At 35.3% G+C, this 57,671-nt stretch carries 50 protein-coding genes and 1 tRNA gene (1 of these 51 running past the window's edge); 12 read left to right on the forward strand and 39 right to left on the reverse strand.

Features of this window, described 5'->3' with window-relative positions; translation table 11 throughout:
- A partial coding sequence (locus tag N3F66_02575; GenBank protein MCX8123031.1) for a hypothetical protein occupies positions 1–1,420 on the reverse strand: 1,420 nt, incomplete at its 3' end.
- A gap of 326 nt (positions 1,421–1,746) precedes the next feature.
- Between N3F66_02575 and N3F66_02580 the strand changes: the two genes are divergently transcribed.
- Positions 1,747–2,319, forward strand: coding sequence for a porin family protein (locus tag N3F66_02580; GenBank protein ID MCX8123032.1), 573 nt, complete (start codon positions 1,747–1,749; stop codon positions 2,317–2,319).
- A gap of 69 nt (positions 2,320–2,388) precedes the next feature.
- Here the strand turns inward: N3F66_02580 and N3F66_02585 are convergent, their stop codons facing one another.
- On the reverse strand, positions 2,389–5,007 hold the full coding sequence (locus tag N3F66_02585; GenBank protein ID MCX8123033.1) for a 1-acyl-sn-glycerol-3-phosphate acyltransferase: 2,619 nt from the start codon (positions 5,005–5,007) through the stop codon (positions 2,389–2,391).
- A 670-nt stretch (positions 5,008–5,677) separates the two neighbouring features.
- Here N3F66_02585 and N3F66_02590 point away from each other — a divergent pair.
- The 3 genes from N3F66_02590 (at position 5,678) to N3F66_02600 (ending at position 6,545) form a co-directional block, all read left to right on the forward strand.
- A tRNA-Pro gene (locus N3F66_02590) sits at positions 5,678–5,752 on the forward strand.
- A 26-nt stretch (positions 5,753–5,778) separates the two neighbouring features.
- Positions 5,779–6,201, forward strand: a complete 423-nt coding sequence (locus tag N3F66_02595) for an ATP-binding protein (GenBank protein MCX8123034.1) — start codon at positions 5,779–5,781, stop codon at positions 6,199–6,201.
- Positions 6,202–6,218: 17 nt separating this feature from the next.
- Positions 6,219–6,545, forward strand: a complete 327-nt coding sequence (locus N3F66_02600) for a hypothetical protein (protein ID MCX8123035.1) — start codon at positions 6,219–6,221, stop codon at positions 6,543–6,545.
- Between the two features lie 15 nt (positions 6,546–6,560).
- Here N3F66_02600 and N3F66_02605 read toward each other — a convergent pair whose 3' ends face one another.
- The 4 genes from N3F66_02605 to N3F66_02620 form a co-directional block, all read right to left on the reverse strand.
- A complete protein-coding gene (locus N3F66_02605; protein MCX8123036.1) occupies positions 6,561–8,942 on the reverse strand; it encodes a fibronectin type III domain-containing protein in 2,382 nt (793 codons plus the stop codon).
- Between the two features lie 18 nt (positions 8,943–8,960).
- The gene (locus tag N3F66_02610) at positions 8,961–10,679 is read right to left on the reverse strand and encodes an AMP-binding protein (GenBank protein MCX8123037.1); all 1,719 of its coding nucleotides are present in this window, start codon (positions 10,677–10,679) and stop codon (positions 8,961–8,963) included.
- A gap of 108 nt (positions 10,680–10,787) precedes the next feature.
- Positions 10,788–12,020 (reverse strand): 2-hydroxyacyl-CoA dehydratase, encoded by a 1,233-nt coding sequence (locus tag N3F66_02615; protein MCX8123038.1) that lies wholly within the window; start codon positions 12,018–12,020, stop codon positions 10,788–10,790.
- Positions 12,021–12,039: 19 nt separating this feature from the next.
- Positions 12,040–13,146: a 2-hydroxyacyl-CoA dehydratase family protein gene (locus tag N3F66_02620; protein MCX8123039.1), complete on the reverse strand. Its 1,107-nt coding sequence runs from the start codon at positions 13,144–13,146 to the stop codon at positions 12,040–12,042.
- 122 nt (positions 13,147–13,268) lie between these two features.
- On the opposite strand from N3F66_02620, the gene N3F66_02625 reads away from it, so the two are divergent.
- Entirely contained in the window at positions 13,269–14,039 is a 771-nt protein-coding gene (locus N3F66_02625) for an IclR family transcriptional regulator (protein ID MCX8123040.1), read from the forward strand.
- A gap of 133 nt (positions 14,040–14,172) precedes the next feature.
- Here N3F66_02625 and N3F66_02630 read toward each other — a convergent pair whose 3' ends face one another.
- Positions 14,173–14,706 carry a hypothetical protein gene (locus tag N3F66_02630; protein MCX8123041.1) on the reverse strand — a complete coding sequence of 178 codons (534 nt, stop codon included), beginning with the start codon at positions 14,704–14,706 and terminating at the stop codon, positions 14,173–14,175.
- Between the two features lie 176 nt (positions 14,707–14,882).
- On the reverse strand, positions 14,883–15,932 hold the full coding sequence (locus N3F66_02635; protein MCX8123042.1) for an N-acetylneuraminate synthase family protein: 1,050 nt from the start codon (positions 15,930–15,932) through the stop codon (positions 14,883–14,885).
- Positions 15,933–16,452: 520 nt separating this feature from the next.
- Between N3F66_02635 and glpK the strand changes: the two genes are divergently transcribed.
- Both glpK and N3F66_02645 read left to right on the forward strand, forming a co-directional pair.
- A complete protein-coding gene (glpK, locus tag N3F66_02640) occupies positions 16,453–17,937 on the forward strand; it encodes a glycerol kinase GlpK (GenBank protein MCX8123043.1) in 1,485 nt (494 codons plus the stop codon).
- A gap of 66 nt (positions 17,938–18,003) precedes the next feature.
- The gene (locus N3F66_02645) at positions 18,004–18,201 is read left to right on the forward strand and encodes a hypothetical protein (GenBank protein MCX8123044.1); all 198 of its coding nucleotides are present in this window, start codon (positions 18,004–18,006) and stop codon (positions 18,199–18,201) included.
- A gap of 4 nt (positions 18,202–18,205) precedes the next feature.
- Here N3F66_02645 and N3F66_02650 read toward each other — a convergent pair whose 3' ends face one another.
- The 19 genes from N3F66_02650 to N3F66_02740 form a co-directional block, all read right to left on the reverse strand.
- Positions 18,206–19,810 (reverse strand): response regulator, encoded by a 1,605-nt coding sequence (locus tag N3F66_02650; GenBank protein ID MCX8123045.1) that lies wholly within the window; start codon positions 19,808–19,810, stop codon positions 18,206–18,208.
- Between the two features lie 165 nt (positions 19,811–19,975).
- On the reverse strand, positions 19,976–20,245 hold the full coding sequence (locus tag N3F66_02655; GenBank protein MCX8123046.1) for a nucleotidyltransferase substrate binding protein: 270 nt from the start codon (positions 20,243–20,245) through the stop codon (positions 19,976–19,978).
- Positions 20,246–20,321: 76 nt separating this feature from the next.
- Positions 20,322–21,359: a branched-chain amino acid aminotransferase gene (locus N3F66_02660; GenBank protein MCX8123047.1), complete on the reverse strand. Its 1,038-nt coding sequence runs from the start codon at positions 21,357–21,359 to the stop codon at positions 20,322–20,324.
- 140 nt (positions 21,360–21,499) lie between these two features.
- Positions 21,500–22,252 (reverse strand): ATP-binding cassette domain-containing protein, encoded by a 753-nt coding sequence (locus N3F66_02665; protein ID MCX8123048.1) that lies wholly within the window; start codon positions 22,250–22,252, stop codon positions 21,500–21,502.
- Positions 22,249–23,181 carry a ribosome small subunit-dependent GTPase A gene (gene rsgA / locus N3F66_02670; protein MCX8123049.1) on the reverse strand — a complete coding sequence of 311 codons (933 nt, stop codon included), beginning with the start codon at positions 23,179–23,181 and terminating at the stop codon, positions 22,249–22,251. The genes N3F66_02665 and rsgA overlap by 4 nt, the downstream gene beginning before the upstream one ends.
- Positions 23,182–23,270: 89 nt before the next feature.
- Positions 23,271–23,768 carry an OmpA family protein gene (locus N3F66_02675; protein ID MCX8123050.1) on the reverse strand — a complete coding sequence of 166 codons (498 nt, stop codon included), beginning with the start codon at positions 23,766–23,768 and terminating at the stop codon, positions 23,271–23,273.
- Between the two features lie 292 nt (positions 23,769–24,060).
- Positions 24,061–24,420, reverse strand: coding sequence for a hypothetical protein (locus N3F66_02680; GenBank protein MCX8123051.1), 360 nt, complete (start codon positions 24,418–24,420; stop codon positions 24,061–24,063).
- Between the two features lie 473 nt (positions 24,421–24,893).
- A complete protein-coding gene (locus tag N3F66_02685) occupies positions 24,894–28,019 on the reverse strand; it encodes a CusA/CzcA family heavy metal efflux RND transporter (GenBank protein MCX8123052.1) in 3,126 nt (1,041 codons plus the stop codon).
- Positions 28,016–29,260, reverse strand: coding sequence for a TolC family protein (locus N3F66_02690; protein MCX8123053.1), 1,245 nt, complete (start codon positions 29,258–29,260; stop codon positions 28,016–28,018). Before N3F66_02690 ends, N3F66_02685 begins: the two co-directional genes overlap by 4 nt.
- A gap of 325 nt (positions 29,261–29,585) precedes the next feature.
- Positions 29,586–30,158 (reverse strand): ATP-binding protein, encoded by a 573-nt coding sequence (locus tag N3F66_02695; protein ID MCX8123054.1) that lies wholly within the window; start codon positions 30,156–30,158, stop codon positions 29,586–29,588.
- Positions 30,159–30,182: 24 nt separating this feature from the next.
- Positions 30,183–30,518: an STAS domain-containing protein gene (locus tag N3F66_02700; protein ID MCX8123055.1), complete on the reverse strand. Its 336-nt coding sequence runs from the start codon at positions 30,516–30,518 to the stop codon at positions 30,183–30,185.
- On the reverse strand, positions 30,515–32,548 hold the full coding sequence (locus N3F66_02705) for a serine/threonine-protein phosphatase (protein ID MCX8123056.1): 2,034 nt from the start codon (positions 32,546–32,548) through the stop codon (positions 30,515–30,517). The genes N3F66_02700 and N3F66_02705 overlap by 4 nt, the downstream gene beginning before the upstream one ends.
- A gap of 3 nt (positions 32,549–32,551) precedes the next feature.
- Positions 32,552–32,809, reverse strand: a complete 258-nt coding sequence (locus N3F66_02710; protein ID MCX8123057.1) for a ferrous iron transport protein A — start codon at positions 32,807–32,809, stop codon at positions 32,552–32,554.
- Between the two features lie 344 nt (positions 32,810–33,153).
- On the reverse strand, positions 33,154–33,384 hold the full coding sequence (locus N3F66_02715) for a FeoC-like transcriptional regulator (protein MCX8123058.1): 231 nt from the start codon (positions 33,382–33,384) through the stop codon (positions 33,154–33,156).
- 3 nt (positions 33,385–33,387) lie between these two features.
- Positions 33,388–35,682 (reverse strand): Fe(2+) transporter permease subunit FeoB, encoded by a 2,295-nt coding sequence (gene feoB, locus N3F66_02720; protein ID MCX8123059.1) that lies wholly within the window; start codon positions 35,680–35,682, stop codon positions 33,388–33,390.
- Between the two features lie 5 nt (positions 35,683–35,687).
- Positions 35,688–35,936: a ferrous iron transport protein A gene (locus N3F66_02725; GenBank protein MCX8123060.1), complete on the reverse strand. Its 249-nt coding sequence runs from the start codon at positions 35,934–35,936 to the stop codon at positions 35,688–35,690.
- Positions 35,937–36,013: 77 nt separating this feature from the next.
- The gene (locus tag N3F66_02730) at positions 36,014–36,667 is read right to left on the reverse strand and encodes an HD-GYP domain-containing protein (protein MCX8123061.1); all 654 of its coding nucleotides are present in this window, start codon (positions 36,665–36,667) and stop codon (positions 36,014–36,016) included.
- 168 nt (positions 36,668–36,835) lie between these two features.
- Positions 36,836–37,522: a hypothetical protein gene (locus tag N3F66_02735; GenBank protein ID MCX8123062.1), complete on the reverse strand. Its 687-nt coding sequence runs from the start codon at positions 37,520–37,522 to the stop codon at positions 36,836–36,838.
- 232 nt (positions 37,523–37,754) lie between these two features.
- Positions 37,755–39,728 (reverse strand): SpoIIE family protein phosphatase, encoded by a 1,974-nt coding sequence (locus tag N3F66_02740; protein MCX8123063.1) that lies wholly within the window; start codon positions 39,726–39,728, stop codon positions 37,755–37,757.
- A gap of 208 nt (positions 39,729–39,936) precedes the next feature.
- On the opposite strand from N3F66_02740, the gene N3F66_02745 reads away from it, so the two are divergent.
- The gene (locus N3F66_02745; GenBank protein ID MCX8123064.1) at positions 39,937–40,896 is read left to right on the forward strand and encodes a family 43 glycosylhydrolase; all 960 of its coding nucleotides are present in this window, start codon (positions 39,937–39,939) and stop codon (positions 40,894–40,896) included.
- On the opposite strand, the gene N3F66_02750 is transcribed toward N3F66_02745, so the two are convergent.
- The 4 genes from N3F66_02750 to N3F66_02765 all read right to left on the reverse strand — a co-directional run bounded on the left by N3F66_02750 (position 40,893) and on the right by N3F66_02765 (position 44,818).
- Positions 40,893–41,834, reverse strand: coding sequence for a serine acetyltransferase (locus N3F66_02750; GenBank protein MCX8123065.1), 942 nt, complete (start codon positions 41,832–41,834; stop codon positions 40,893–40,895). The two genes, N3F66_02745 and N3F66_02750, sit on opposite strands and share 4 nt — an antisense overlap.
- Before the next feature lie 92 nt (positions 41,835–41,926).
- Positions 41,927–42,526, reverse strand: a complete 600-nt coding sequence (locus N3F66_02755) for a TetR/AcrR family transcriptional regulator (GenBank protein ID MCX8123066.1) — start codon at positions 42,524–42,526, stop codon at positions 41,927–41,929.
- A 57-nt stretch (positions 42,527–42,583) separates the two neighbouring features.
- Positions 42,584–43,243 (reverse strand): TetR/AcrR family transcriptional regulator, encoded by a 660-nt coding sequence (locus tag N3F66_02760; GenBank protein ID MCX8123067.1) that lies wholly within the window; start codon positions 43,241–43,243, stop codon positions 42,584–42,586.
- A gap of 609 nt (positions 43,244–43,852) precedes the next feature.
- Positions 43,853–44,818 carry a polyprenyl synthetase family protein gene (locus tag N3F66_02765; GenBank protein MCX8123068.1) on the reverse strand — a complete coding sequence of 322 codons (966 nt, stop codon included), beginning with the start codon at positions 44,816–44,818 and terminating at the stop codon, positions 43,853–43,855.
- A 243-nt stretch (positions 44,819–45,061) separates the two neighbouring features.
- Between N3F66_02765 and hisF the strand changes: the two genes are divergently transcribed.
- Positions 45,062–45,820 carry an imidazole glycerol phosphate synthase subunit HisF gene (gene hisF, locus N3F66_02770; protein MCX8123069.1) on the forward strand — a complete coding sequence of 253 codons (759 nt, stop codon included), beginning with the start codon at positions 45,062–45,064 and terminating at the stop codon, positions 45,818–45,820.
- Here the strand turns inward: hisF and N3F66_02775 are convergent, their stop codons facing one another.
- Genes N3F66_02775 through N3F66_02785 form a run of 3 tightly spaced genes read right to left on the reverse strand, consistent with a single transcriptional unit; the run spans position 45,821 to position 48,517 of the window.
- A complete protein-coding gene (locus tag N3F66_02775) occupies positions 45,821–46,894 on the reverse strand; it encodes a hypothetical protein (GenBank protein ID MCX8123070.1) in 1,074 nt (357 codons plus the stop codon).
- Between the two features lie 32 nt (positions 46,895–46,926).
- Positions 46,927–47,367, reverse strand: coding sequence for a response regulator (locus N3F66_02780; protein ID MCX8123071.1), 441 nt, complete (start codon positions 47,365–47,367; stop codon positions 46,927–46,929).
- A 49-nt stretch (positions 47,368–47,416) separates the two neighbouring features.
- Complete coding sequence (locus tag N3F66_02785) at positions 47,417–48,517, reverse strand: DUF362 domain-containing protein (GenBank protein ID MCX8123072.1); 1,101 nt, start codon at positions 48,515–48,517, stop codon at positions 47,417–47,419.
- 223 nt (positions 48,518–48,740) lie between these two features.
- Between N3F66_02785 and N3F66_02790 the strand changes: the two genes are divergently transcribed.
- The 3 genes from N3F66_02790 to N3F66_02800 are packed head-to-tail and all read left to right on the forward strand — an operon-like array spanning position 48,741 to position 52,165.
- Positions 48,741–50,264: an HDOD domain-containing protein gene (locus N3F66_02790; protein ID MCX8123073.1), complete on the forward strand. Its 1,524-nt coding sequence runs from the start codon at positions 48,741–48,743 to the stop codon at positions 50,262–50,264.
- A 27-nt stretch (positions 50,265–50,291) separates the two neighbouring features.
- The gene (glyQ, locus tag N3F66_02795) at positions 50,292–51,188 is read left to right on the forward strand and encodes a glycine--tRNA ligase subunit alpha (GenBank protein ID MCX8123074.1); all 897 of its coding nucleotides are present in this window, start codon (positions 50,292–50,294) and stop codon (positions 51,186–51,188) included.
- The gene (locus N3F66_02800) at positions 51,188–52,165 is read left to right on the forward strand and encodes a bifunctional oligoribonuclease/PAP phosphatase NrnA (GenBank protein ID MCX8123075.1); all 978 of its coding nucleotides are present in this window, start codon (positions 51,188–51,190) and stop codon (positions 52,163–52,165) included. Before glyQ ends, N3F66_02800 begins: the two co-directional genes overlap by 1 nt.
- Before the next feature lie 54 nt (positions 52,166–52,219).
- On the opposite strand, the gene N3F66_02805 is transcribed toward N3F66_02800, so the two are convergent.
- The 5 genes from N3F66_02805 to N3F66_02825 all read right to left on the reverse strand — a co-directional run.
- Entirely contained in the window at positions 52,220–53,146 is a 927-nt protein-coding gene (locus N3F66_02805; GenBank protein ID MCX8123076.1) for a ParB/RepB/Spo0J family partition protein, read from the reverse strand.
- Positions 53,146–54,690, reverse strand: coding sequence for a tetratricopeptide repeat protein (locus tag N3F66_02810; GenBank protein MCX8123077.1), 1,545 nt, complete (start codon positions 54,688–54,690; stop codon positions 53,146–53,148). The genes N3F66_02805 and N3F66_02810 overlap by 1 nt, the downstream gene beginning before the upstream one ends.
- Positions 54,691–54,755: 65 nt before the next feature.
- Positions 54,756–57,017 carry a hypothetical protein gene (locus tag N3F66_02815; GenBank protein MCX8123078.1) on the reverse strand — a complete coding sequence of 754 codons (2,262 nt, stop codon included), beginning with the start codon at positions 57,015–57,017 and terminating at the stop codon, positions 54,756–54,758.
- Between the two features lie 5 nt (positions 57,018–57,022).
- Positions 57,023–57,361, reverse strand: coding sequence for an STAS domain-containing protein (locus tag N3F66_02820; GenBank protein MCX8123079.1), 339 nt, complete (start codon positions 57,359–57,361; stop codon positions 57,023–57,025).
- Positions 57,362–57,493: 132 nt separating this feature from the next.
- On the reverse strand, positions 57,494–57,671 hold the 3' portion of the coding sequence (locus N3F66_02825) for a hypothetical protein (protein MCX8123080.1). 269 nt of this gene lie beyond the right edge of the window; 178 of the gene's 447 nt are visible here — the last part of the coding sequence; the start codon falls outside the window, past its right edge; the stop codon is at positions 57,494–57,496.

A 57,671-nucleotide genomic window follows, 5' to 3' on the forward strand; every position in this document is an offset into this window, starting at 1 on the left:
CTATCATACCACTGACTAATCTATCTATCTCATCTATTGGATTTTCTTGTGCTAAAAGCTGCTGTTGCACATTTACACCTGTATCATCTATAATTAATATTTTCTGATTAGGCGTTATAGCTCTTGCCAGATCATCTGGAATAGTCTCTGTTTTTAATCGTGTATAATCTTTCATTAATTGTTCTGTACCAGATGCCTCTTTAATAGTTGCGGTTGCATTTACTTTAGGTTCCTTGCTTATTTCTTCTTCCAAAGCAATGAATTCTATATTATCGGTTTTTGTCATTGATGATTGAGTTTTTTTGGGAGGCTCTTTACTGGTCTCCGTTTCTTTTTTTGGTACTTCTTCAATTATTTCTTCAGTTACAACTTTCAATTCATCCAGTTTACGTTCTGTTATTGCTTCATCTTTTGAAATTTTTTTATCTTCTATTTTTTTCAATTCAGCTTTTTTGCTTTCCTTATCAGGTGTAATAGTAATTTGTTCTGAAAGTTTTGGTTCTGGTGGTGTAACGTTAGCTTTCTTTTCTGGTTGTACAATTTTTGTATTGTGATGCACTTCTATTTTTTCTTTCTTTCTGTCTTTAGATTTTTTCTCATCCACTGCACTTTCAACAGGGATGAGGTCATATTCATCAAGCTCTTCAATTAAATCATCCTCAGAAAGAATCAATATATCTTCACTTGCTATTTGTTCAGCTTCATCAAGATTTATAAATTGAAAATCTTCAATGTCCTTTTCTTCTATTTTATTTCTCACTTCAGGTGGTATCTCTATAGTAATAATATCAGTATCAGGCTTTTTAATTTTAAACTCAGCTTTAGAGGGGATTTCTTTATCAACAAACACATCATCGTGTTTTATTCCATCTGCTTTCAATTCATCATTTGATAAAGCAAATTCTTTCTCATGCTGTTCTTCGCTAACAAGTTCTTCATCTTCGGAAATATCTTCGATTACAAGGGCATCAATATTTTTATCAAAATATATTTTACCTTTTATTTCTTTGTTTTCTTCATCTTTAGCACTATCTATATAACTCTCTTTAATTTGTATTTTATCGTTTGATTTGTGTGACTTTAAGGGTTCGGGTATACCTTCAAATATTCTTTCTTCTTTTTCTTTATGCAATTTATCGTGTGCTGAATCTTCAATAACTTTGATTGTGTTAACGGCATCAACGCGTGCAGTTATATCAAGAATATCATCATGATAGTCTTTTTGTATGTGCAGTGGAGGATTTTCATCTTCAACTATAATTGTTGAGGGAATAACTTCCTGCAAGCCTGTAATTTCTTCCAGTTGACCTGTGACTTTTTCTTCCTCCGGTATATCAATAATAAGATCTTCTTCGGTCAGATCAATAACAGGCTCTGGTATATCAGCAATTTCTTCTAGCTCCGGTGTTGTATGTTTCAATTCCTGACTCATATAGATAGTATAATTTTTACTTTTTCCTATTAAATATTCTGCTATATCATTAATATATAAAAAAATTACTAAAAAATCTAATACTGCTCCCAAATAATAGACAAGCTATTAATATTAATTATTCAGTCATAATAAACATAATTTTGTCAATAGATATATACAACCCTTACTGTACAATATCGGTTTATTTTGTATTATTATTGAGTAACTGCTAAATTGGCATATTTTAAAAAAAATCATTGCACTTTCATTGTAGTATCAGGTACTATCTCACAATATATTAGTTCAAAACTAAAAAGGAGGAAATAGACTTTATGAAGTTTACACACACGTTAGTATGCTTAGCGATAGCTCTATTGCTATTGCCAACAGCTTCATATGCTATAGTTGATTTTGGCATGTATGGTGGATATACATTTGCTGGAAAAATAGACAACCCCACTATCAGTAATGCCGATACAAACGGCTGGCAATATGGATTTATTGGACACCTCAACGGCTCAGTAATTCCCATGGTGTTGAGTATGGGAATTGGTGGATTTTATCAGAAGTCACCACTGCAATATACTGTTGCTGGTAAAGATTTTGACCTTACAAAGACCATGTACGGCATTGATGCGATAGTCATGTTAGAATTGCCTATCCTTATTCATCCGTATGCAAGGGCAGGAATTGCAATAAACGAAAAAGTTGAACTGAAAACTCCTTTAGGGACATTGTCTGATGAGAAGAAATTCAATTCATATTACTTTGGCTTAGGTGCGGCATTTACAGTTTTTCCATTTGTACAGATTTTTGGTGAATATTTATACAATTACTCCAAGCTTGAAGACGATGGCACATTAAAGAGTAACTCCATTAATGTTGGAGCACGGTTAAATATTTAATTAATATAAAATTGGGGCTGCCTTAAAAGGCATTCCAAAAAACGGCTTATTTAAGCAGCCCCATACTATTTAAGCTCTAATGCCATCAAGATAAATCTTAATCTTTTCAAACAATGTTTCCACTTTCTCTTGATTTATCAACTCAATAATAATATTTTTTCTTCCCACCTGTTTTTCGGATAATGCTTTTTCCGAACGCAATAAGCTCAATGCATTTGTATAATTGGGTAGCGATAGCGATTCAGAAAGCATTATCTCACCTGTATGATACATTTTCACTCCATTTTTACGAATTTCGGTTAGGAGGTCTTTTTTCTGTATCTGAATTCGTTTCTTTGGCAACAGGGTTTTACATACTACATAGTACGATTCAAGATATTCTTGTAAAATTCTACCAAAAAATCTTAATTGGGCATCCATTTCCCTATCATCATTAATTGCTATACTGTTTTTTGTTATTGAAGCAAAACCTTTCAGTTGCATATACTTAATGGCATCCTGTATCGACACCATCACATCTTCCAGCATATCTTCTGGATATATAAATTCCTTCATAAATAGATCACGAATATATACATATTCACTTCTGAATGAATCCAGCGATGTATCTTTATTTTTATTCATTATCCTTAATGCAAGTGAAGAAAATGTCAATGGGAGGAAATAATGTATGATAGAATTTTTATAAAAAATCATTCTAGGTCTGTTTTCCTCTGGGAGAACATACATATCTGGCATGGTTTCCAGTTTTTTCCCTTCACCCACTACTTTCAACGACTCAAGTATTTTATCTTCCTTGAATGACTGGATTACATAATCAATTATTTCGTCAAAATTATTTCGATTTTTAAGAGCGTCTGATAACTGATACCCCTTATATTCACAATAATCATACAGGGATTCAAAGTTACTTTTTACCATTTCCCGTGAAAAACCCTTTACCGATGACATCAGTATTGCTGTGGTTGTTAAAGAAAATGGAGTGATAGTCACTACCTCATTTATTTTTCTGACAATATTCATTGCAACTGCTTCAGGAACATTCACAGGATTAAATTTGTTTTTTATTTCTTTTAAAGTGAAAACACGATTGAAATTAATATAAACCATGCCATATTTGCGATTCAAAAGCTTACTGCTTTGCATCATACTTACTACTGATTCTTTCTCCTTTTCCTTACCCTTAAGCTCCTGTACATAACTGGATTCTTCTAGAATACGGTCATAGTTTATTGAAATTGGTACAAAAACAAGATCAGTGTTGTATCCCTCATCAATGGCTTCAGTAATATAGCTCAAAAAACCCAATTTTGGGAATGCTACTTTTCCTGTCCTTGAACGACCGCCTTCAATAAAAAATTCAATTGTATAACCCTCTGAAATGATAGTTTTAACGTATTGCTTAAAAACAGTGGGATATAGTTTTAGCCCTCTGAACGTACGCCTAATAAAAAAAGCACCAGAATGTCTGAATATAGTACCCATAGGAAAAAATGAAAGATTTACTCCGGCAGCTATATACGGAGGGCTCATCTTGTTTTTATAAAATACATAGGATAGTAATAAATAATCAAGATGGCTTTTATGGCACGGTGTCAATACCAGAGGTCCTTTTGTAGCAGCTTGTCGTATTTCTTCAATAGCTTTTGGATCATATCGTATACCATCAAATATCTTCCTGAACATCCAGTCCAGTGCCATTTCAAAAAGCCTTATATAAAGTATAGAAAAATTGGCAGCTATCTCCTTAAAATATTTATATGCTTGTTTGCGTAATTTTGCTTCAGAAACCCCATCCTCCTGAGCTATTCGTTTGATCTCATTTTCAACATTTGGGTGATATAACACCCGCTCCATCATTTCTTGCTGCGATTTTAATACTGGTCCTAATATTGTACGTTTTTCGTGGTAATAGTCCTCTAACAATTTGTTACGCAGCATTACCGCAAGCTGTCTGGTATCAGCAACCTTAGCGTTGGCTATCTCCTCTTTTAAATTGATTGGTTGAGATATACGTACAAAAGGAGGTGTTGCACTCTTCATTATTGTAAGCCATGCAAAAAGCAATGATTTATCCCCTGTTGCCTGCGAACTTATAATTGAATACAAAGGCCCCAATGGCGAACCAGAGCGTTCGGGATTACGATTCCAGAATATCATTTCGGGCAATAGATAAATTGGATCATCAATCCTTTTCTGAACTTCTATTAGATACCGAAGGGAGTCATATTTAACCTCAGTATATCGTTTAAGGAAATATCGCTTAGATAATAATGAAAAAAGTATGCTTTTATTATCTTTTATCAAACTTTCAACGTAATCAGTGTCCAAAACATATTCATACTGTTTACCCAACACAGTAGATGAAAAAAATTGCCACAATCGCCTTGTAATAAACCCAATATCCTGAAACCAGAAGGGATTGTATTCTAATGCAAATACTGGAACAGGATATTTGTGTCTACGTAATAAATTATATAATATCAACAAAGAAAGGTTTGAACTTTGAAATGAAGCATACACAATGTGCCCTTTTTTTGCACATTCTTCTATACGTGAGCGACTTTCATCATCAAAATCGATAGTATTAAAAAGAACCAGAGCAAGCTTCTCCAGTAATGGATTGAGGCGTTCATAAATAACACCATCATATATGCCAGATGTTATTACACCATCACTTTTCTTCATAACAATCACCCCTTACAAATGAAGGCTATGAGTACTCATAGCCATTTTTGCATTTTATTTTTTAAATGTTTTATAAATTGATTATTATATTATAATTTTAAATAATAATATACTATATTAGTGAAATACTCTATAATTAGCAATAATTTTATCAGTTTTTGTTATTCTAAATGACACCTGTTCCATTGCAAGTACTTTTTTAAGATAATTGGACTGAAACAATGTACATATTTTAATGTACATTATTTTAATATATGACTATTATAATACCATTTTGTTACAATAATAAATATAAATCATATAATACAGTTAAGAGAAATTTCTTTTACTATTCATGCAAATAATAACGGAATAATGAATAAAGAAAAAAATAATATAAGTTCATACATCATTTTATGACAAAAATTAGGAAACAAATGCAAAAAAATATTAAAAAAGATTTATTTTGCAAAATTATTAATACTGATAAAAAAATGTTTGATTTATACATGCCCTGTCTATACAATCTGCCCACATAAAGTAGAGTAGATAATGAGATTATCCATAACATGTAATTGTAGCACATAATACCTTACGAATTTCACGGATACTCATAACAAACTACATATATTTTTTTACAAATAATTTTAATGGTATATAATTTGTTCTGAAACATGTGGAGATGTAACATCGGGATGTAGCGCAGTCCGGTTAGCGCGCTTCGTTCGGGACGAAGAGGCCGGGAGTTCAAATCTCCCCATCCCGAAAGCGTTAATATATGTCGAGGGATTAATGCTTAATTCTAAAATTACTTTATTAAAAGCAAAATACCCTACTATCAAAGAAATACGTAAGTCAATTGTGGACGACATCTTTACTGAATTGGCTAAAAATAGACTACAGGTACAACTTGACAACCTTGAGCTGTATCTTATAATTGATGAAGCTTTAACCAACGCTATGGAACATGGCAACAATTGGAACCAGAATAAGTATGTCCACATTGAAGTGACAATGGACACCAATCAATTATATATCACCATAACTGATGAAGGCAAGGGTTTTAGGCATCCTGATTCACATTTAGCCATGCATCTTAAGCCTCGTGGCAGAGGAATATTTATAATTAAGCAATTTGCTAAAGTTTCATGGAATAAAAAAGGCAACAGCATAACAATGGCAATACCAATAGCTCACACTTCTAATCCTAAATAATGTAATGTAAAAATTACATGAAAAGGTATAACAGCACTCCTAACAGATTATCATATACCACAGGCAAACACAAACCTTCTGGTAAACGATATACTGTTAATTGGTTACCACTATTTATAATTTTTGCGATAGCTCTAATTATAATGTCCTTAGTGTATAGAAGTTGTAATTGTGATAATAAGCATAAACCCCTAAAAACCAAAAATACCTTAATACCAGACAAACCCATTATTAAACATAACGATGTGCGACATTCACAACACAAAAAATCAGAAATTCCAGCTGTTGCTTTGCCAAATGATTCAATTCCACCCGAAACTAATCTCAAGATTATAACTGATTAGTTAATTCAGATTTTATTAGAAAATCCTTGAGATTCTAAACCACAATGCATTTATTGAAAAAGCAATCCGTGTGCTCATGCCAATTACCATTACTATGCAAAGCATCCCTATAGTATAGATTATGGTTACTATCTGCCTATCTTTAATCATTGAGTTAAGTCTTTCAGCATACTGCATCAATGGTGAAGAATATGGTGATTTTACAACAAGTGTAGTATAACTTGGTGTACTCCATTTATAAAATGCCCTTCCATTTTGATAGTATACATAACGCATTCGTGCAGTTATGGTATATTCACCGGGTTTTATATTTGTAAGCATTATTTCATTAGTGGGATGAGTGATAACAAAAGGGGGTACTTCTTTTTTGGATGAAACGACAACTGAATATCCTTTAACCTGTGATGCGATGATATATTTTGGTACTAAGGTAAATTTAAAAAATGGAGCTGCATATATTTCTTTAAACGGTATATTAAACATCACAACAGGATAATATAGTTTTAGTGCACCTGGACCCTTTTCAGGTAACACTTCTTGTTGCGGTTCTCCTTTTGCTAATTTTTCGTAATATGCTGCATCTGCCTTGCCTACATCCCCAATTACTATCTCATATGTGGCCATCCTACCTTTCATATCCGTCATATCAACAGGTCGAATACTGAAAAAATATCTTCCTTTTTGGAGGCTTTCAAGAGTTACTGAATCACCAGTTGTAAATGTAGTTGGTTCAACTATAGTATCTTTGGCAATAGAATAATAAAATCCTTTCAACCTTTCTTTCTGTTCAACCGTCCACTGCAACACCGCAACGGGATTATCAACCTGAGTAGCTTCAGGATGTGTTGGTGAACTCACTGTAGGCATTGGTAATGGAGTACTAGAAACCATCAAAGGATAATGAATAGTTCGGCTGTAATTTCCTGCCTTATCAATTGCACGAATATGAAAATATGTTATACCATCTTTCAAATCAGGAATAACATATTTACGAATTGGTCCTTCAACATTTTGTACTGTGGGATCAAATGTTGGCAAGTCATTATAAATAACAGCATACCCCGCTATGCCAGATTCATCAATTGGGGTATCCCACTCAATGATAGCATTTGTTTGCCGTGTCCATACGTTTTCAGGATGTGTTCGCGAATAAACCTTTGGGGGTAAAACTGAAATATCAGAAAATTTTGCAATAAGTCGCTGATTGCTATTCCAGAAAAGCAATGTCTGTTTATTGATAATTACCGGAAACTGATCATACGATGCCACATTTGCATCTGAAATTCTTACTGCATCTGAAAGGGAGCCATCAACCAAAGAAAACTTTTTACCAAAGACAGCCTGGTAACGTTCTCGCATATCATGCCATACAATGAGCAGTTCATCTTCTGAAGGGGCCACCACACGGGGACTATAGCAGTCAATTTCTGCCCGTGTAATTATAATTGGCTGTTGATCCCATTCTTTTCCCTTATTATATCCTCGTATAAGTCTCACTTCCCAGTGCTTCTGTTCATTATTCATATATACACAGTAAAGCACATCTTTATATAAATACACATACGGAGAAGAATCATTTGCCGGGCTTGTAGTTATCCTTTTGGGAGTAGAAAAACTCTTACCACCATTGTGAGAATATACAAAGAACAAATCATCAGATAATATACCTGCAGATAATAACTTTGCCTGAAAAACAATATATATTGAATCACCTTCAAATGCAATAGCAGGGAAGAATATACCCCTATATTCAGTTGTAATATCAGCAATAGTATCTATTCTTGTAAATTGCAGTTCATCTGGCGAAAAGGCATGATAAAGGGTAAGCCTGCCTTCAACCGAACCATGGTAAAACAAATGTAACCCACCACTGTTATCATAGAAAACCTCGGACAGCATCGACTCATCCGTTAAAAGTGACAGTGCAACAGGTTTACCCCCCCCCCCCCCAAAATCATTTGAAATTGTTAGAAAAATTTTACTTTTACTATCTACCAGGTTATGCCATGTGCATGCAATATGACCGTTATTTGATATTGCAACATGGGGTCTAACAGCTACAGCAGGATCAATATCAGATAATTTATATGGTGGTAAAAAATCTTTGCCACCATTGAGTGAAAGTATTATATATATGCCGTGTTCATTTTTTTCAGAGCCTTCAAAAACTACAGCAACTACATTACCCTTGGCTACTGCAAAAGGTGATTTTATATTTAACGTATATGGTGTAATAACAACGCTTCGTTCCCAACCTACTGGATATGTTACCACCTCTTCATAAAAGAGGTGGTAACCTGCATAGATGCATATACTAATAATTCCTGCCCATACAATATAACGCACGCGTGGGAAACGAAATGCCAGTTCAAAAATATAGACTGAAAGCTTATTCATACTCCTATTATCGGAAAATTATCCTGCATATTCTCCACGGCTGCGTAATTTTTCCTTTTCTTCTTCTTCAAGCACATTGAATGCTATTTTCCCTACTTTAGTCTTTGGCAACTCATCCCTAAACTCAATTTCCCGTGGGCAACTCCATTTTATCAGATGTTCTCTGCAATGTCCAATTAATTCTTCTGCAAGAGCATTGCCAATTTTATCCTTATACTCCGGTTTAACCACTATAAATGCTTTCACCCTTTCAACCTGGGATTTATCCGGTACTCCAATGACACACGCCTGGTCTACCGCCGGGTGTTTCCGCAATACATCCTCCACTTGCGACGGATACACATTGAATCCAGAAGATTTTATCATCCTCTTTAAGCGCAATTTGAAATAGAAAAATCCATCCTCATCCATTGTCCCGATATCACCGGTATGAAGCCACACCATTCCATCATCATGTTTCTGCAGTGTTTTTGCAGTCTCTTCTGGCTGATTAAGATACCCAAGCATCACAGCAGGCCCCGCAATACATATTTCACCTTCTTCACCACACGGCGCTTCTTCAGTTGTTCCCTGTTTTACTATTTTTGCCATCATATCTGGGAAGGGTATGCCAATACTGCCTTCACGGTATTCATTCATGGGCATTGCCATAATTGCTGTAACAGCTTCGGTCAATCCATATCCTTCGCGCAATTTTACATTACCACCCTGCCGCGCTACTACCTTTTCAAACTCCTCTTTTACTACACGCGGCAATGTATCGGCCCCACTGAATGCAGCCTTGATACATGAAAGGTCTGCTGAGCCAAACACTTTGTTTTTACTTAAAGCTTCAAACAAAGTAGGAACACCAATAAGAAAATTTGGTTTTTTCTGTTTTATAAGTTTTGCAACAATAACAGGATCAAACTGCGGCACCAGTATGCTTTTGCCACCACCCATAAAGAAAGCATTGACACATACTCCAAGCCCAAAACCATGAAATATAGGCAAAATAGCAAGTATACTATCGTCTTCACTCATCTTGCCCCATGCTGCAACCTGCATACCCTCGCTGATAAAATTCATATTTGATAACATAATACCTTTTGGCATACCTGTTGTTCCGCCACTGTATAAAATAACTGCCATATCATCAGTTTTCATGTTGGATTTGGGGACAGAGCTTGTCTTTTTCATCATGTCGGTCCACCATACCACACGCGGGTCTTTGGGCACTTTTGGAATCTTTCTTCCTTTAGTGATGTAAAATCCAAATGCTTTAAGAGCCGGCAAAAAATCTGAAATTTTAGTCAAGATAAGCGTTTTGCATGGCGTTTTATCCATTATTTCTTTAAAAGCACCATAAAATGCATCAATAGTAAGTGCAAATTTACTATTGCTTATATTCAGGTAAAATTCAATTTCTTTTGGGGGCGATAGCGGGTGAATCATGCTTGCCACTGCCCCAATCTTATTAACAGCATAAAAGCATATAATCCCCTGTGGTGTTGTTGGCATAGAAATAGTAATTGTATCACCCTCTTTAAGCCCTAATGCATGCAGACCTTGAGCACACTGATCAATAAGCTGAGCAAATTCTTTATATGTTGCAGTATACCCCATAAAGTCCCATGCTATAGCGTTGGGTTTTCGTTCTACTGTTTTCATTAAGGCTTCATACATGGTAACCTTAGGATAATCTAATGTATGAGGCACATCTCCATAAAACTTCAGCCATGGCTTTTTTTCGTACATAGACAACCTCCTATGAAAATTTCTATAATTGTACAGACGCTTAATGCTGCATTTTTGGACAAAGGCATAATTACGCATGGCAAGCTACAGATGCATTGCAACATGGCTCTACCTTTTATTATCCTTAATGATTTCCATAAAGGCTTCAATGCGGGTCAACACCTGCGCTTCGCTGAAATTGCGCTCATCTACCATATCTGCCTCTATAATGAGTGATGGGATACCTCGTTCTTTCTGCACTATACGCTGTATATCATACTGTCCCAGCGAATATGGCTTGCAACTTCGGTTAGAATGCATTACAAGACCATCAACATCATATTTATCAATCATGCCAATCACAGCCTTTGCCATCTGGTCTACTGAAATATTTAAGTAAATAGCTGTATATCCTTCAACCATACTCTTTAAAAAGTCATTTTCATCCAGGTACTCTAACTGTCTGCACCATGCAGTGGTATAGGTATCAGCTACCAGACATGCATCATGCGCAGCAAATGTATCCGAGAGCCATTTAGTCTTGTACCACACTGGAAGATTGTCCCATAGCAATCGGTATTTTTCATTGGGAATTGCACTTATACCATTGGCAATGCGCTCTTTCATTTCATTTAGCAATTCAGTATAGTAATCCACCACAATCTGAGTACCACGTAATGTCACAATCAGAGCTAAGTGGAAAAACGCATCAAATGCACTCATGGGAGCAGGCTTATGCATGGCTGTATCAAGTACCGCCTGCCACAACCGCTGCCCTGCAATAGAAAGCTTACCTACTTCTTTGGCCTTGTCGTAATCAAATTTTTTGCCGCAATGCTCTTCCAGAAAAGCAATATACTCAAGTATCTGTGCTCCTACATATTCCTTTGCTTCCTGAGTCATTTCACTGTGACAAAAGGGTGTGTCAAAGATAAACAGCGGCACATTGAAATAGCGCGCCTGTACCTCATACCATTTGAGCACCGTGCCACAGATATTATTGCAACATACTAAAAAATCTGGCTTTGGCAATCCACCAATTGGCCCGCCATTGATAGGTGCCGCAGCAATATCCGAGCGTGCATATGAACACAGGTCGCGGCAGTAGCCCATTTCTTCGGCTTTTTCGCATAGCTGTACTCCCATCTTGGATGCACCCACCATTGCACCATGATTTTCAGGATATACCGGAATAACATCCATAACCAAAAGAGGCTCAACAGGGCCACCGCTGGTAATCCACGCAACCTTTTTATTGTTCTGCGCAGCCGTTTTTGCCTCTATATAGTAATTGGTCATTATTTCCTTCATCCGTTTTACGGATTTTATTCTATTGTCCTTTTTTTCCTGTGCATCTGACATAACTTCACCTCGCTAATAGTTAAATCATATCAATAAATGCTTCTAATCGCGTCTTCACTTGCCCCTCTGACGGCAACTGTTGTTCCAGTTCAAGCAGTATTGAAGGAACACCAATTTCATCCAGGGCCTGTTTTAAATATGGATAGTCAAACGAATGCGGGTCACAAAACTTAAGGTACAGGAATATCGCACCTTGCACATTATGCTTTTTAATCATCGCTTTTATGGTTTCCGCGCGCGTGTAATAATCACGGTGTTTTGCTGGGCAAATATTTCTTTCATAGTACCTGTCGGCTATGGCCTGCAATGGCTCCTTATCAGTTGCTATCGCCCCCTCAAAATACCGTGAGCCAGTACACAAATCATCCCACACCACCACACCACCTGAAGCTTCAATATAATCATAAATATCAGGATGATTGCAAATACCACCAATAAGCATTATGCGTTTTCGCGTTTCATTTTGTGGCGATAGCTCAATGGAAGGGATCAATGCTTTTAAATGATCTACCAGTTCATCACGGTCAATAATCATTGCAGCCTTAATGAGCGCATTCATCTGGCTTCCTGTGAGAGAACTTTTATTGTCACTTTTCAACTGCCAAATATTCTTTAAAAGTGATCGTATTTCATTGTAAGTAGCAACTGCCTTCTTTAAATTATCATTGGTAATTTTTATTCCAAAGCCTTGCTCAAGCTCCTTGACAAATCGCACCAGAACATCGTACATATATTTGCGGGCACTTGCAGTGTTAAGCTTAACAGCCCATACCACGTCAAAGTGGTGCTTCATGCCAGTGTTAAGACGCCACACGTCGGACAGCCGCTGAATGGAATCACACGTATGGGGAAACACAGCGCCATCAACAAATGACAGCTTGCCTTGAAGCGCATCCTCTAACGCCCCTCGTACTAGCGAACAGCTGTACGCCTGAAGATGAGCATCAGCTTTTGAAATTGTTTCCACTTGCCCAAATATCCTGAAAGGGTGCATCCCTGCGGCATAAATTATTTCTTCGGGAGTATACGAACACATATATGCCAGCACAGGTTTGCTGGTTTTCTTTTTCAGGTTGGACACATATTCATACGGATTGCCCAATTCAAAAAATTTTTTGTTATTCATGAGATGCTCCTGAAAATGTAGTTGACAATGTACGATATTATCGTACATTGTACGATAATGTTTTCAATATAAATTTGTATATGTCTACTGTCAACACATTTTTGTTATATAGTATTACAATTATGAAAATTAAAAAAGGAAAGCTAATCCAATCCATCACCAAAGCACACGATATTCTTTCTATGTTTGTGAATGATAAAAGGCCACTTGGCATTAGTGATTTTTCCAGACGACTGTCCCTGCCCAAAACAACTGTGCAGGGAATTGTTAACACACTCTGCCATCTGGGATATTTGGAAAAGGATCACCACAGCGGCAAATACCGCCTTGGCCCGTATGTATTCCAGTTAGGCATGAAATATGCCACCAACCTTGACCTGGTTAGCATTGGCAGGGTATGGGCCGAACGGCTGTGTTTTCAGTTTAGGCAACCTGTAAACATTGGAATGCTGGTTGGGGATAAGGTGGTGGTAGTACTTCGCGTTGAGCCTGAAAACAGGTTTATGTCCTATCCACAGGCTGGTTCGGTCATCCCAACACATACCACTTGTATTGGCAAACTGCTCTGTGCGTATATGGATAAAAAGCGCCTTGACGAGATACTTGCAAGTTATGAATTTCAACCACTAACTAAAAACTCAATTACAACAGCCCAAGAATTTTTACAAGAACTTGAAAAAGTAAGATCAATGGGAATAAGTTTTGACAATCAGGAATCAGTGATGGGATTGGCTGGCATTGGCGGGCCAATATTCAATTATACTGGCCAGATTATCGCTGCATTTGCAATTACCGGAGATGCTGAATTTATCCTACACCATAAACAGGATATCATTCAGGCAGTACGTGACACATCATTGCAATTATCGGTTCAATTGGGTTATAATCCATAAAAAATAAAAGGCATTACAAAAATACTTGACGTTATAATGAATAATTAGTATATTATTATTAGCACTTTATATTAAAGAGTGCTAATGCAACCTATAACAGAAACTATAGCTCCCATTGGGGGGCTATTTTTTTTTAAAATCCACCACCATACAGAGCTTCCTGGTAATTTACTAAATCAATTGCAAAGGCTTTTATTCGTGTTGCACGTTCGTCAATTACAGCTGCATAGGATGGGTCAATTTTTACAATAGCATTTTTTAATAACTGGCAGTATCGTTGTGTATCGGGGAGCAATGTATCGGTGTAGTAGTAATAAAACTTCCACTTTTTATTACTTTTAGCTATTGTAGCCATATACTCTAGCATATATGCTGAGCGTAAAAGTCGCTCATAAATGTAGATGATATCTTTAGAATTTGAAGCATACTCCCCGGCAATATATGCATTAAAGGCGTCTGCTTTTTTACTATCTGCAGGTTGATTACTCCAAAAAGTGATATACACTATCTGTTGTATTTCATCATAACCAGCTGAAGCCTGCACTATATCCGCAGAAGTCTTTAAAATTGACCGCTGTGTTTCGTTGAAAATATATTCTAAATCAAGTGCATATCCAAACCTAACAAATACTAATAACAACACTATACTCAATACACTTTTTTTCATCTTCTTTCCTTCATCCTTATATAATGTTTTTTTTATTAGTAACAATACTATTATTATTGTAACAATCAACTGCTGTTTTTTGCATGAAAGTAATAGCAACTCATTATATTTTTTTTAAATTGTGTCAATCATTAATGAGTATATGGAATGCTAATTGAACTTCTTCTCTTCTATTCTTACTCCACATCATCCTTTAATACAGGCATGTCCTTTGTAATAGTACGCATTACTTTTTTCCCCACTATATCTTCTATATATAATGGCGATAGTCCCACTCCCGGCCGCTTTACAATAATATCACTGTATTGAATTTTTGTTCCAGCTGGTATATCACGTGCAGCAAAAATGCTTCGTCGTGCCGAGCGGGCAACCATTGCTTCATCATTGCTATAATCAACTGAGCCATCCCCCATCATTTCACATGCTTCAGTAATATCGGCAACATAATCCTTGAATTCTTCCGGTGTTAGCGATACATTCTTGTCTACACAATCATGGTCACTTGATAATTTAAAATGCTTTTCAAACACACGTGCACCCAATGCAACAGCCATAATTGAAGCACGATTATCATTTGAATGATCCGAAAATCCTACCGGTACGTTGAACAATTGTTGCAACGTGTGTATCCGTGATATATTAACTACACTGTGTGGCACAGGATATAGCGAAACACAGTGCAACAATACAATATGACATTTTTCTTTCTGGAACAAGTGTACTGCATGAGCTATCTCATACTGAAATGATATACCGGTTGAAACAATAACAGGCTTGTGTGTGGAGGCAATCTTTTTCAACAATGGAACATTGGTAATTTCTGAGGATGCTATTTTATACAGCGGCACTTCAAGGCATTCCATCATATCAAAAGAATCATCATCAAAACAAGATGCAAAAAACACAACGCCATTGTCAAATGCAACCTGCTGCAATGTTTTGTAATCATCAAACGAAAGCTCAAACTTTTTAAAAAAATGCATGGCCCAATCATCGTAATGTGGCTCTTCATTGTTGATCAGTGAGTTTGCATACACCGAATAAAATTTTTCAGCATTAAAGATCTGAAATTTCACAAGGTCAGCACCTGCCTCTGCTGCTTTTTTAACAAGGTCAATAGCTTCTTCTAATCTGCCATTATGGTTAAGTCCTATTTCGGCAATGAAAACTGGTTGTCCCTTTTGCAATTTATTGAGATATCGTGCATTATATAAATCCATATTCATACAATAATAACCTTTCATTACCTGTTTTGCATACTTACATAATATGTTGTTTTACTGCAAATTCTTTAGCACTTACTTCAGTGATTGGCACAATGTATGCACCATAGTATCAGCATGAGCACACCATATAATGAACCATTTATGGAATTTGCCAAACAACTGTTTATGTTAGGCAGCATCTCATGCAATCAAAATTCTGCTTGCTCTAAAATGCATGCTCAGAATGCAACATTGCAAAACATGTATGCAGTATCACTATCTCTCACAATTGCAAAACAATAGTTGTTTGGCAAGATATTTTTGTTAAATTACATGTAACAGATGTTATAAATGCTCTGCCCCCACTATTAATTCTAATTAAAATTTTATTGACAAATAACATTTTAAAAATGTAGCATTAGCTTCTATCGCTTCACAATTGTGTTTTCTTTTTGTCAAACATCTCAATGAATACGTACATTCAATCGTATAAGATTCATGTATAGTAACTATCTCTTAAAAAAATAAAAGGGGTTATAGTATGGGTAAAAAGTTTCTCATTGCTATTGATTTAGGTACCACCGGCAACCGCGTGTTTTGTTTTGATGAACATGGATTGCCAATTTCAAGTAGTTACGCCGAATTTACACAGTATTTCCCCAAACCCGGCTGGGTGGAACATGATGCTAATGAGATATGGGAGTCAGTAGTAAAGCTTTTACCTGAAGCAATACAAAAAGGAAATTTAGATCCAAAAGATGCGATAGCTATCGGCATTACCAACCAGAGAGAAACCTCAGTATTATGGAATGAGGAAACCGGAAAGCCAATTCACAATGCAATCGTGTGGCAATGTCGAAGAACAACTGATATATGCAATCGGCTTAAAGAAGCTGGTCACCAGCAACTATTTCGTGAAAAGACTGGTCTTGTGATTGATGCGTATTTTTCCGGTACAAAAGTTAAGTGGCTTCTTGATAATGTACCTGGAGCACGTGACCTTGCTAAAAGCGGTAAATTATTATTTGGGACTATCGATACATGGATTTTATGGAAGTTAACTGGCGGCAAATCACATAAAACCGATTATACTAATGCTTCACGCACACTGATGTTTAATATTAAAGAAAAAGTGTGGGACCTGGATATCCTTGAAATACTGAATATACCGCGCACTATTCTACCTGAAGTACGGGAATCTGCATCATATTTTGGCGAAACATACGGTGTTCCGAGCTTGCCTGATGGTATCACCATAGGTGGCATTGCTGGCGACCAACAGGCAGCTATGGTTGGCCAGAACTGTGTGTTTGAAGGAACATCAAAAAATACATACGGTACTGGCTGCTTTATGTTGCTTAATATGGGCAATGAATGGATGCTCTCTCAGCATGGATTGCTCACTACATTAACATGCGATAATAAGGGGCAGCCTGTGTATGCATTTGAGGGATCAGTATTTATTGGTGGCGCTGTGGTACAGTGGCTTCGTGATTACATGAAATTCATTGAAAAGAGTTCAGACGCTGAGAAGGTAGCGCTCTCGGTTACAAAAGAGGATGAAGTAGTGGTAGTTCCTGCATTTGTGGGATTGGGTGCCCCTTACTGGAAGATGGATGCACGTGGAGCAATTTTTGGGCTTACTCGCGATACTACTCCACAGCAGATTGTTCGTGCTGCAGTAAAATCAATTGCACTACAATCATACGACGTTCTGGAAGCAATGCAAAATGACTCAGGCAAACAAATTCATGAACTGAGGGTTGATGGCGGAGCAACAAGAGATATGTATTTGATGCAGTATCAGGCTGATATACTCGGTATACCAGTACTATTGCCAGAAGTAACCGAATCAACAGCATTGGGTGCTGCATACTTAGCTGGTATTACCGGTAAAGTATATAACACCATTGATGAGGTGGCAAAGTTCAATAAGATTGCAAAACGTTTCAACCCCTCCATGAATGATGCAGCGCGTAAACGCGAAATAGCACTGTGGAAAGATGCAGTAAGACGGTTATTATAATACTAGACATTTATTACAAGATTTAATATACTATTACTTTTAATCATTCTTTTGCAAGGAGGCAATATGGCTAAGCCATTATTAGGAGAATTATTAGTTGAAGATGGTGTGATTACACAAGACCAGTTAAATCAAGCTCTCTCCATCCAAAAGAAAGAAGGTGGCCTTATTGGCATAATACTCATGAATTTGGGTTTTATTGACGAACCAACGCTGGTTAAATACTTGGCTTTACAGGCTGAACGTGTGATAAAATCCGAATAAGGTTTTAATCCTGTAATGTATTATACCTTCGTGCCATTATTTCATTGGTAAGCTTGATAATTGTTTCTATTTTAAAGGGTTTTCTCAACACACCTTCAAGCCCCATCATCAGCAGTTTGTCAATATCAGGAATTGAATCAACACCGGTAATAAATACAACATCTGTTTTAGGGCTTACCTGATGGATTGATTTAAAAACGGCATCACCTTTATATCCAGGCATTAAATAATCTAAAAAAACAATATCAATATCCTCAAAGGTGCATATATCAATTGCTTCCTGTCCATTATCAGTAGTGAGCACCTGATAGCCCATTCGCTCAAACGCAGATGACAAAAACTGGCGAATTGGCTCCTCATCATCCACTATCAATATCCTTACCTCGCCCAAATACAGCATCTCTTTTTCTTCTTTTTTATCAACACTTTCAAATGCAGGGTTAAAACGTTTGAAATACAATGTTACCTCATTACACCTTGACGGGTCATGGCATAACGTCATATCCCCACCATGACTTTGCATTATGCCATACGCAATTGCTAAATTAATGCCGTTGCCCACACTATCAACCCCATTGCTGCCTTTGGCTTTTTGCTCTTCACCATTTTCCCAGCAACTGGGAACACCGTCATTCACCAATTTGAGCATAACAGCATCACGGTTAAATGATGTTTCAATGGTGATAGTTCCTTTTTTATTTGGCTTGATTGCAGAGCGAGCATGTGTAACCAGGTTAAGTAGCACTTCTTTAATCTGACGGGGATCTACAAATATTTCGGGTATCTTACCTAATTTCAACCTGCATTCAATTGATTCTTTTTCCAGTGTAAACCTTTGCAAATCTACTATCTCTTTAATTAAATCATTAAGCGAACAGTACTCAAATGAAATATCTTTACCAGTAACAAATACGCTTAACCTGTCAATAAGGGAAGAGCCTCTTGTAGTTTGCTTGTCAATAATTGCTACTGCTTCTTTTACTGATTCATCAATTGCTTCATTCATAAGTAAAAGCTCAGCATATCCTTTTATGACTGCCAAAATATTATTGAATTCATGAGCAACACCCTGAGCCAGTACCCGTAAACTTGTTATTGTTTTTTCAAATTCTTCTTCGGCAGTATCTGGTCTAGTCACTTTAAGGTTTGTTTGATAGTACCGTATGGTTCCGGCAATTTTCCCAATGAGGGTAAAAAATGGAGCATTGTTCTGCAAATACTGTAGTTCCTCTAAAGGGAAAACTAAGCATACCATGCCAACAACAATATCTGCATGCAAAAGCGGAATAATTACTACAGAGATATCTGTTTCATCATTCTGGAAAGGTTTAGCAGTAGGTAAAAATAAAACGCTTTTCTTTTTAATTGCTTTTCGTACAACTAACGAAAAGTTATAAATTTTGACCACAAGTTCATCAAAATTTTTGCCAGCTTCATGATGCAGTACAAGGCGTTCATCACCAACGAGTGTGTAAACCGACACTGCTATAGGTTTTAGCTCACTATGCAGCAAATCTACAACATCAGAAAGAAATGTATCGCTGTTTTTTGTGGTATGAGCTGTTTTAAAAATATCAAGCAATATTCCATATTGCTGTTTGCTTAACATATAAATAAATCCATAGTAGTTTATATCTATTACAGACTATAGCACTAAGGAATATTAATTCAACAAATGTGGATTGTATTATCAGCCTTTTTGTAAAAAACCTGTCCTACTCTTTTTATATGGTCAAGAACGTCATGGTCTTTTATATAATGTAACAAGTAAATATCAAGAGAATATGGTAATGAGGTTTTGGCTTATGATCATATCCATCCATATTGCACCATTATCAATTAGCTCCCTTTTAAAGCTTGTCGAGTAGTATCTAGAACTATATAAATGTAAAACACTCTGTTCTTCAAGAAAATCTTTAAAAACATTCCATGCTAATTCATGTGTATACTCAAATGTCTGTATTAAACCCTGCTCTTCCAGATCCGACAAAGCTCGCTGATTATATGTTTTAACAGCATCTTCTAATCTGTGAAAGGCAAGCATAAAATGGTTAAATCGTTAAATCCATCTAACATCCTGATTTTTCATAAAAGCAGTTACTATCTAAATGTGCACTGCGTTATGATATTTTAATCTCATGCAACCATCCAAATGTGTCGTTTATTTCACCTGTTTGTAATTTTGTTAGGTATTCATATAATCGAGTAATGGCAGGACCTGCTTTCTCTTCATCACAGAATGTGAACACCTTATCCCTATAATGAATGCTACACACTGGCGTAATAACAGCTGCAGTACCTACTGCACCAACCTCATCAAAGTGTTGCACCTCATCTATCGTTATTGGCCGTTTTTCCACATTCATGCCTAAAAGCGCAGCTATGTCCATGAGGCTTTTGTTGGTTATACTTGGTAAAATGGAATTTGATTCAGGTGTTAGATAGGTATTCCCTTTTATTGCAATAAAATTTGATGTTCCAAATTCATCAACATATTTCTTTTCTTTTGGGTCAAGATACAATGGGATAGGGAATCCCATCTTTTTGGCATATTCCCCACCACGCAACCCGGCTGCATAATTGCCACCAACCTTACAATCGCCCACCCCGTTAGGAGCAGCCCTATCATATTGTTCAACTACAAGAGCTTTTACCGGTTTAAAGCCCCCCTTGTAATAGGGACCAACAGGAGTAACAAATACAATAAATACATATTCATCTGCTGGGCCAAGTCCAACTCTTGCCCCCGCACCATAGATAACCGGACGCACATAAAGACTTGCACCGGTTCCAAATGGCGGAACATATTTGGCATTTGCTGCTACAACCCGGTCAACTGCATCAATGAACATATCAACTGGCACTTCAGGAATAAAAATCCTTTCACAACTGCGCTGCATTCGTTTTGCATTTTCATCGGGTCTGAATGCCACAATTCTGCCATCTGCTGTTTCAAATACTTTTAAACCTTCAAAAGCTTGCTGACCATAATGTAGGCCTGGTGCAGCTATATGAATTGGTATTGTCTCTTCTGTTGAAAGCTCACCTGCAGACCATTTACCATCTTTATAAAAATATCTGATATTATAGTCTGTTTTGATGTATCCAAACGGTAAATTTTGCCAGTCTAAATCACTTTTAACACGTTGTGTTTGCATACCCATAAACCCTTATAAAAAAATAAAAACCATCGTTCATTGTATGGTTTTTGCATCATAATTTATTTACAATCATTGTAGCAACATAATTTTATTGTGTCAAATATATTTTATTCATAATGATACTCCTCTCTCATATCTTATATAGTGTCAATTGGGCCTTCACTGTCTCCATCAATGAACTGCTTAGCATAAGGGTTGCTCCTTGAAAAAAATTCTTCATTTTTTAAATCAACAACAATTGTTCCATTATGTAGTAAGCCAATTCTGTGAGCAACTTTTTGAGCCACTGCCAGGTCCTGTGTTACCATAATTGAAGTCATCTTAAACTTATTGTGAGTAGCCACTATTAAATCCGAAATTGAATCGGCAAGAACCGGATCAAGTCCTGCAGTTGGGTCATCATACAATATAATTGATGGTGATAAACAAAGTGCACGCGCAAGCCCCACTCTCTTTTGCATACCGCCACTAAGCTCTGAAGGCAATTTTTGCTCAGAACCACGCAGACCCACCCATTCAAGAGCTGCCATTACCTTTTCAGTTACTATCGCCTCATCTTCCTTACGCCGTCTCAATCCAAACGCCACATTATCAAACACATTCATTGAATCAAAAAGGCCACCTTTTTGAAATACATACGCCATAGTAATATTGCGATTTATTTTTTCTTCTATGGTAAGCGTAACATACTGCTTTAAGGGAATTCCTGCTATGGCGATAGTTCCTGTAAAATGAAGATACAAGCCAGCGATTGTTTTTAGCAACACTGTTTTACCACTGCCGTTTTTGCCAAGAACGACATACATGATACCTTTTGGCACTGAAAGACTTACATCCTGCAAAACAGCTATAGTATTAAATGTTACACTAACATGTTCTACATTTATCATGAGTACATCGTTGCGTAATATTCTTTTAATGAATACAGAATATTGAGATATGAAATATACCGTTCTTCAAAAATTACACCTTTTGTAACCAAGCGTTTGACCTCACATTCAGGCTCATGGTCATGTGTACATGGTTTAAATCCGCATTTGTGAGAATATTGCTCAAACTCATAAAAATATTTACTCACCAGATGCGGTTCAATATCCATAATACCAAATTCCCGCAGGCCCGGAGTGTCAATAATGCGTGTATTTTCATCAGCTATTATCATAGTAACATTGGTAGTGGTATGCTTCCCTTTACCTGTACTTGCGGAAACCTCAGCCACCCTGAGTGATAAATGGGGATACATTGCATTCAACAAACTTGTTTTGCCAACCCCTGAATATCCAACAATGACCGAAGTTTTATTATGCAAAACATTTTGAATTTTATCAATATGGTAGCTAGTTTTAGCACTGGTCATTAGTATACTGACATTAGCATTTTTATAATAGTGAGTGATATAAACAATATCCTCTTTAGTAGCCAGGTCATATTTATTAATACACAAAATCATTGGTATTTTTTGCTGGCCACACCTCACAGCAATTCTATCGGCAAATCTCAAATTTAATTTTGGCTGTGCAAATGACTGCATCACCACCACGCAATCGCAATTTGCAGCAATAATATCAATTTTTCTATGCTTGCCCTTTTCCTTCCTGGAAAAATAGTTTTTTCGTGGAATGATATCTTCAATAACTCCTGTACCGTCAGCTGCTATACTTATCGTTACTTCATCTCCCACTGCAACTGGATTGGAAAATTTTTCATTTTCAGATTCAAATGTTTGCCGTAATTTTCCTCTCAGTACACAATTAGTGTAACAAGAATCATGATATACCGTATAATAAAGCCCCATTACTTTTGTAACTACACCACGCATAATGAACACGCCATTATAAAAATAAAATAGAGCCAGTCTTACAACTGGCTCTATATTTATACTCCAACATAATTAAACGTTAATCTGCATTACTTCTTAGGGACAACTTTAAAGGTTACTCGCCTGTTTGCACCATCGCGTGGATCAACACCAGGAAGCAGTTCAGATGAACCAACACCTTTATATGTCATTTTTGGAGAATCAATTCCTTTTGCCTTCAAAGCATTGTATACTGCTTTTGCTCTATCAGTAGATATTTTGATGTTGCCAGGTTTGTTACCAACAGGTTCTTCAGGTCCTGAGGCATCTGCATGACCGGTTATCTGCAGTACATAGCCTTCAGGCAATTTGTTTAATACTTCTTTTACTACAGGTGCAGCTGCAGTTGCCCATTTATCCCACTCCTGTTTTGGCAATACTGCACTCTTATAGGCAAAACCGGTCACGGGTATTTTTTCAAGCTGTTTGTTCTGTGCATTAACTAATGCCACGTTTGGATCCCCAGTCTGCTGTACTTCCGGTGTACTCCCACATGCAACCATTGCTGCAACTGAAAAAACAACCAACATTGTTGCAAATTTCTTCATTGGTACTCTCCTTTCGATTAATTTTTTTTATTAGAAAAATAAGTTTTTTAATATTGTTTGTTTTTAAATATAATTTTTATTTATTAATCGTGTCAAGAAGTTTTTTTAATAAAACAATTTATTTTTGTAAAGAATTTTAATAAATTTTCCGATATTGCTAACAGACAGGAGCACAGAAGTAAATCCCTCCCGATCATTACTTTTTGTGCTCAAGGCACTGCGCATACGTTTACCCATTTAGGGGAAGGCAGGATAGCCGCCCAGCTATCTTGCCTTTCGTTTTTTACTGCTGTTATGGCAATTTGTTTACTATTGCCGGTTCAAAATATTTCAGCTCAGCAATTACTTCTTTTAAATTTCCCACACCTTTGACTGTGAACGTTACATTGTATTCCATCCCGGGATGAAGATTTAACTTTTGCTGAATGAACCATGGTTTCTGTAAAAGTTCTATACAGTCAAACGTAATATCATGATTTTTTTTGTCATAAAACGTTATCACTTGAAATACAGTATCATAGCGTTTCAACTTTAATATCATTGTAATCTGCTTATTTTTATAATTATCAATATTGTCCGATAGCTCATAGAGATAAGCTTGTGGAGAAGCTGTTGTTGTGATGAATAATACCAGTAGTAGTAGCTTTTTCATACATTCCTCCTGAAAACTGTTTTTTTAATAAGTAAATGCATTACAAGTTCCTGGCAATCATTATTAACTATCGTACAAATAAAAAAACTGCAGCTTAAAAAAGCTGCAGTAGAATATAAAAAACTGGGATTGATTGTTATGAATAAACGGATTGTATCCTGCCGGATATGCTACATTAATGACCTCGTTTTTGACTTCGATACACAATATATTCAATGATAACCCAAAGAAGCACACACACCCAAAAAAGCACAAAAACCTGTATGATTGGTATATTCATCATGGTTATGCTCCTCAATCGTTCTAATAAAATAATAAGCAATATTTGTGCCAAAATTATTAGTTCCTGGAAGTAACAAAAATGCTGGATTTTCGAGGTTTTTTGAATGGTTATATATTCAACTTTTAACAATATAGCTCTTTTTTACAATAATTATGCTACACCGTGTCATTTTTGCAACATATAGAACCTTTTACTCTTGACCAAACAGCTTTTCTACCCACAAATAGAGGGCAGGCAACAGAAGCAGCGTTAGTATTGTAGATGATACCAGCCCACCAATAACAACTGTGGCAAGAGGCCTTTGAACTTCTGCACCTATACCAGTATTAAACGCCATTGGCACAAATCCAAGGCTTGCAACAAGTGCAGTCATTAGTACCGGTTTTAAACGAATCAACGTACCTTCATATACAGCTTTTTCAAGTTTCATACCTTGTGCCCTCAGCTGATTGAAGAAATTAACCAGCACCATGCCATTAAGTATTGCTATACCAATAAGCGCTATGAAACCAATACCAGCTGAGACACTCAGTGGTATCCCTCTCACATATATAAAAATAATCCCACCGGTGAGAGCAAAAGGTATACTATTAAATACTAGTAAGGTTTGAGTAATGCTTTTAAACGTTCGTATTAAAATAATAAAAATAATAGCTAATACCACAGGTATGATAATAAGCAAACGAAACCGTGCTGACTCAAGATTTTTAAATTGACCACCCCAATGTAGTATATACCCTGAAGGAATATTCAATGCCTTGACTTTTTCTTTTGCTTCATTCACAAAGCTTTGCGTATCTCTGTTCTTTAAATTTATTGAGACTGCAGCGTAGCGTTGTCCTCTTGTTCGGGCAATTGTTGTTATTTGTTGCTTAGGCTCAACAGAAGCAATTGTACCAATTGGTATAGTACCACCATCGGGAAGACCAACAGGAATTTTTGCAATATTAGCTATGTTATTACGGTATCTATCACTTATCCTCACCACTATAGGGAATCGTTTATCAGCATCATACAAATAACCAACCTGCATGCCACTCATGGCAATGGAAAAAGCGCTGTTAACATCATTGACGTTAACACCATATCGAGATATTTTGTCATAATTGAGCACTACATCAATAATTTCACTTTTTTTAAGCGCAGTGAGTGGATCCAGTTCAACAGTTGAAGCACCTTTAATGCTTTCAAGAACTGGAATGGATTTGTTCGATAGCTCATATAATTTATCTAAATCCTGTCCAATAATCCGCAGGGTAATATCGGCACGGTTACCTTCAAGAATTTCGTTGAAGCGCATCTCAATAGGTTGTGTAAGTGAGATTTCCTGACCTGGCACCTGCTCTTCAATCTTTTGAGCTATCGCCTCAAAAAGCTCTAACTTGTTTGGCTGTTTGCCATTATATATGCCCCATTTTGTTTTATCCTTTTCAAGGATAACAAAGGTGTCGGCAAAATTTACTCCCATTGGATCAGTTGCCGATTCAGGGGTTCCCATGCGTGAAAAAACAGTGCGCACTTCCTTGAACTGAGCTATGGCTCTATCACTTTTTTTCTGAATCTCAAGTGAGGCATCAAGCCCAATAGTCTGGTCACGCACCAAGCCTATAACCATATCTCCTTCATCAAGCCGTGGAATAAAATCAGACCCAAGATTAAAAAACATAATAATTGAAACCACTGCAATTAACAGCGGTGGCAGAGTTGTCTTAAATGGATGGCGCAATGAATAAGTTAAAAAAGGCGTGTACACTTTTGATAGCATGCGGAAAAACAGTGGTTCTTTTTCTTTTTTCCCCGGTGAAATAAAATAATATGCTAGCACTGGCATTACAAACATGGCAATCAAAATACTTCCACCCAATGCATATAATACAGTTTCGGCCATTGGTCTAAACATTTTACCTTCTATACCTGTCAAACTCAACACTGGAACATAAACAACCATAATAATAAGTATACCCAGAAAGACAGGCTGGCTAACTTCTTTAGCGGCTTCTTCGATTATTTTTATTTTTTCCTTTTTTGTAATTGTTGTGTTTTTCAATTCATTGAGATGTCGCACAATATTTTCAATCATTACCACCGAACCATCAACAATAAGGCCAAAGTCAATAGCACCCAAACTCATAAGGCTGGCTGCAATGCCACTTGCAAGCATTCCTCCTCCTGCAACAAGCATTGACAAAGGTATTGCCAGTGCAACGAGAAATGCAGCCGTAAAATTTCCAAGAATTAGGAAAAGTATTGCAATGACAAGCAGTCCACCCTCGGTTAAGTTGCGAGCAACAGTTTTTATGGTTGCATTAACTAGAAAACTACGTGTATAAAGCTCCTTTATAGCAACATCTGGTGGCAGAGGTATTTCCTTTATAAATTTTTCAACTGCAAGAGCTACCTCACGGCTGTTGGCATTAATACGCATGAGTACTGTCCCAAGTACTGTTTCTTTTCCGTTAAGTGTTGCTGCACCCAAGCGCTGCTGGCTTCCTACCACAACATCCGCAACCTGCCGTAACCGTACTGGTGCTCCATAAACATTCAATTTCACAGGAATATTTTTAATCTGTTCAAGCCCTGTAATGGTACCAAAGGTGCGTACTATAATCTGTTTGCCCTCAACCTGGATATAACCACCACCATAGTTTTGCCCAATGTTTTGCAAAGCATTTACAAGTTGATGGCATATAATACCATGCTGTTCCATTCTAACAGGATCAACATTTATATGAATTTCTTTTTTATAACCACCATTTGATTCCACTTCTGCAACACCAGGAACACTCTTTAATGCTGGCTTTATAATATAATCCTGCACAGTTCGTAAATAAGTAAGCTGTTCCTTTTCCGGTAATGTAGATAACGCACTCCCCTCTTTTGCTGTCACCGCATACATGAAAATCTCTCCAAGCCCGGTAGAAACAGGACCAAGTTCAGGAGAAAGTCCTTCAGGCAACTTATCGCGGATTGATTGTATTCGTTCATTAACCAATTGTCGAGCAAAGTATATATCGGTGCTATCCGAAAATACAACAATAACCTGAGAAAGGCCATACTTAGATAACGAGCGTATATCCTGTACATCAGGCAAGCCCGCCAGTTCTGATTCTATTGGGAACGTGACTGTTTTCTCAACTTCTTCAGGAGCCAGTGCACCTGTTTTTGTATTTACCATTACCGATACATTGGTAATATCCGGTACCGCATCTATTGATAATTTGCTAATTGAATAGACCCCAGAAATGATTACAGCAATTGTTAACAGGATCACCCATAATCTTCCACGTAATGCCTTTGCTATCCATTCTGATATCATTGTGCTATCTCCATAAGCAAATTAAAGTCATTTGTAATACATGCAATTGCCGCTATAGTCTTTACAAGCTCAAGTTGTGTTGTATAAATCCTTTCAAGTGTTTCATGTGTCTGTACATCAAGTTCCAGATACGACTGAAATGTTATTGTTCCCTTTTGAAACTCGCCATCTGCGTAATACATAGTATTTTCTAATTCCTGTTCTATACCAGGAGGGTATAATGATAAAAGATTACGGTAATATTCATAATGTGCAAGCGTTGTACGTATATCTGCTTCTATCATCTTTTCAATATATTGCATCAGGTATTCTTCCTGTTTTGCTCTTGCAGTAGTAGCTTTTATCTGATTTTGATTTTGATTATACACTGGTATAGGAATGCTCAACCCGCCCCAGATAGTTTGCTCTTTTTCAGCTACTTTTTCATAATCATAATTTATTATAAGACCAATATCTGGAAATGCATTTCTCTGTGCCAGTGCCACCTCTTTTGATGCAGCAAGTAGTAACTCCTTTTGTTTTTTCACCAGCAAACTTTCAGTTTTTGCTTTTTTAACCACCTCATCTACATCAAACACTTTGGGATTCTCAATCCAGCGTACATGTAATTGCAAATCAGGACCACCTATGCGAGTATACAGCTTTAAGCGTTGCAACCAAACAACCTGATCTGTTTTTATTTTATATATCTCAGATTCCAGCATACGTAGTGTATTTTTAACAATTGCTGCTTCAACTTTTTTTTGGGGGGATACGATAGGCCTTGCAGACATATAGGTATTTATTAATTTGAGACGTTTTATGCGTGTTGCTATATGAGATGACTTGCGCTGGCTGACAGCGTATTCATAACCAAGATTTAAAACAGTGGAGGCAATAACATATTTCATTTCCTGGTGCGATAGTAACTGATAATTTTTCTTGTAGCGATAAATTTCATCAGCAAGCGATAGTTTTCCAGGAAAATACAATGGTTGAAGCACTGAGACTCCTGCTACATTTCCTTTTTGTGAATCGATTGATTTACTGCCATAGTATGCCGATACTTCAGGATTTTTCCACTGCGTTTCAAATTTCCTCAATGCTTCCAATTCATCTATTTTTAGCTCTTCAGCCTTTATTAGTTCAAATGATTGAAGGGCGCTTCCGATGAGCTGTTGTAATGACAATGATGATTGAGCAAACCCTGAAGCAAGCACACCACATATACACGCTGCTATTACTATTAGCTTTTTTACCATAACAACACCATCTAATAGAATATATCAATATCATAAGCATTATAATGATTTTAAACTAATGCGTATATAATAACATAAAAATATGTTATATGTCAAATTAAATTATTGCAAAAATGTTTATTTGTCTTGTGATGCCTTAAACACTTTTTAGCAAAAGTGACTTTAGAATAAATGCAGTAATTTTTAATATCAAAAAGTGGTGATTATATTTAGCTTTTATTAGTAATTACCAAAGAAATTATAACTTAATCTAATAGCATATATAAGAATCCTGTGAAAATGATACCATTGCTACAAATACAACATAATATTTATATCAGTTAAATCAAAAATGCATTAATGATATAACACCTTTATTATAAAACTTCATCCATTCTTCAATATTTATCCGTCTCCCCACTGCTACTGCATTTCTAGTAGTATTAAAAACAACTCCCATATTCCAATATTCTACTGCCGCAAAAAGAGCGTTGCCACCATCCTCGTCTGTGCTTTTGGAAGTTCTGTATGAAAAATAACGAATCATGTCTTCAACATTTCCATTACAAAAGCATTCCTCCCTTTTTTTATTAAATTCATTCCATGCCTCAATATCATTGAAACCCTCACCCTGATCCTCTACTATTAATCGCACTTCTTCAGTGGTAAAGCTATACCATACTTTAATGATTTTTGAGGGATCTTTTTTATTACCATGTTTGATTGCATTTTTTATTAATTCACTTATTTGTTGTTCTAATAGATTATGTTCTTTTACTATAATTGGTACCTTTTGCATAATAACACGGGAATAGTATCTTACAAATCTATAATCACTAACAAATTCTTTATAATATAATGTATCTTTGTTAAACAGATAATGATTGTCATCTATTTTAATTTCATTTACCTTTCGCATTAACATAGACCCTCCATCATAACATTATTTTTTGGTGCTCAGTGCATCAATGGATGGCGCAATTGGCAAAAATTGGTGTAATTTGGTTAGTTTAATTAATTTCATCACCGGTTCCGTTATATTAGTAAATGTTAATAATATATTTGAATCCTTTGCTATTTTATAAATAGTGATAATGGCATTAATTCCACTAGAATCGATATACGTTACCCCATCCAAACTCAGTATCAGTTGATTTATTTTGTTGTTATTTATCTGAAACAAAATATTATTTTTAAACTCGGTAGCAGAATATAAATCTATTTCCCCTTCAACATATATTATTGTGTTATCACCATGATTTTCAATAGCAATTTTCATACTTTACTCCTAACTTTAATTAATGATTCTAATTCATCTTCAGTTGTTACATTTACATTTTCAGCTTCGTTTATATTTTTATCACTAACCATATTTATTTTTAAAACAATAAAAGACTGATCATCATGAGGTGCAACCACACCCTGAAACTGTTCTATTAACGCACAAATTTTTGACTGTATTTCATCCGCATTTAAATCTATATTTTCTTTTAACATTTGTATTATGGGTTCTATACCCAGTTGCTTCTTATAACTGTTCATTGCTTCAGTTATTCCGTCAGAATAAAGAAATATAACGTCTCCATCATGTACTCTCACCGCCATAGACTGATAATCAGAGTTTTTTTCTATACCCAGTGGAAGTCCATCCGTATCTAGATACATAACTTTTCTGTTTCTATTTTTCACAAGCAAAGCAGGTAAATGCGCTGCATTAGTATATTCCAAAATTCCAGTTTCAGGATCATATACTAAAAGATAAGCAGTTGCAAACTGATCACATCCCAGATTACAAATACTACGATTGAGTAATCGAATAACAGATGAAGTTTTCCAATTTTGGTTGGCAACAAGGTGCATAATTGTACGAATGATCGTCATAATTAAACCAGCGGCAACTCCCTTACCAACTACATCGCAAATAATTATTGCGATTTTACCTGAATTCAATGTGAATATGTCTAGGTAATCACCAGTTAAATATTTTGCAGCTTTTGAATACAATGAAAGCGTAAATTTGTCAGAAACAGGTATTGATGACGGTAAAAGTGTTTTTTGGATTTCCGATGCCAGATAAATATCACGTTCAAGCTCTTTTTTTATCAAAAGTTCTTTATGCATTACTACGTTTCTCAGCAACAATTCTGCATATACGGTCAGAGATCGTGCAGTGTTGTAGTTTTCGTTTTCAAAATAACGGCCGGGGGTATTCTTTGTAAGACATACCAATCCTATCCTTTTATCATTCAGTTGGATAGTAATCATGATAATTGAACTAATAAACAAAATATTATCGTATGTATTATCCTTAAATAATGGGTGATGTCTCATGGAATAATAATCTTTTATGAAAAGGTCTTCATTCTTAAAAAATGTTACATACGCAAGACTATCTCTAGGAACGGTTTTGCCTTTAAAAAAAAGATTTGTTAGATGTATACTTTTGCTCCGCATATCTTTTCCCAATGCACCAGGAAGCACAAAATTCTCAGCCATAGCGGAAATATATAGTTTGTCTTCAGATTCATCATAAATTAAAATAGCTCCGGTCTCTGCCTCGGTTTTTTCAATTAACTGAGTTAGAATATATTCATTAACTTCTTCAAATGTCTTATTTTCCATAATGATTTTACCAATGTTCTCAAAAAAGAGCAATGTTGATTGTTTTTCATTTTTCAAAAATCTAATCAATCGTTGATTATTCCAAAACTCCCATTCGGTTAGTAATATAACAATATAGAAATTTAAAAAATACAACAATGGTGTAATATATATATGGCTGTGCAGTACATCATTTGAAAAGGCTACAACAAATGAGTATAACACTAATATACCCAAAGCAATGTTCCGAAATTTAGCAACTATCTGATCAGCAGTATTCCTCTGTATAAATAAACGATATATTATGATGATAGAAATTGAAATAAGAAATATTTTATACACTAATATGGAAACGCTTTCAGAGACATATCCATTTAAAAATATGAATATAGCATGGAAAAAAACAAACATTCTATAGCTATTTACATCAATTTTATGTTCACCAAATAGTCTTACTGCAAAATAATAATAGCTGGCTAATTGAACAGCATCGGAAAACAGCAAAATCCAGTGATTTTTGTAAAATACAACTATAAAATCGCGTACCAAAATCAAGGCCAATATTATCTGAAAAACTTTAATATATTTTTGAGTAACGGTAACTGTAGTAACTCTTTTTGCAATGATAGATAAGAAAAAAATGATAAACGACGAAAAGATTTTAAAAATCACAAAGATGGAGTTGTAATGGTCAACATATTTTTCCATAAACTATGATTGATATAATTTCTTTACAATAATGTTTTTACTAACTGCCCAGGTAAGCGCTATTTTGCTTCCTGCAAAATCCACTATATATGGATAATTCTTAGATCCAGAAATTACTGTAATGATATTACCTGGTGCAATACCGATATTGATCAAGCTGACTGTAAGCTTATGACTCCCATTTATCCTTGATATCATCACAGTTTCACCTTGTTGAATGTCTATTAAAGAGCATTCCATATATTTTTTTTCTTGAACCATGTAACACTCCTTAATTAGTTATAACTATTATAATTAAACACATCTAACATATAAGCAAAAATTTTTCTTAAATTTTAAATAAACGTTCATGATTCGATAGAGCATTAAATCAAAAATACCTTCCTCAATATGAAAGTCTAGTTACTTATTGTGTGAGTTTTAAAGAAATACCAAACATTTTGCATAATACCATCATGTCAATAAATTACATTTACCTACACATAAACTCATATAAACATCTTTAGTAAAATACCTTTGCCACCCTTTCTGAAAATCTTTTAAAAAATGCATGCACATACTATCTTTATTATGAAATAACTCTATTGTCACAAATACTGTAATTGTTATTTTAAACGAAATACAACAATGTTTTGACAACACATGCCAGAATAACAGCCACCGCAATTACAAGCACACTTTTTTGCTGTATATACCTGTCTTTCAATTATCCCTTTTTGTTCAAGCATATACAATATTGCTTCTGCCATATCCCTTTGAATATTGCAATTAACACAAATGTCAGCAACACTGACCTCTTTGTTCTGTTTAATATACAACAAAACTTTTGAAACCATATTCTAAACCTCCTTGATTTTTACAATATCGTATTTCCCAATAATATAAAACATTGTTACAATTACCAAAAAAGTCATAATGGCAATTGAAATCCACAGGATACTATGCCCCTCTACCAACTGATAAAAAAGTGTGGCCACTATCCAGGCAAAAAAAGTTAGATACAGTGATGTAATAGTTGAAAAAAATATTCCGGATTCCTTGACCATTGCGCCAAATGCTGCAACGCAAGGGAAATAAAGAAGGACAAATAACATAAATGCATACGCCTGGTAAGAATTAAAATAGCTTTTCAAAATTACAAATGTAGAAGAATCAACTTCTATTTCTTCAGCTATATCCTCAACTTCCGCAGCTTCTGCGATCACATCTATTCCAAGGGGATCAATCAGTCCTTTATGAATTTGAGAAAGATTCTGTGGTATGGTTTCTAATGCTTGTTGCAAGCCGCTTACAATACTAAAATCTTCTTCTGATATTTCTTGCTGCACATCTTCATTGCGAGTGTAGAGAGTATTCAATGTACCTACAACTGCTTCTTTTGCAAAAAGCCCAGTAATTACTGCAATGCCTGCTGGCCAGTTATCGTTTTCAACCCCCATCGGTTCAAGAACGGGAGTGATAGCTTTAGATACTACTGCAAGAATTGATTTTTCGCTATTTTCATTACCAAATGTACCATCCAGTGCTGTTGAATTTAACAACGTCAAAATAAATACTGCAGTTATTATCACTTTACTAGCACGCAATAAAAACATTTTAAGTCTGTTCCATGTATGAATAAAAATATTTCCCGGGCGCGGTAGATTATACAATGGGAGCTCCATCACAAAATGTGATATTTCACCCCTGAAAAGTGCAACTTTCATAATAAAACCCGAAATGATAGCTGCTACTATCCCCACTATATAAATGGAAAACACAACTAAACCTGTATTATTAGGAAAGATAGCAGCAGAAAATAATACATATACGGGAAGTTTTGCACCACATGACATGAACGGGGTCATAAATATCGTAAACAGCCTGTCTTTTTTTGTATCTAAAGTTCTTGAACCCATTATAGCAGGGACAGAACAGCCAAACCCTACTATTAATGGCACAAATGCTTTGCCTGGCAACCCAATAGATCGCATGAATCTATCCATTACAAATGCAGCACGAGCCATATAACCTGAGTCTTCAAGTATTGATAACATAAAAAACATTATAAAAATAACTGGAATGAATGTTGCCACGGTTTGTATGCCCGAACCAATGCCATCACCTATAAGTACCATTAACCATTGAGGAGCATTTGCAAGGGATAATAAATATTTTGGAAAATCAACAAATATGGTTCCTGCTGCAATGTCAAAAAAATCGATAAATGCACTTCCTACCGTAACCGTTACCCAGAATAACAAATACATTACCAAAAGAAAGACCGGTATACCTAAAACTCTGTTTAGTACTATAGTGTCGATGAAATCTGTAGTTTGTGATCGTATGCCCTTGCTTATTACTACATCACGTACCAATCCATGTATATATGCATATCGAGCATCAGCAATTTCAATATCAGGTGTTTCTTCCAGGTGTTGTCTGAGTTCATCAATTTCTGAAAGCATTCTTTCCTTTTTGAACTTGTCAACACCAAGTCTTGATTTTTCTATCAAATCCAGCTCACCTTCTATCACCTTTAATGAAAGCCATTTTTTTGCTTGTTTAAATTCTTGAAATAACGATTCATCTGCATTCCATTTATTTATAATTTCCTCAATTAGATCAGGATAATTAATACTAATTGATGGGTACGGTGGTGTATCAACAATTGAAAAAAGAGTTTCAGCTATCTTTACTATGTCGGTGGTGTGAATGGCACTTGCTAATAAAACAGTACAATTTAAATGCTTAGCAAGATGCTCTATATCTATTTGTATTCCATTTTTTGTTGCAATATCCGCGCGATTTAATACTATAAGCATTGGTACTCCCATTTCTGCTAATTGCACTGTAAGATAAAGATTTCTTTCAAGGTTTACGGCATCAACAACATTAAGTATAAGATCCGCTTTGCCACTTAAAATATAATCTCTGGCAATTTTTTCATCCTCAGAATGCGCTGAAAATGAATAAATACCTGGAAGATCAACTAGAATTATTTCTTTATTGCCCTTCCTAACCCTACCTTCTTTTTTTTCAACAGTAACACCTGGCCAATTCCCTACTTTTTGCTTTGAACCAGTTAATCCATTAAAAAGTGTAGTTTTCCCACAATTGGGATTACCAGCTATCGCTACAGTATATACCTTCATAACCTTCACCCTTCATTCAATTTTTTAATTAGTAAAATTTCAGATTCTTCCTTGCGAAGTGATAGTTTAAACCCTCTTACTTCTATTTCTATTGGATCCCCTAATGGTGCTATTTTTGTTATTGTAAAAACAGTTCCTTTAACCAATCCCATTGAAAGAAGTTTATCCCTATATTTTTTGTTTTTGTTTTTAAATCCAACAATTAGTGCTTTTTGGCCTACTAATAGAGCTGATATTGTATTATCAGTATGCATATAGCCTCCATAATAATTCAATTTTTAAGATCTTAACACACAAACTCTCTTAATTCGTTACTTTTCATATATTTAGTTTATAATTGCTCAATCGCTATGGGACTGCACGCTTCTAAGTCCCCATCATAAATTATATTCATTAAAAGATCATATTTATTAACATACACAGAAGAAAATGCATCTACTACTAGTGGATGATATAGTTTTCCACGATACTGCAGCAACTGATTATAAGCAACATCGGGAAGAATGCTATTCTTATATGGCCTATATGTAGTCATAGCGTCAAAAACATCAGCTACCGCAATTATTGCTGCATCTAATGGTATATCTTGACTTGATAATCTGTCAGGATAACCGCTTCCATCAAATCGCTCATGGTGATGTCGTATAGCCATAGCGATGCGTTCAAAACCTTTAATGTCTTTTACAATATTGGCACCTATGACAGGGTGTTGTTGGATAACCATATATTCAGCTTTAGTTAATGAAGAATGCTTTAGCAAAATACCATCCGGGATACCAATTTTACCAATATCATGCAAATGTGCTGCAATATTAAGACATTCTCTTTCATATTCAGAAAATCCTAATTCCAAAGCTAATAAATTTACTATATTCGAAACCCTTTTAGAGTGTCCTGCAGTATGACTATCTTTTGCTTCAATAGCTTTTGAAATACTTTCAAAAAAACCGTAAAAATCTAACTGATGATAAATTGTTTGATACATAGCAGATTCTCCCATTTACCAATTTTAGTTGGAAAAGAGAATAGCCCCTAATACATTTTACTCTAACATCGCTTTCTTGAAGCCATCCTCTTTTCTTATCAATTATTACCAATTAATTATGTATTTCTATTATTATTAGTCATAACTAATTTTTATTACAAAAAAAATTTACATGATTACCGATAGCCCTGCCGTTGCAATTACATTTCGCTCATTGCTCCATCTGTCCATCCAGCAACATCCCATAGCTGCATCAAAAGCAACTCGATCAATTAAAGGAATAATTACCCCGCCAAGTGCTTGATAATAAGTAGCCTTGTTAAAATATTCAGAAAAAAAATCTATAATTATATTGAAACCTTTAATAACAGAAAAATCAAATCCCAGTCCACCAAAAAACCCATCATTATCAAAGTTGCTCATCCAGCCTGCCTGTATATGTACCAAGCCCAATCCAAATGAATATGATACGGCAGTACTTAGGCTATACATATCGGACCTGTACATATACTCAGTTTTTAAAACAACACCAGCATCATCCTTCCCCGCTACTCTGATTTTTCCAGCAATTCCAACATCCTGTAATCCCTTATCTTCGCCCTCTTCGTTACTGTTAATACAATATGGGCTTTCAATCATCAATTCAGCTTTACCTAAACCAATACCTACAAGAAATGCAAAATTGTTGCTATCGATACTATTTGCATGTATCCCTGCTGCTTCATACCCTAATTCTATCTTGTTTTCGCCTAAGTGAGCAACGCCAGCGTCCTCTGTTGCAAAAGGTCTGTAGGCATAAAGAGCATGGTTAAAAAATACAAAAATTGTTAGATACAAAAACAACTGACCTTTCATAGAATGTCTCCTATCTAATTATATTAGTTGAAACTAACTTTATTAGACGTAATAATTTATATTCTTTTTTGTCAAGTAAAAAATGATTTTTTTATTCAATTCAATATATTTTGCTATACTTTTGCCTGTCTTTTGTTGAAAGCTAATAGTATTTTTTATATATATCGCTATAGCTGCCGGGAATTGATTGTGATGTATAACGAACGGTATGAACTACGTATAATACTCTTACTTATTGAATTTCAATCATTATCAGCGTAACATCATCTTCAAGAAATGAAGCATCTCCAATAAATTGTATTAATTCTGAATAAATTTTTTCAATTGCTTCTTTACTTGGATATATGTTTGTAGCAGTTATAACACTTATTAATCGCTCTATCCCAAACATTTCCTTATTACAGTTAATGGCCTCAATAATGCCATCTGTATAAATAAAAACTCTGTCACCGGGAGATACTGAAATATTAATTGTTTCAAATGTATTGTCGGTCTTTAATCCTAATGCTTTGCCTTTGGGAACATATTCTTTGACATTGCCATCATTTTTCTGAATGATAACTGATGGATGCCCTGCACGTGCAAGGCGGATGAACTTTTCGTAGCGATTAATATATAAGCAGGCAGCTGTTACAAATGTCTGAGGGAGCATATTGCATATATTTACGTTGAGGCTTTTAAGTAGCAATCCTGGATCAACCGATAACATGTGAAACATCTTGAAGAGTATATTTATCATTGAAGCTATCATGGCTGCAGGTATTCCATGGCCAACTACATCTGCACAAAATATTATAACGCCATCCTTTAACTTAAATATGTTATATATATCTCCACCTATCCGCAAAGCTGGCTGAAATTTTACTGCTATATCAAGTCCTTTAATGTCAGGTATTGTTGAAGGGAGCAATTGACTCTGAATTGCACGAGCAATCTCAAGTTCTTTTTCAAGAAAAGCCAATCGCTTTATATCTTCAAGTAATTGCTGCAATTGGAAATTAAGCTGTTTAGACTGGCGCAATGCTGTGATAAAAATATTTACCAGGTATATTGCGATAATAAAAAGCAGAAAAGGCAAACCATATACATATAATACAATATTTGATGGAATTATTTTAAATCCAAAAGCAAGTACATCATGTAGCCCCAGCAATACCATGGGAGCTATCCCAACAAAAATAAGTAATCCAGCTTTTTTACGCTGTAGCAACTGCAGGCCTGACGCTATGAACAAATCAATCATAAATAAAAGAGACACAATAAGTGAAATATTCCGTATAAATAGTATGTTGCTGCGACTATTCTGAAAAATTAGCGCACATGTCAAAACAACAGGAATAATAATGTAGATGATTGTAATCCATTTTTTATTTCTTCCCACATGGTGCCGGTAAAAGAGGTTCAAAAATGCAGGAAAGAAAAGTAGCCCTGGTTGGGATACCTTCAATACTGTATTGGATGAATATGTCAAATTGGGATATAGATTTTCAAAAAAATGTAGTAGTTGCGGAAATGCAACTGTTATACATGATAGCCCAAAGAAAAGATATTCCAAAGAATCCCTTTGATAATAAAACATCACTAAGAAGAGAATAGCCAGTGTAAGCATAATAAAGAACAACGCCTGCATCAAATGAATACGCATAAAATTAATATAATCGTACAATGCTTTACCAGAGCTATCGCCTACTAAACGTATGGGAGCGTGTATCCAGAATTCAGCATCATAGTATATTCGTATGCTTATCAGATTTTTCCCTTTCTTCAGAACATCCCCAGGGATAGTATAATGTCTAAATTGATTCCATGCTGATTTAAAGTGTGGGGGAAATCTTCCACACCTGCCTATCACAATGCCATTGCAATACGTTATATCTGCATTCATTACTTCCCCAATCTGGAGTGCAACGATATTGGTGGGTATGGTATCCATGACAAATTCTTTCTGAATCCATACATACCCACTTTCAGGTAATGTAATAGTTCTTGGCGAATTTTCATCTTTAAGGATAGCGGGAAGTGTAATTACGCAGGGCAGTGTAACTGAAATGCCATCATCATTGATTATATGTGCATTATCATCCGTGTCAGTTGTTGTCAGCTGCCATACGCCTTCAAGCAATTGAACCTCTTCAACATGCGGTCCACAGCCTGTCAGGGTTATAGCAATAAGAAACAGGATTAGTGTAACAGCTATTGGTTTCATATCGTGCACGTTTTTNAAAAGAGTATACCATCATATAATGTGAAAAAAGTCAAAAATTTTATTTTTATATATTACCAACAATAAAGCTTGACTCATCATGTTTGTATACTGTAGCATCGGGAATAGCATGAGCAAGTAGTAAACGTTATTGTATTCTGGTGCGATAGTTACTGTATAAAGAGCTATCGCCAAATAAGGGTAAACAATCATGAGAATAAAAGATTTCATGCAGCTTACGTTTAAAGAATACGAAGGTAATCCGATAATAGCTCCTCCCTTCCCTTCGCCAATAATTGCTGACCCAACATTTGTACCACCTAATCAATCACCAGATGGCCGATGGCATTTATTTGCACATTCTTTGATGGGAATTCATCACTTTATTTCAGAAGACGGCCTTTATTATGTGAAGCGATCAGGAGCAATACGTAATGCAATGCGTCCCTACATTTTTTATGAAAACAATACGTATTACCTGTATTACGAAAAAATTAAACCGTTTATTTTATGGTATTCATGGCTCCCTCATAGATGGTATTCGTACATTGCAATGCGTACATCAAAAGATTTGCAAACATGGAGTGATGAAAAAACTATTCTAACACCATCACTCAGCTGGCACAGCAATCAATACGGACACTCCATAAGCAATCCATGCATTGTTAACCATAAACAATCATATTTTCTTTATTACAGCGCTGCGTTAACCTACATTCATGATTGCGGCTTTAACGAACCATTGTATATAGGGCTGGCTAAAGCTTACAGCCCCACAGGACCTTTTGAAAGCCTTCCGCAACCAATCATGGAACCATCAAAATATAATCGTTGGTGCAATATTGGGTGTGGTTCGTTTAAAGTTGTAACAATGGACGATGGCTTTATTGGATTGCAAAATGGGATTTACTGGGATTACACCATTAATCATTCCGGTTCAGCTATTTTGCTTTATTCATCAAAAGATGGAATACATTTTACACCGATTTCAAATGAGCCATTACTTAAACCCGATATACAACAAGGTTCTTTTAAAAGAAGTCATGTATATGCTTTTGATATAAAACAGGTTAACAGCAATTGGTATTTGTATTTTAATGCCCGCAATAATTGGCACTGGACTAAAGGGAAAGAACATATTGGATTGCTCATAGGAAGTAAAAAGTCTTAAATACCGCCACCCTGTTCAAATAGCATTTCCATTGGCTTTTGCTGTACCACATGTGTGCCTGGTGGTACACTTTCGGTAAGCCATACATTACCACCTATAACTGATCCTTTCCCTATTGTTACCCTGCCCAGAATAGTAGCACCTGAATATATAATAACATCATCTTCTACAATAGGATGACGGGGTATACCTTTGATTGGATTTCCGTTTTCATCAAGTGGGAAACTCTTTGCGCCCAGTGTGACTCCCTGATAAATGCGTACATTATTGCCAATGATTGTTGTTTCACCAATAACAACTCCTGTACCATGATCTATGAAAAAATTTTCACCTATAGTTGCACCCGGATGAATATCAATACCTGTTTTTGAATGTGCCATTTCAGTAATAATTCGGGGTATCAGCGGTACATCCAGCACATACAGTGCATGTGCTATTCGGTAATGTATCATTGCAGTGATACTTGGATAACAGAATATTGTTTCACCATGGCTTTTGGCTGCTGGATCGCCTTCATAGGCCGCCTGAACATCTAACGCAAGCATGCGCCGTATTTCGGGCAGCATATCCAGAAACTGGAACATTATTCTTCGTGAACGATGCTCACACTCAATGCAATCCATTGTTTGGCCTTCCGCACACGAAAAGCAATAACCTCGTTTGATCTGTTCGGTAAGTTTACGGGCAATGCTGTCAATAGCAGACCCAATGTAATACTGCATATTATGTGGGGTAATTTCGGAATTGCCAAAATATCCCGGGAACAGAACAAGTTTGCATTCCTCCACAATTTCAGCCAACTGAGGAATAGAAGGCATTGGGACATCATGATTGGTGCGGTGGTATACTTTTTTATACGATTCGGGCTGGCATAATGTTTTTACCACATTTTCCAGATGTTTCTGGTAATCACCATTTTCCGATATATCTTTTAACATACCATACACCGCTACATGTAATAATACCACTATGGTAGTAATTATACCGCAAGTAAAATAGTTAATCAAGGATAATTAACCATTACCTAATACTATCGTATAATATTTTCAATTACTTGCTCTTTAATTTTCTTTGTGTATTCTGAATAATCAAATGCATTTGGATCAATGATATACTGTATAATAAGTCCCTGAACAAAAGCCACAATCATTGTTGCGGTATAATCCACATCTACATCCTTAAATACTTTTTTATCAATTCCCTCACGAATTATTTTGGCACATTCAGCACGATAGCTTTGATATAGCTTGATATTGGCTTTACGCATACGTTCGTTATGATTTATCTGTGTCCAGAAATCTATCAACACATGAAAATATTCCTTTTCGTGTTCAACCAGATGGAATGCTTCATCCATAAACAGTATAAGTTTTTCTTTTGGATCATCAGTATGTTCCAATGCTTTGGCAAGATAAAAGCTTAAGTTTTCATTCATTACACGCAGAACTGATACCAATAAATCATCTTTATTTTTAAAATAATAATGCACCAGGCCTGTAGATAAGCCCGCCTCCCTAGCTATATCACGTATTGTAAAGTTATAATACCCTTTTCTACTCACTACCTTATATGCAGCACGTGTTAATTGATTTCTTCGCACCTCAATAATATTTACATTTTTTTTCTTCATACTAATTTAACCTTTCTAATATTTATGAATAGTTATTAACAATGGCTGTTTTTTTTATTACGGCATCAGTGCATTTTTAATAAAATCCATTATGCCTTTTACAATCCGCTCATCATCAGTCAACGCATCCTGACCTATAAAAAGCTTTAATCGTTCCTTAAAATATTCTGAAGTATACGAAAATTGCGTCAATACCAAAATATTATCAATACACAGGGAAGCAACGTTGATATCCACATCCTGTCGCACAATTCCAGCTTTTTTAGCTTCTTCTAACTCATGACGGTAAAACTCAATAGTGATATATTCTATAGTTCGTGATAACCGAGGAGTTAGATGTGACAATCCTTCTGATGTTATATCCAGATACACCTGATGAATTTCAGGGTACTCTCGTGCAAACTTTTGAGCAGCCCTTACAAGCTCTTCTATTTTTTCATAGAAATTTTTGTTTTCTAAACTAACTGAACCCAACACCTTTTCCAATAATTTATATGCTTCATTAACTACAGTAAGCAGGAGATCTTCTTTGCTTTCAAAATAATTGTACATTGAGCCAATACTAATACCAGCTTTTTTGGCAATAATATTGATATTAGCACCTTTAAAACCATTTTTTGCAAATTCCTGAGTTGCTATCTTGATAATACGTTCACGTTTTTCAGCTGAAATTTTTTCAAATGTGTCTTTATGAGGTTTTCTGGTAGTTGTAATCATTATAAGTCTCCAACAACATTTTTTTTAATTGCTAGGGCACAATTCGTAATATTTAATTAATTCGTCAACCAATTTAACAAAATAAATTGTTTTATCTATTTTGGCAAGAAAATTATTATAATCAAATTAATCTATCTATACATTATCATCTATAGTACATGCATTATTATAAACTTTTCAAAATCACCTTTATAGTTTAGCCCTTTCCAATAACAAATTTGGCTCACTTGTATTTTCATAATTATAAATGTTCTCGATTCTTGTTGCAAGTACAAGCAATTTATAACTCTGTGCTATTTTTAATACTATCAAACCATTCATCCCAGCTAAAATAAATTCTACCATTTATCCTTGAATGAGAGAAAGGCAATATTTGAAAACATTTGTTTAAGAAAAATTTTTTTACCTTATTGTCGTTGCCCTGTAAAAAGTAATATAAGAAAAGTTGCACTGGTTTGATGAAGAATATACTTAATTTGTCCTTTTTATAGTTCACACGGACAATTGAAATATAACATGTTAAAATTGCCCGTATTATCCTGGTAATTATTCCACTATACTCCATCACCAGTTCTATTGCATATTATAATATACACAGGTGGTATAAGCTCAACCAAATAAACTCTTTATAAAATCCAGCATACAATTCTTCATCATATCATTGCACTGCAATTGTTGTACAATTGTTTTTGCTTTGTGAACATGTTCAGCAATCAGTTGTTGAATTTCTTCTGTTGCGCCACTCTTTTTTATATATTCTTTTATTGCCAGAATATCATTCTCGCTTTTTTGCTTTTTTTTGAAAAACTCCGTAAACCGGGTTTTATCGGTATTGTTCAATAGTTCCAATGTCTTTTGTAAAAGAACTGTATATTTACCTTCTTCAATATCCGAAATTGATGATTTCCCTGTATCCTGTTCATCACCAAATACACCAATAATATCATCGCGCATCTGAAAAGCAAAGCCTATTGCGTATCCCGCATCTGCCAGCTTTTGAAGTTCATTTGTATCTTCTTGTCCTGTTAGTATATATCCCAGCCGCAATGGCCCTGAAACTGTATAATGCGCTGTTTTCATTGCTGCTATTGTATGTGGGATATCATCGTTTGTAATATTGCGTGGATTTGCCCATAATATATCCAGCATTTGTCCCAGTGCAGTTCGTTCATAGATTATGGCAAATTCATGTAAAAACACGGGAATTAGTGAGGATTTTAATAATGAAATCATTTCCACTGCATTGCTCATGAGTACATCTGCAATAGCTATTGCCACCCATTGTCCAATATTTTCATTGTACCTGTTATAGGAGCTATCGCACACTTTATGAAATGCCGGTTTACCCCGCCGCAATACTGCCCCATCTATTATATCATCCTGTATTAATAAAAATGCATGCATACACTCAAGCGAGGCTGCTACAGGAATAAGAGTATTTATTGCTGAGCTATCGCCACCATAACCTATGTATGATAAAATGAGCAACAATGGACGTATACGCTTGCCATCTCGTGTGCAATACTCGTTAAGGAGGTTATATGCCAGCTTCACATCGGGATTTTGTGCCGACAACTCCTTTTTAAAATAGAATGCTTGTATGTATTCATTAATGGCAGGGACATACGCTTTTTAAAATTCAGTAAATGTCATGTATTCATTTTTTTTTGACATAGCAATTCCATTTGATAGATTGGTTTATGATTGTCAAATAAGTTTAAGTATTTGCTTACAGTATATTAGCACTATTATATTTATTATATTTAATAATATATTGATAATTACCAGCACAACCTTGTTATTTTAGGATACCACACTATGTTAGCCAAGCGAATTATTCCGTGTTTAGATGTTAAAGACGGACGTGTTGTCAAAGGCGTAAATTTTGTTAACCTTCAAGATGCAGGTGACCCTGTTCACAATGGAATGTTTTATGACCAACAAGGAGCAGATGAACTGGTCTTTCTTGACATTACCGCTTCAAGTGACAGACGCGCCATTATTTTAAAAATGGTGAAAGATGTTGCAGAAACTGTAAATATTCCTTTTACTGTTGGCGGAGGTATCCGAACCGTTGATGACGTAAGAATGATTTTGGAAAATGGTGCTGATAAGGTGTCTATCAATACACAGGCAGTGCAGCAACCCCAACTTATTACCGAATGTGCAAAGCGTTTTGGCTCACAATGTATTGTTGTAGCTATCGATGCAAAAAAAGAAAATGGTAGCTGGAATGTGTATCTACACGGTGGTAGAACCCGCACTGATGTAGATGCAATACAATGGGCAAAAAAGGTTCAAGATTTAGGTGCCGGCGAAATTTTACTCACCAGCATGGACCGTGATGGAACAAGACTTGGCTATGATCTGGAACTTACACAGAGAGTTGCAGATGCTGTATGTATTCCTGTGATAGCATCAGGCGGTGTTGGTACATTAGAACATTTATATGAGGGTTTTGCTATTGGAAAAGCTGACGCGGTATTGGCTGCTTCTATTTTTCATTATCGCGAATATAGTATCAAAGAAGCCAAGGAATATCTTGCAAAACGCGGGATTCACATCCGTCCTGTTTAATTATCCTGAACTTAGGAGAAAATATAAAACACCAATAATTATACCAAATAATATAATAAGTATTGCCATCATTAGATAATTGGGCTTTGCTTCTTCTTCCTGCGGCTGAATTGTAGCAGCATATGCCGGGTCAAGCGCAACCTTGATATTTTCCTCTTCTTCATCTATGTCAACAACAATTCCTTTAGCAATGAGTCCATACACTTTATAGCCTTTTTGTGGAATATATTTCACATACGTTATGCGTGCAGGCACTGGTTTGAATGTTTCATTTTCATACGCCTTCAATGCCTGTGCAACTTTTACTGCTTGTGGGTTTGTATCAATAATTGATACCATTACTCTGTCGCCAGGAGATAATTTTGATATATGTTTCCCTTTTATGGGTGAGAGTATCAAAGCAGATTTAATTATAAGCTTTACACCATCTACTCCTACCTGAGGTGTATACTCTGCCTCGGATGGAACAACCTGTTCTTCAGCTTTTTTAGCTGGTTGCCCCTCTACTATTTCGCTTTTTAATTTGGGTATAGTAATTGAATGCAATTCCATAGCCAGTGATGAAATCGGCTGGTATAAAACCAATGTATCGACCCTTTTTAAAGCAAGTGTTTCCTGTATGAGTTTTCTGAAAAGATTATCAATAGCTATCTCATTTTTTGATTCAATATTGCGAGATAGCTCATTGAGCAGTATTACATCAAGGCTTTTAACAAGCTTATCACGAAATGTTTTTGCCAGTACCTGATCATAGTCACCCTTTTGCATCAACTCGGCTATCTCTTTTTCAAATATCACCCAGTCCCACTCAGGATTTATGTTTTGTAATGTATATGATGGTGATAAAATTAGGGTTAGCCCTGATATAACCTTATATATGTGGTTAAAAAACAGTAAAAAAGCCCCAAACATTGTTGAAGAAGCAAAACGCACTTTTATTGCATATAAATCATTATAGTTGCCAGCTACCATCTGGCGGGCTTTTTCCATATCGCCGTGAGTATAGTGCAGGGCAATATTAATCTTTCTGGTTTGTTCAGAAAGATTCTGATATGCTTTATCATTTTCCCCCATTGCTGGTGCTACCTCTCATAAGTGTTATTTTTTTACTTTTTCTGCAGCACTGCCTTAACACGTTCCAGAATAGTCCCCCGTTGAATGGGCTTTAATATAAAATCAGCAGCCCCCATTTTTAATAAATCTGCCAATACACCTTTCGTTGTCTCATCACTGATAAATACTATCTTTGCTTTTGGTTTCTTTTGGCTCAACTCATACATCAATGCATATCCATCTAGCTTAGGCATATCCAAGTCAGTTGTAATGAGGTCAAGGTCTGCTGCAAGCGAGTCGTATAATTTCAATGCTTCCGCCCCATTTGCGGCTGCAGCTATAACTTCATAACCTTCCGATTCCAAAATTTGAATTATTTGTTTACGGTGAAATTCCTTATCCTCTATTACCATTACTTTATAGGGTATGCCGTTGGGCTTTATGCCATCAGGTTTTTTAGGATTAATTGCAGGAAAATCATGTGGACTCTTCATGTACAGTCACCCCATATTTACAAACTAAATTATCTTGTAGAAAAAAGTTTTAAATTTTAATTAACTCATATGCAGAATCACCTGCACCAATAGATGATGCATAGTCAAAAAGATAATTCCATTGCACAGGATATAATGCGGTTATATTATCCTTGGATGCATCCTTACCAGCTATACGTGAACCAGGCAATGGCATGGCCTTATTAATAAGGTCAACAGAGGCTTTGTCAATGGCAACAGGATCACTAGATGCAAATATACCAATATTAGGCACAATTGGCATATCATTCCAATAACAGCAATCGCATTCTGGTGACACATTCATAATAAAATTGAAAAAAGCAACCTTATTTTTTTTAAGTTCTCTGAACGCTTTCACATACTCTGCAGTGCGTTCAAACAATGCAGAAGCATCCGTTTTCCACACAACGGGTATTGCATTATATACACATATTACAGTACATTCACCACACCCAAAACACTTATTGCTATCGATAAATGCTTTTTTATTTTCATCAAATGAAATTGCAAATGCAGGGCAACGCTTTATACAGGCACCACATGATGTGCATAATGCCTGTTTAACCTTTGGCTTTAAATCTGAATGTAATGACTGTTTCATTGCAGGTGGAGCACAACCCATTGCTATGTTTTTTATTGCTCCACCAAATCCATATAGCTCATGACCTTTTACATGGCTTACCACAATTATTGCATCAGCATCATGGATAGCCGAAGCTATCTTAACACTTGAATACCATTTGCCGCTAGCAGGAATCTCTCTAAAATCATTGCCCCGTAATCCATCAGCAATAATAATAGGTGCTCCACACGAAAAAAGGGTGAAACCATTCATCTCAGCATTCTTACAATGATCAATGGCATTACTTCGCGAACCACGATACAACGTATTGGTATCGGTAATAAACGGGTTTGCTTTCAGGTCTTTAACGCAATCTACAAAAGCTCGTATTATCGCTGGTGGTAAATATGCAACATTGCCATATTCACCAAAGTGAGTTTTAACTGCCACAAAATCTTTTTCATTGATTATGGAACGAACCTCTAATTTATTAAATAATTTTTTGATTTTGCTTATTATATTTTCACGGCTGCTCATTTGTAGATCTGCAAAATATACCTTTGCCATAAAAAACCTCATTATTATTTTTCAATAATTATTTCTAATGCTGATAATTTGTCAATAATAGTTTTTATTACATAAATTAATAGCTCTTTTAAACAATCACTCAAACAATTATAAGGAACGATAGTTACTGTAAAATAAAATCTTGACATAATGTATTAATTTTCTTGCAATATTTATAGTAACATGCATAGTTTTACCATACTGCCATCCAGGAGATATTTATTTGGAAGGAATACAACAAAAAGCTCAATACTTTTGCAAGCCCGCAAATTATAAAGAAGCACTCAAAATGGGCCAGGATGTATATATCCAATTTTCACTTATGACTCCTGAAATTGAGTCAGTAATTATACGAATGCTCAGTGTTTATCTTGCTCAGCTTGACTTGCTTTACTTAAAGGATATGTTCATCAATATTATTAAGGAACTGGTCAATAACGCCATTAAAGCCAACGCCAAAAGGCTGTATTTCAAACAGAAAAATTTAGATATTAATAAAACCGAAGATTACCGGACAGGAATGGAAACATTCAAAGAGGATGTATTTGTTGAAAACCCTGAATTTCTTGAACAGTTAGGGCAATCAAATTTCATTGTAAGAGTATTTTTCTCAATTACCGGGGATACACATAAAATACATGTTATTAATAATGTGCCAATTATTACTGAAGAAATGAACAAAATTAATGCCCGTGTAAAAAAAGCTTATACCTATTCTGATATTTCTGATGCATTCGATGATATCCTTGATGATTCAGAAGGTGCGGGATTGGGATTAATAATTGCCCTCATGCTTATGAAGAATGCAGGCTTCCCCCCTGAAGCTTTTTCTATCTCAACTAACGGAAAGGTTACCAGTGCTTCAATAAATATTGACGAAAGCTTCAGAAATATGGACCTGAAGGTAAAGATGGCTCAGGAAATAATCAATGAGGTTGAATCATTGCCTTCTTTTCCACAAAATATACTTGAAATTCAAAGATTATGCGCAAATCCGGAATCCACAATTAAAGCAATTGCTGACAGCATTAAGCGTGACCCCGGGCTTGTTACTGCAATATTAAAATTAGCAAATTCAGCAGGATATATAACATCAAAGCGGGTTGAAACAATAGAGGAAGCAGTGAAAATTATAGGGACTAAGGGTATAAATACATTACTTGTTGCCAGCGGAGTACAAAAAATACTGGATTCCCGATATAAGAAGTTTGAAACTATATGGACCAATTCATATAAAACTGCTTTTTATGCACAATTCATAGCAATGAAATATCGCAAAGAAAGGCTATCAGAATTTGCATACCTGGCTTCACTGTTGGCTGATATTGGCCTAATGGTTCTTCTTTCCATTAAACCTGATGATATACAAAAGATACGAGATATTGTTGGATTAAAACAGCTGGAAAATATTTCCTTACTTGAAGAGATATCTCTGGGAGTTAGTCACAGTACATTAGGTAGCATGATTTGTCAAAAGTGGAAATTTAATGATGCATTAGTCAAAGCTATAGAATTTCACCATAGGCCTCATTTATCCCCACCACAATATCGAGATTTAATTTATATTGTGTATTTAGCGTATGTTTTCAGCAGTATTGAATCAAAAAATTTCAGATTTGAAATTACTGATGAAGACTGTCTTGACTATTTTAAACTCAATAATAAACATGACTTTGAACAACTACACGAGTTGACAAAAGCAAAATACGAAGAATATATTCAAACAAATCAACAACCAGCTACATAACACTTATTATTTGATTAAGGAGCTTATATGTACTTTCAAGATCTAATTGCTAATCTTAACAGCTATTGGGCCAAACAGGGATGTATAATAGTCCAAGGATATGACCTTGAAGTTGGTGCAGGTACATTTAATCCCGCAACCTTTTTGCGCGTTTTAGGCCCTGAACCATGGAATGTTGCATATGTGGAGCCTTCACGCCGTCCAACTGATGGGCGCTATGGTGATAATCCAAACAGATTACAGCACTATTATCAATATCAAGTAATAATGAAACCATCACCCCTTGATATACAGGATTTATATCTCAACTCTTTGCGAAATTTAGGCATCAAATTAGAAGAGCATGATGTGCGTTTTGTTGAAGATGACTGGGAATCCCCCACACTTGGTGCTTCAGGATTGGGATGGGAAGTATGGCTTGATGGCATGGAAATTACTCAGTTTACCTATTTCCAGCAATGTGGTAGTATAGAACTTGACCCAATACCCGTTGAAATAACCTATGGCCTTGAACGTATATGCATGTATATTCAGGGAGTTGAGAGTGTTTTTGACATACAATGGAATGAATCATTGACATACCGCGATGTACATCACAGAAGTGAGTTTGAATTTTCACATTATAATTTCAATATTGCTGATATAGATTTACACTTTAAACTCTTTGATCTTTACGAAAAGGAATGTTGTAAAATTCTGGATTATGAGCCAGTACAGCTGGTTCTTCCTGCTTATGATTATGTACTAAAATGTTCCCATGTATTTAACATCCTGGATGCTCGAGGGGCTATCTCTGTAACTGAACGCGTTGGTTATATAGCTCGGGTCAGGAATCTTGCACGTCGTTGTGCCGAGCGATATATCGCCATACGCCAATCAATGGGTTTTCCGCTTTGTAAAAATGCGCAACCTGAGAAAGTTTAATGGATTACTTTGCTAATCTAAAAAAATATCTGAATTCTTATGATCAATTCATTATTTCCACTCATGAAAGTCCCGATCCAGATGGGTTGGGTGCAGAAATCGCCTTTAAAGAACTTCTATTTAAAATAGGGAAAAAGGCAATAATTATAAATTCTGACCCAACGCCTTCAAAATTTAATTTTATAGACCCCGATAACGAAATAATTATTTTCAATGAAAATTTAAACATAAATAATTTAAATGATTATGCTGTGTTTGTGTTGGATACCAATGACTTTGATAATATAGGGAAAACATATCAGTATATTAAAAACTACATTAAAGATGTATTTATTATTGACCATCATGAAGGTGGTCAAGATAAAATGGATGCAAATTTCATTAAAGTTGAAGCTTCATCAACCTCTGAAATAATCGGCAATATCCTGCAGCATTTTGGCATTATCCCATCATTCAAAGCAGCTCAGGCTCTTTACGCGGGTATAGTTTTTGATACAGGTTGTTTTAAATATCCAAAAACATCACCAGTTACATTTGTATTAGCAGCTCAATTACTGTCCTTGGGAGTCAGACCATATGAAATATATCAACGTATTTATGAAAACAACTCGCTTGAAGTGTTTAGATTAAGAGCTTTAATGCTTGCTTCAATGGAAGTCCATTTTGGAGGGAAACTCATACTGATGAAGCTAACTCCAGATATGATAAAAGAAACTAATGCTCCATTTTCCGAAGGCGAAGTAAATATAAATCTACCGTTAACTGTAGAAGGTGTTGTGGCAAGTGTTCTTGTAAAGCAGGACATTGGCGGCCCTGTAAAAGTGAGTATGCGCACCAAAGGAGATTTAGATGTTGCAGAAATAGCAATTGCAAATGGAGGTGGTGGCCATAAAAATGCTGCTGGGTACAAATCTGTATATGATTTTGAAACAACACGATTAAAAGTTTTAGAAGAGATGTCGCGCTTTTTTAAATAGAGCTGCAAAGTTTTCACTTTACAATTATCTAAAAGCTTATTCCATCATGCTTTCTTATAACAGGTCAACTATAGATTGTATTAATCCAGCAACTTCATGATCTTTTTGTAATAATCCATGAATTGGGTTGTTCTTTTTCACCTCAAAGATTACATGGATACTATCGCCTTCAAGGTATGCCGGGATTTCAACCTTTATACCAAACGCATTAAGCTTTTTCTTAACATTATCTATAACAGTCATATCCTTTGTGTATTCAGGATAACGAATTGAGTATATACAATTATACACATCTTCATCAGTAACACGCTCGTTAACAAGCAATGATCCTAAAACTTCTAGCAAAACTTTATCCTTACCATTTCTGTAAATATCTTCAATCATAACAATTATGGAATTAAAATAATTTACTCGTATCTGGCAAGAAGCAACAATTTGTTCTAAGATAGTGATAGAAGTTGGTGACAATCGTAACAACGGAACAACAAATTTTGGGGCGACAGCTCTTGCATCAATATAATCAATAATCACAGGTGGCATATTGATTATAAGCTGAATATTTTTTAATTCAATTAAAGAAGCAGGCAGCGACAGTTCCCTTGCAATTTCCACAACCTGTTTTTTATCAACATGAAAATAATCATATAGCAAATACAAACTTTTGATTTTACCAATGGTTCCCAATGCATTATGATATAATTTAACTCTGATAATTTTTAAAAAATCATCCAAATTGAATTTGGTAATAACCTTTGCTGGTACCTCTTGTATACCTGCATTCTGTGCAGCTTTGATCCTATTATGGCCATATATAATTTTGTATCTCACATCCTGGTTGCAAAGAATTACTGGCTCAATTATGCCGCATCGCATAACAGACCCAACCAGATCTTTAGGCAATGGCCTTGAAATTTTAAAATAATCATCACTATGAATTGCATTGAGTGGAATTAATTTCACCGGGGCATCATGGAAAACCATTATAAAAGCCCTCGCAATAATTTAGATATTTCATCTGGATATATAACTGTAACTTTTGATAGCTTCTTTAAACTTTCCTTTGCTGCCTGTGTAAGGTCAGCAGTGGTAATAAAAATACCCTGCTGTGCCTTCATATCATTAACTGCCTGAGCAAAATTTCGCAGTGTTATTTCACCAACATTAGTTTTAGTCCATCTCCTTACCCATACCAATACTTTTTCTTTTGTTTCAGGATTAATTGCTAAAAAATCAACACCATCGGCTTCACGGTATGTTTGTAATATCTGATCAACCTTAAAGCCCATTTTTGCTACAAGCCTGTTTGAAATAATTCTGAAATTCTCATTATCAAGCAAAATATATCTTTCCATTATATCATCAGAAGTAGTTATGGTCTTTCCATCATCATAACTTATTTTAGTAGTTACCACGATGTCCTTTAAATTATATTTTTTTGTATTTTTTAAACCACACATCTCCCATAATAATCCTTGTGGAAAAGCATCATCCATCCATGAAGTGATAGTTTCTGTGACAGATGTTACTTCCTCTTTTACAAATTTATCAATCTCCATTTCTTTACGCAATTGTGTGACTAAATATTGTATATTCCTATAGTTTCTATCCTTTCGGTAAAGCTCATTCCATGTATCATACGCCTGTGAAGTCTGCTCATTTTTCAAATACGCATATCCTAAATCATATAAAGCAAGAAGTTCTGCTTCATCATTTGCATTTTTCCTTGCAAGCTCAATTAAGTCCTGAAAAAGCTTTATCCCCTCGTCATGTCTTTTTAGTCGCATCAACATGAATGCCTGAAACCGTTTTGCCATATACAGCACATCAGGATCCTGAGCAGTATCAGCTATCCTAGAAATATACCCTAACGCCTGGCGATAATCCCGTTTTCTATTACATGCAAAGGCTGCTGCTATCTGAGCAATTTCTGATTGTGGTTTTATCTGTAAGGCTAATTTAAAATTATCAATAGCATCCTGTATTCGCATGTTTTGATAATAACAGATGCCAGCACCAAAAAGGATTTCATAATTATCATTTTTCAGTTTCAATAACCTATCAAAATATCGCTGTGCTATGTCAAACTCCTCCTGACCAAGTGAAATGAAAGCAATATGATATAAAGATTCAATATCAGCAGGATAATTTTTAATAATATCCATGTATGTCTGAAAAGCTTTTTCAACTTCATCGCGCATATAGTAAGATTTTGCTAATTTCTTCTGTACACTAAGCTGATCCACCTCATAATTAAATTTTCCAATTTCAAGAATTTTCTCATAGTGGATTACTGCCTGATCAATTTCACCAATAGATAAATACAGGTCGGCTAACCGGTAATGAACAACAAAATCATCTGGATATTCATCTATTACTTTTTTATATTCACGTATTGCGTCAATGAACTGATTCTGTGCAACAAGTTGCTGTGCTTTATACAATGGGCTAAATTTTGGACGTACATATACCAAGTAATAAAGAAAAGCACTTATAATAAACATTGAAATCAGGATATATGTAATCATCTTTTTTGTACCATATTACTCAATGTAAAAAGTCAACATATACTATATTATCGTGATAATCAGAGCTATCGTTTAAATCTAAGTTCCAAAGGCCAGCCATTAATGCACCACGATCGTTCTGTTTCATATTTAACTATGAAATCATCAGATTTTTTTATTTTTGCTTTAAATGGGAGATTTATTAAAATATCATGGGGAATAAAACGGGGGATATCTGTAAACTGAATAACAAATTCATTTGAAGTTGAACTAGTAACAAAACTTATAGTCCCAAACCGGGAGGGAGCATTTGATATAACTATCGCAGACTCGCTAAACCACTCTTGTACCGGAACAGGGAATAATTCAAGCCGTTCAGGATAGTCAATAAAACATAGATTGCGAATTGCTTGAAATAACAATGATACAGCTATTATGGATACGGGTTCTTTAACAATTGCATGCCCACTTACTGGATCTAAAAAATGGGGCAGAAATTTTCGCTTTTTGCATAGTGTAATAATAGCGTAAATTATATCAACTGCTCTTGCGTCATGACCATAGAGCATGCTATTTGCCAAGCTTAGCGAACTAATAACATCTATGCCACTTATAATGGTATCATACAAAGGCAAACCCTTCCCTGCCAGTATTATATCATCTATAATTTTTTGCGTTGTATACTTCATTATTATATGAGCCATAAACGGATAAAAAAAAGAAGCATACTTTAAAATCCTGTTATTAAAAATATTTATGCTATTTGAAAACTCCAGGTTTTCTTTAAAAGAGATCTTTTGTTTGCGCAATGGCTTGCCCTGTTTTGGCACCCATTCAATTAATTTTTCTTCTTCCGCACTCGTATCCTTTGCAATATGGAATAAAACATTCAATACTGTCTTTTCTAGTTTATTAGCCTGTTCTAAAAATTTTGTTTCATCACCAAACAATCCTAATGATCGGGACATGAATGCAAGATTTTCAAGACCTGAAATTACTACGGGAATAAACCATGCATGGTTTATTGTCATTTCATTGAAATTATCCAATAAAATATATTGTCTGATATTTTTTAATTCCCTGCAAAATTCCACTAAAGCGTACGCATACTGTTTACACACAGGATAGTGCTTCTGTAAAAATTCTGAATCCTTATAAATTCTGTAATAATCACCTATAATATTACTTAAATATGCTGCAGATACTACACTATCAAAATCATCTTTCATTTTTATATTTTTTAATAAATAATTAATAATCGATAGTGACTGTTGAGGATACCCCATCCTGTTTAGTGCCATAATTGCAAAATAATAATTTGAAAAATCCTGTTTCTTGGCTTTGTCCAATAGTTCAAAATTAGCGGCTTCTACAAGAGTTGAAAATTTACAAAAGTTCACCCATTCATTAATTATATTCTTTCCTAAATTGATACCTACACCCTCCTGCATTCTGAGGTTGATATAGCTAGTATATTCATTTATTGATTTTTTGGTATCAAATTTTGGAACGGAAATTTTTGAGTTTTTGTTAACTGCAACGCGTACAGGTATTTCAAATTCCTTACCACTCACCTCATACGCAAATGCCATTGTGGCCATGCTTTCACTACTGGTAACTTTATATTTATTATCTTTTCTTTTGAAATCGATATCTCCAGAAATTTCATCACCAGTTAAAATAATATCCGGTTTAACTAACAAATTACAATGGTATTCATTATTAATACGAATAAAATTGTTTTTGCCATATTCTACTGAATACAGTCCCGATAATGTTTCAGTAGTATAGGGTCTAATAGCAACAACAAAGAATGCTTTGTTCTTCTTTTTGCACTGTACATTATTAACCACAACAGCTTCATCAATATTAGTATGGGTAATATAAAGCGATTGCCTATAAATGAAATCAGGATGATTATACACAGTTTTTATTATACCATTATCAATATCCTGAAAAATATATGTATCATCATGGAAGCGAACAAATATATCATCTATATACATCCAGAATTCCAACGACCATGAAGCCCAAGCGGGTTGGACCATTCCAGAAGGATCTATTCGTATTGAACCACTGCTTAGAAAACTATTAATTGTGTACCATGTTCTGCAATGATTATTATAAAGGAAAAAAGGAAGTGATTGTATTCTTTCATTTACGGTGTTAACATAGCGGGAAATCCAGTAAGGCCATGCAAAATAATTATACTTTTGATAGATTGTAAAATTTCTAATACCTTCAGATAATTCTGAAGGTATAGGCAGTGAGGTATATTCTGAATTTACTGATGAATATATATACGAATTTCTTTCAAGCCCCTCAGGCTTAATAAAAGGTGAAAGCATAACTATTATTTAAAAGAAGCAATAGCTTCATCTTCGGTATCATAAATTTCAAACATGTCCATAAGTTCAACAACTTCAAAAATCTTTTTTACAGCACTATTCATATTGCACAATTTTAATTTCCGGTTTGATTCTTTTAATATCCTCATAGTAGAAACAAAAATTCTTAAACCGCTGCTGCTCATATACTCAACGCCCGAAAGGTTCAACAATAAATGAGCGTTGGGCTCATCTTTGATTAATTTATTTATTTCTTTCTCAATATCAGCTGACAAATGTACATCTAAACGCCCCTGTAAATATACTACAACAACATTACCCACTTTTTTTGTTTGTAGATTCATTATATCCTCCTGAAAATAAATTAATTATCAACTAATTAATAATTTTTAAAACATGTAACTAAAAATACTCTTATTCTCATGTTCTATTATCCTGCACTATTGATAATTAAAAAGCAAGCAATTAATAATTAACTATTCCTTGCCCATTTTTGTCTGCTTTCGTGTTATCATTAAACCAAAACCCACAGATAAGAATATTATCACAAATAGTATACCACATATTGTCATAATATGATGTTCATACTCAATGCCATTTATAAGAAGAACTGGTGCCGAAACTAATGGGAACACAATACCATTATAATAAATC

It is taken from the genome of Spirochaetota bacterium (assembly GCA_026414805.1).
Taxonomy (GTDB): domain Bacteria; phylum Spirochaetota; class UBA4802; order UBA4802; family UB4802; genus UBA4802.

Coding starts and splice junctions, on each gene's coding strand:
- N3F66_02625 (MCX8123040.1), top strand. CDS start 13,269: ATGAAAATTAAAAAAGGAAAGCTAATCCAATCCATCACCAAAGCACAC.
- N3F66_02785 (MCX8123072.1), bottom strand. CDS start 48,517: ATGGCAAAGGTATATTTTGCAGATCTACAAATGAGCAGCCGTGAAAAT.
- N3F66_02745 (MCX8123064.1), top strand. CDS start 39,937: ATGAGAATAAAAGATTTCATGCAGCTTACGTTTAAAGAATACGAAGGT.
- hisF (MCX8123069.1), top strand. CDS start 45,062: ATGTTAGCCAAGCGAATTATTCCGTGTTTAGATGTTAAAGACGGACGT.
- N3F66_02585 (MCX8123033.1), bottom strand. CDS start 5,007: ATGAAGAAAAGTGATGGTGTAATAACATCTGGCATATATGATGGTGTT.
- N3F66_02730 (MCX8123061.1), bottom strand. CDS start 36,667: ATGTATCAAACAATTTATCATCAGTTAGATTTTTACGGTTTTTTTGAA.
- N3F66_02775 (MCX8123070.1), bottom strand. CDS start 46,894: ATGGGGGAAAATGATAAAGCATATCAGAATCTTTCTGAACAAACCAGA.
- N3F66_02820 (MCX8123079.1), bottom strand. CDS start 57,361: ATGAATCTACAAACAAAAAAAGTGGGTAATGTTGTTGTAGTATATTTA.
- N3F66_02680 (MCX8123051.1), bottom strand. CDS start 24,420: ATGAAAAAGCTACTACTACTGGTATTATTCATCACAACAACAGCTTCT.
- N3F66_02810 (MCX8123077.1), bottom strand. CDS start 54,690: ATGATTACATATATCCTGATTTCAATGTTTATTATAAGTGCTTTTCTT.
- N3F66_02740 (MCX8123063.1), bottom strand. CDS start 39,728: ATGAAACCAATAGCTGTTACACTAATCCTGTTTCTTATTGCTATAACC.
- N3F66_02605 (MCX8123036.1), bottom strand. CDS start 8,942: ATGAATAAGCTTTCAGTCTATATTTTTGAACTGGCATTTCGTTTCCCA.
- N3F66_02710 (MCX8123057.1), bottom strand. CDS start 32,809: ATGGTTCAAGAAAAAAAATATATGGAATGCTCTTTAATAGACATTCAA.
- N3F66_02735 (MCX8123062.1), bottom strand. CDS start 37,522: ATGAAAGGTCAGTTGTTTTTGTATCTAACAATTTTTGTATTTTTTAAC.
- N3F66_02755 (MCX8123066.1), bottom strand. CDS start 42,526: ATGAAGAAAAAAAATGTAAATATTATTGAGGTGCGAAGAAATCAATTA.
- N3F66_02800 (MCX8123075.1), top strand. CDS start 51,188: ATGGATTACTTTGCTAATCTAAAAAAATATCTGAATTCTTATGATCAA.
- N3F66_02695 (MCX8123054.1), bottom strand. CDS start 30,158: ATGCGAAAGGTAAATGAAATTAAAATAGATGACAATCATTATCTGTTT.
- N3F66_02660 (MCX8123047.1), bottom strand. CDS start 21,359: ATGCAAACACAACGTGTTAAAAGTGATTTAGACTGGCAAAATTTACCG.
- N3F66_02595 (MCX8123034.1), top strand. CDS start 5,779: ATGCTTAATTCTAAAATTACTTTATTAAAAGCAAAATACCCTACTATC.
- N3F66_02620 (MCX8123039.1), bottom strand. CDS start 13,146: ATGAATAACAAAAAATTTTTTGAATTGGGCAATCCGTATGAATATGTG.
- N3F66_02655 (MCX8123046.1), bottom strand. CDS start 20,245: ATGCTTGCCTTTCACAGATTAGAAGATGCTGTTAAAACATATAATCAG.
- N3F66_02610 (MCX8123037.1), bottom strand. CDS start 10,679: ATGTACGAAAAAAAGCCATGGCTGAAGTTTTATGGAGATGTGCCTCAT.
- N3F66_02705 (MCX8123056.1), bottom strand. CDS start 32,548: ATGGAAAAATATGTTGACCATTACAACTCCATCTTTGTGATTTTTAAA.
- feoB (MCX8123059.1), bottom strand. CDS start 35,682: ATGAAGGTATATACTGTAGCGATAGCTGGTAATCCCAATTGTGGGAAA.
- rsgA (MCX8123049.1), bottom strand. CDS start 23,181: ATGCGTGGTGTAGTTACAAAAGTAATGGGGCTTTATTATACGGTATAT.
- N3F66_02690 (MCX8123053.1), bottom strand. CDS start 29,260: ATGGTAAAAAAGCTAATAGTAATAGCAGCGTGTATATGTGGTGTGCTT.
- glyQ (MCX8123074.1), top strand. CDS start 50,292: ATGTACTTTCAAGATCTAATTGCTAATCTTAACAGCTATTGGGCCAAA.
- N3F66_02635 (MCX8123042.1), bottom strand. CDS start 15,932: ATGAATATGGATTTATATAATGCACGATATCTCAATAAATTGCAAAAG.
- N3F66_02645 (MCX8123044.1), top strand. CDS start 18,004: ATGGCTAAGCCATTATTAGGAGAATTATTAGTTGAAGATGGTGTGATT.
- N3F66_02805 (MCX8123076.1), bottom strand. CDS start 53,146: ATGGTTTTCCATGATGCCCCGGTGAAATTAATTCCACTCAATGCAATT.
- N3F66_02650 (MCX8123045.1), bottom strand. CDS start 19,810: ATGTTAAGCAAACAGCAATATGGAATATTGCTTGATATTTTTAAAACA.
- glpK (MCX8123043.1), top strand. CDS start 16,453: ATGGGTAAAAAGTTTCTCATTGCTATTGATTTAGGTACCACCGGCAAC.
- N3F66_02780 (MCX8123071.1), bottom strand. CDS start 47,367: ATGAAGAGTCCACATGATTTTCCTGCAATTAATCCTAAAAAACCTGAT.
- N3F66_02665 (MCX8123048.1), bottom strand. CDS start 22,252: ATGATAAATGTAGAACATGTTAGTGTAACATTTAATACTATAGCTGTT.
- N3F66_02675 (MCX8123050.1), bottom strand. CDS start 23,768: ATGAAGAAATTTGCAACAATGTTGGTTGTTTTTTCAGTTGCAGCAATG.
- N3F66_02615 (MCX8123038.1), bottom strand. CDS start 12,020: ATGTCAGATGCACAGGAAAAAAAGGACAATAGAATAAAATCCGTAAAA.
- N3F66_02630 (MCX8123041.1), bottom strand. CDS start 14,706: ATGAAAAAAAGTGTATTGAGTATAGTGTTGTTATTAGTATTTGTTAGG.
- N3F66_02750 (MCX8123065.1), bottom strand. CDS start 41,834: ATGTTAAAAGATATATCGGAAAATGGTGATTACCAGAAACATCTGGAA.
- N3F66_02715 (MCX8123058.1), bottom strand. CDS start 33,384: ATGGTTTCAAAAGTTTTGTTGTATATTAAACAGAACAAAGAGGTCAGT.
- N3F66_02815 (MCX8123078.1), bottom strand. CDS start 57,017: ATGCTTTCACCTTTTATTAAGCCTGAGGGGCTTGAAAGAAATTCGTAT.
- N3F66_02760 (MCX8123067.1), bottom strand. CDS start 43,243: ATGATTACAACTACCAGAAAACCTCATAAAGACACATTTGAAAAAATT.
- N3F66_02580 (MCX8123032.1), top strand. CDS start 1,747: ATGAAGTTTACACACACGTTAGTATGCTTAGCGATAGCTCTATTGCTA.
- N3F66_02600 (MCX8123035.1), top strand. CDS start 6,219: ATGAAAAGGTATAACAGCACTCCTAACAGATTATCATATACCACAGGC.
- N3F66_02700 (MCX8123055.1), bottom strand. CDS start 30,518: ATGAAAATTGCTATTGAAAATCATGGTGATAACACAATAATATATGTT.
- N3F66_02725 (MCX8123060.1), bottom strand. CDS start 35,936: ATGCATACTGATAATACAATATCAGCTCTATTAGTAGGCCAAAAAGCA.
- N3F66_02685 (MCX8123052.1), bottom strand. CDS start 28,019: ATGATATCAGAATGGATAGCAAAGGCATTACGTGGAAGATTATGGGTG.